A 56,061-nucleotide genomic window follows, 5' to 3' on the forward strand; every position below is an offset into this window, starting at 1 on the left:
GAGCTCACTGACGGGCATCAGTCCGTCCAGCGCCCAGGAACCGTCGGGCAAGTGTGTTGCCCAGGCTTGTGTCTGGCTGTCGGGTTTCAACTCGCCGGTAATCGCTTCCAGCAAATCGTGCGGCGTCAGCAAACCTTGCACCACGCCGTACTCGTCCACCACAAACACCATACGTGCAGACTGGGCGCGGAACTGCTCGATCAGCTCCATGCCACTCAGTGTCTCGGGCACAAAGGCAGCGGGTTCGGCAACCGACTCCACACTGCCCGTGTGCTGCAAGCCCAATTGCAGCAGGCGCGCCACACTGACCAGGCCCACCACCTGGTCCAGTGATTCGCGGCACACCGGGTACCAGGAATGGGTGCCCTTGTTGCCGCCATTGCTGGCCTGCTGCAGGCACTCCGCTACCGTGGCAGACGCCTCCATCCATTCAATGTCGGCGCGCGGCAGCATCATGGATGTCAGTGTGCGGTCGTCCAGGTCAAACACATTGCGCACCATCTGGTGTTCATGCTGCTCGATGATGCCGGCGTCTACACCCTCTTCCAGGCTGGCAGTGATTTCCTCTTCGGTCACCGCACGGTTGTCGGTGGTGTCTATGCGCAAGATTTTCAGCATGCCATGTGTGCACACCGACAGCAGGCGCACAAAGGGCTTGGCACCGGTTGCCACCCAGGTCATGGGCAGTGATACAAAGCGCGCGACGGTCTCGGGGTACAGCTGCCCAATACGCTTGGGCACCAGTTCCCCAAACAGGATGGTGATGAAGGTGATCACCGTCACCACTACCGCGGTGGCCCAGAGGTCTGCGGCACGCTCGGAGATAGGCAATGTGGCGAGTAGCCACTGCGAAAGGCCATTGCTGAATGCGGCCTCACCCACAATACCGTTGAGCATGCCAATGGACGTGATACCCACCTGCACGGACGACAAAAAACTGGGTCGGGTTTGCAGCAGCTCCATGGCGGCCTGTGCGCCTTTGCTGCCCTCTTCCGCCATGGCTTGCAGGCGGATTTTGCGGCTGGCGGTGAGCGCCATCTCGGACATGGCAAACGCACCATTGAGCAGCGTCAGCAGCACGATCAGAATAAATTCCATGAAACCCAAGCGAGAATGAAAACCATGGCACTTTACCTGATTGGCGATGTGCAGGGCTGCGACGCGGCGCTGCAGGATCTGCTGGACACCCTGGATTACTCTCCCAGCCGCGACACTTTGTATGTGTTGGGCGACCTGGTCAACCGCGGGCCGGACTCCGCAGGCGTGTTACGCCGCCTGATGGGCTACAGCAACGCCGCGCAGTGTTTGTTGGGCAACCACGACCTCAACCTGCTGGCCGTGGCACAGGGACTGCGCAAACCACACCGCAAGGACACGCTGGACGCCGTGCTGGGAGCGGAAGACCGCCACGCCATGCTGCACTGGCTGCGCCACCAAAAAATGGCGATGCTGCTGAACCGGGGCGGTGTGCCGCTTCTGATGGTGCACGCCGGTGTGTTACCAACCTGGAGTGCAGACCAGACGATGGCTTTGGCGCACGAAGTGGAAACCGCCTTGCAGGGGGGGCACGCGGCCGAGTTCCTGAAATCCATGTACGGCAATACACCCAGCCAATGGAGCGAATCATTAACCGGCATGGACCGCCTGCGGGTGATCGTCAACGCGCTGACACGCTTGCGGTTTTGTACCGCAGAGGGTGCGATGGAATTTGACAGCAAAGGAAGGTGCAGAGGTGCGCCCCAGGGTTATATGCCCTGGTTCGAGGTACCCAACCGCCAGACGGCGCAGATCAGCGTAGCATTTGGCCACTGGTCCACGCTGGGCTGGCTGGACAGACACGACGTGTTATCGCTGGATACCGGTTGTGTGTGGGGGGGCAGCTTGAGCGCACTTCGCTTCAATCTGCAGGACCAGACGCAGGAGCTGATCCAGGTGCAATGTGCTGTTTCCCAGCACCACGGAGAACATTAACAAACACCTGGCGCAGGTCGCGCCAGGGTCAACACACAATCAGGCGGACTTGAACAGCGCCGCGACTTTGACCTTGGGCTTGATGTTGGCCGAGATGCCACGTGCTTGTGGGCGGGCCGAGGCTTCCCACGAGGGTGCTGCAGCCGCTTCGCCGGGCGCAGATGGTTCATAAGGTTTGTCAAAAAATGGGTCACGTGCGGCCTGGGCCGGACGGCCATAGTCGCTACGCGGTGCACGTGGTGTGCGCGATGCGTAACCGTCATCCCGCGCGGTGCGTTGTTGGCCACGGCCACCGTTGCGGCCGTTATCACCACCGCCACCGTTCTCCCCCTCTTGCGCATACATGCGACGGCCGTCGTTGATACGGCCCTGCTTGCGGATATCGGGTGCGTCTTCGTCGTATTCAACCGCTTCGAGCTCAATCTTGGTCTTGATCAGCTTCTCGATGTCGCCCACCAGGCGCGCATCGTTGTTGCCGCCGACAAAACTCACGGCCAGGCCGGTGGCACCCGCGCGGCCGGTACGGCCAATGCGGTGGATGTAGTCTTCGGCGTTGAACGGGATGTCGAAATTGAACACGCAAGGCACATCCTTGATGTCCAGCCCACGGGCGGCCACATCGGTACACACCAGCAGATCGACTTCACCCTTTTTGAAGGCATCCAGAGCCTTCAGGCGCTCGTCCTGGCTCTTGTCGCCGTGCAGTGCGGTGGTCTTCAGGCCTTCGCGCTCCAGAGAGCGGGCCAAACGGGCACAGCCGAGTTTGCTGTTCACAAACACAAAGGCCTGCTTCATACCTCGGGTCTTCAAGATCTGGTGCAGCGCGTGGCGCTTTTCGTCTTCGGGCACGCTGTAGAAACGCTGCTCCACCGTGGAGGCCGTCGCATTGGGACGCGCCACTTCGATGGTGACCGGGTTTTGCAGGTAACTGCTGGCCAGGCGTTTGATTTCGGGCGAGAACGTGGCAGAGAACAACAGCGTGGTGCGTTGTTTGGGCAGGTAGGACAAGATGCGCTGCAGGTCCGGCAGAAAGCCGATATCCAGCATGCGGTCGGCCTCGTCCAGCACCACGTATTCGACCTGGTTCAGCACCGCGTTTTTGGCCTCGATGTGGTCCAAGAGGCGGCCGGGTGTGGCCACCAAAATTTCAACACCGCGCTTCAATTCCAGGGTCTGTGGCTTCATGTCCATGCCGCCAAACACGACCGCACTGCGCAGGTTGGTGTACTTGGCATAGAGCTTGACCTGTTGCGCCACCTGGTCCGCCAGTTCGCGGGTGGGCAGCAGCACCAGAGCACGCACGGGGTGGCGGGCAGGAGATGTCGAGCTGTTTTCGTGCTTCATCAGGCGATGCAGCAGGGGCAGCGAGAACGCTGCCGTCTTGCCGGTGCCGGTCTGGGCGGCGCCCATGACGTCTTTGCCGGTAATAACCACCGGAATGGCCTGGGCCTGGATGGGGGTCATGGACTCGTAGCCCATTTCGGCCACGGCACGGGCCAGGGGTGCAGCCAGTTGCAACTGGGCGAACGCCATCAGGGGCGTATCGGCGTTCAGTTCGTTCGAAATTTCAGTGGATGCAGGGGTAATCAGTTCAGTATTCAAGTCGGTCACGCATAGCGAAAAGAGGTGCTATCCGTCCGATAGCTGAATGGCGCCCAACGCTGGGAGCACCCCGTATTATCCCCTAGTCTTATAAAACGCGGGTTGAAAACGTGTCGCAGGCCTTCACACTGCCGTTTTTAAGACCATTCGCAAACCAGCGCTGCCGCTGGGCACTGGTGCCATGGGTGAAACTTTCCGGCACCACCGCTCCGCCGCTGCCACGCTGCAGGGCGTCATCCCCGATGCGGGCGGCCGCATTGATGGCCTCCTCCACATCGCCCTGCTCCAGCAGTTGGCGGGCATTGTTGGCGTGGTGGGCCCAAACCCCGGCAAAACAGTCCGCCTGCAGTTCCAGACGCACGCTCAGCGCGTTGTATTCGGCCTGGCTGACCTGGCCCCGCTTTTGCTCCACTTTGTTGCTGATACCCAACAAATTCTGCACGTGGTGACCGACCTCATGGGCAATCACATAGGCCTGGGCAAAGTCCCCGGGCGCGCCCAAACGGGTTTTCAGGGTCTCGTAAAAGCCCAGGTCGATGTAGACCTTTTGGTCCGCCGGGCAATAAAACGGCCCCATCGCGGCCTGTCCCTGGCCACAGGCTGTGGGCGTAGCGCCACGGAACAACACGAGTTTGGGGTCACGGTAGGTGGCACCACCTTTGGTGAAGATGTCCCGCCACACGTCTTCGGTGTCGGCCAGCAGCGTTTTGATGAATTTCTTCTCTGGGTCGTCCGCAGCCGGCCCCTGCGCGGGCGCTTGTTGCACTTGCACTTGGGGTGCACCACCCTCCCCGCCGCCCAGTACGCCCAGGATCGTCAGGGGGTTGATGCCGAATATCCACCCGCCCACCAGCGCAATGACGATGGTGCCGACTCCAATGCCGCGGCCACCCAGCATGCCGCCGCCTCTTCCACCGCCCCCCGCCCTCACCCCGGCGGTCTTCGACATTGTCGGATTCGCGGTTGCCTTCCCATTTCATGCTGGCTCTCCTGGTTTGAAGCGTTGGTCGCTATGGCGGGGGCTCAGCAATAAATGGCTGACGGCCTCTAGGCCTTGGGTAAGGTCACCCCGACCTGGCCCTGGTATTTGCCCCCCCGGTCCTTATAACTGACCTCGCAGACATCGTCCTTGTCGCTTTCGAAGAACAGCACCTGTGCGCAGCCCTCCCCCGCATAAATCTTGGCCGGCAGCGGTGTGGTGTTGGAAAACTCCAGCGTCACATACCCTTCCCACTCGGGCTCAAAGGGCGTCACGTTGACAATGATGCCGCAGCGCGCATAGGTGCTTTTGCCCAGGCAGATGGTCAGCACGTTGCGTGGGATACGAAAGTACTCCATGGTGCGGGCCAGCGCAAAGCTATTGGGCGGGATGATGCAGACGTCGTCGTTGAAGTCGACAAAACTCTTTTCGTCAAAGTTCTTGGGGTCCACCACAGTGCTGTGGATGTTGGTGAACACCTTGAACTCGGGTGCGCAACGGATGTCGTAGCCGTAGCTGCTGGTGCCGTAGCTGATGATTTTTTTACCCTCGGCCTGACGGACCTGGCCCGGCTCAAAAGGCTCAATCATGCCGGTCGTTTCAGCCATGTGGCGAATCCACTTGTCGCTTTTGATGCTCATGGGGCTTCTCTCCTAGTGTGCGGGGGATTGTAAGCAGGGGCGCCTGGGAACTTATTTGTGCGCCGGCTTTGGGTGGGCACCGGCATGGGATGGGCGGCGGCCTCAGAGGCGCTGCGCTTGCCAAGTCGGCCGCCGCCCATCCCATGCCAGTGCCAGATACGCTGCCGGTTCGCCGCCGTTGGTGAAAGTAGCGCCACTGCTCGCCGGTGAGGGGAATGCCGGGGGCTGATGTGGCAAAGCGAAGCGCCTCTGAAGCCCCCGGCATTCCCCTCACCGGCAGGCTCGCAAACCAAGTGTTCGCAAGATGCTACGAAAGGTATAGCTTCTCAACCAATAATGACGGGGGCTATAACCTCAAAGAGCTTGAGACACCACCGTACGTTCGACCAATCGGTCGTCCCCCAGCACAATCATCGAGAACAGCAGTTCATCCAGATTGGCAGCCAGCGCCGTCTTGCGGGCCAACAGCGGTGTGGCCTTGGGGTTCAACACCACAAAATCCGCCTCGCAACCGGGCAGCAGATTGCCAACGACGCCTTCCAGCCCCAAGGCCCGTGCCGCGCCCGCCGTGTGCTGCCACCACAGGTGCTGCGGGTGCAAGGACAGGCCCTGCTTGGTCTGCCCTTCCCTCCCCACGCAATAAGCGCCCAACATCGTGTGAAAAGGACTAAAGGATGTGCCACCGCCCACGTCACTGGCCAGACCGTACTGAAAACCCACCCGGTCCGCACCGGCGTAGTCAAAGAAGCCACTGCCCAGGAACAGATTGCTGGTGGGGCTGATGGCAGCTGCCGTGCCCGTGTCGCGCATCAGCGCCCGGTCAGCGTCATCCAAGTAAATACAGTGGGCGTACACGGCACGCTGGCGCATCAGGCCAAAGTCGTCATACGTGGCCAGGTAGCTGCGGGACTGGGGGAACAGTTCACGCGCCCACGTGATTTCGTCCTTGTTCTCCGCCACGTGCGACTGGATCCACACATCGGGGTACTGCTGGGCCAGATCACCCGCGCCGCGCAACTGCGCTTCGGTACAGGTTGGCGCAAAACGCGGCGTGATGGCGTAGCCCAGGCGGTCCTTGCCGTGCCAGCGCTGGATCAGCGCCTCGGTGTCGCGCAGGCTTTGCTCGGTAGCACCCACCGTGCCCTGCCCCTGGTTCAGAAGCTCTGCAGGCGCGTTGCGGTCCATCAGGCACAGGCCGGTGATGATGCGCATGTGTTGCGCCTGGGCCTCGGTGAACAGCGCGTTGACTGACTCGGTATGCGAAGTGGCAAAGGTCAATGCGGTGGTAACACCGTTGCGCAGCAGTTCCGCTATGAAAAAAGTAGCGGCTTGTGCACTGTATTCGGGGGCTGCAAAGCGTTTTTCTTCAGGGAAGGTGTAGTTCTCCAGCCACGGCAGCAAGCCGTCGGCGGGCGAACCGATCACATTGGTTTGGGGGTAGTGGACGTGCATGTCCACAAACCCGGGGGCAATGATCCGGCCCGGGAAATGCTCGACGGCCACACCGGGGTAGCGGTCCACCACATCCCGGTAGGAGCCAATCGCCTGAACCACCTGGTTGCCCGCAGCATTGGGGCCAACGACCAGCAGTCCGTCTTCTTCAAACAGGGCACGTACGGGGCCCTCGCTGTGCGGGGCAAACCAGAGAAGGGAGGCACGGTAGGCTTTCATGGGGAGTAGCTTAAACCGGGAATACCGTGCAGCGCATATGGCGCATGGCATAAACCCTATCCAAGCGCGCCGGGACGTTACCAATACTTGCAATTCGCCACCATAACCCGCACCCCGGGCGCGCTACAGTCAACGCCACTATGCAAACCAACGCCACACTCAAGCTGCTCTTGGCGGCCTGTGCCCTGCTGGGCGCCAGCGCCCGGGGCGATGACCACTTCCCCACTGCCGGCAACCCGCTGGGCAGTTGTGCGGTACCGGCTGCCGCTGTGGCGGAAGACGTATCCACGCCCACCACCGTCATTGGCAACGGCACACCCGCCAGCTGCACGGGCGCTGCCGTGGTGCAGGGTGTGGCACGCGGTGGCGTGATCACTTTCAACTGCGGGCCAGACCCGGTGACCATCACCCTGGCGCAACCCGCCAAGATCGTCAACAACACCGGTCCCAAGATCGTCATCGACGGCGGTGGCAAGGTAACGCTCAGCGGTGGTGGCAGCTCGCGCATCTTGTACATGAACACCTGTGATGCCGCCCAGGTGTGGACCACCTCACACTGCCAGGACCAGGACCACCCACAACTCACGGTACAGAACCTAACGTTTATCGATGCCAACTCCAGCGGCCTGAGCCCGTATGACGGTGGCGGCGCCATCTGGGCACGTGGTGGCCGACTCAAAGTGGTGAACAGCCGCTTCTTTCGCAACCAATGCGACGCAGCGGGACCCGATGTAGGCGGTGCAGCCATCCGCGCCTTCAGCCAGTCACAGAACCTGCCGGTCTATGTGGTGGGCTCCACGTTTGGCGGGCGCACGGACCTGGGCAATGTCTGCTCCAACGGTGGGGCTTTGAGCAGCATTGGCGTGTCCTATTCAGTGATCAACAGCCGCTTCACACACAACCGCGCCATCGGCGTGGGTGCCAACCCGGCGCGGTCCGGCTCGGCCGGTGGTGGCAGCGGCGGCGCCATCTACAACGATGGCAATACGTTTCAGCTGCAGGTGTGCGGCAGCGATATCAACAACAACACGGCCAAGGAAGGCGGTGGCGCCATCTTCTTCGTCAGCAATGACCGCAGCGGCACCTTGGCCATCACCAGCTCGGTGCTCAGTGCCAACCCCAGTGCAGGGTTCGAGACCACGGGTTTGCCAGGTATCTTTTATCTGGGCAGCGGCAGCGCACAGGTCAGCACATCCACGCTGGACCGTGGCAACACCACCACGTCCGCCAACTGCGTGTTCAACTGGGGCGAACACCACTACGCCAGTCTGCTTTACCCCGGCCCCGCAACCTCGCAAACCAAGGCGCCCTACTACTACCGCCACTACACCGGCACCAATAGTTACGTCGGTATTTCGTCGCAAGACGACCGCCTGCGCTACATGGGCAGCGCCAGCAACCACCAGATGCTGGACCTGGGCAGCATGAGCACCTGGAAGCAGACGGCTGGTTGCCAGTGACGTGCATGTGGTGAAAATTGCTTCGTTATTTTTTTGCAACACCCCAGCGCACGATACGCAGAAAACGCTTGAGTCCATGCGCCAAGCTCTGACAGAATCGCGGCTTCGCTGATTCGAGACCGCTGCGCAACGAATGTCCTTGCGCAGTCAACCCCTTGAAAGGGCCAAACCTATGTTGTTCCTCACCTTTACCTAAAACGCACCTCTGCCGCCCCGGCTGGATGTGTGCGATACCGTCCAGCCAGCGCCCGTGCCGCATCCGCAGCCGCAAGCCCTGGTTACCACAGCCGGGGCTTTTTGCTTTTGGGAGTGTGCTCACATGAGTGCCAAGGTTTTTTCGCGCGACTACGCGCTAGGTAAGGTCAAGAAGCTGCGACGCATGAAGCAGCCCTTGGCCATCAAGGTAACGCTCAACCCGCCCCGCAACCCCGTGGTTTTTGCCATGGCGCACCGCGCAGCGTCGTCTGCCGCGGGCAAACACATTCGCGCCCAAGGCGCAATGCGCCGCGCGGAGAAGGTGAGCCTGCAAAAGCTGGTGCGCCAGTCAGAGCAGTAGAAGGAACAACATAGAAATGAACACGATCATCAACAACGCAATGCATACGCATATCGCCGAACGCAGCGCGCGTTTGGCGGACATCGCCGCCGAGCTCAAGACCGAGCTTTTTGGCATAGACCCCATCATCGACCGCGTCATCGAATCCCTGCGCGCCTGGTACGTGATGCCCGAGCTCATCAAGCGCCCGGTCATCATTTGCCTGTGGGGACTGACCGGCACCGGCAAGACCCAGCTGACGCGCTTGATCGCGCAGAAGCTGAACCTCTACGACCGTTTTGTCGAGGTGCAGATGGACGGCTTCAGCAACAGCACCGGTTACCGGCCCAACACCATATCGGGCATGCTGGCCGAGTCCGGCGTGATCGAAGGTGCGCCGGGCATTCTGGTGCTGGACGAGTTCCAGCGCTACCGCACGCTGGACAAGGACGGCGACGACGTCAAGGTCGAGCGTTACCAGGATGTCTGGACCCTGCTGTCCGACGGCCGCCTGGCGCCGACTTTGTCCTTCATGTCCGACATGGAGTATTCGCTGGGCCGCACACAGTACGACCAGGAGCGCGAAAAAACGGATGACAAGGAGGTCAGCAAGTTCAAACTGCACCTGTCGCCCTACGAAGCGCGTGACCTGAAGCAGGCGCTCAAATTGCAGGAGCCTTTGCTGGACATCATGCGCTGGACCTCCGACGAGATCCAGGCCCGCATGCAGGCTTTTCAGAACTCGCCCGAGGCGTGGGAGACCGACTACAGCAAGCTGCTGATTTTTGTGGCCGGCAACCTGGACGAGATGTACCGCCAGACCGCCGCGCGCGTGGAAGACTGCGACACCGATGCCGATATCTTCCACGCGCTGACGCAAAAGCTGTCGCTGATCGATGTGAAGAAGGCGCTGGGCAAACGCTTCAAACCGGAGCAGATTGCGCGCCTAGGCAACAACCACGTGATCTACCCCAGCTTCAGCCGCGCCACCTACCAGCGGCTGATTGCCAACATGTGCGAAGGGTATGTGCGCGACCTGGAGGAATCCTCGCAACTGCGCTTCAAGATCGACCCGGCGCTGCAGGACGAGATCTACGCCAACGCGGTGTTTCCCGCCCAGGGCACACGGCCGCTGTTCTCGTCCATCCATGCCATCGTCAGTGCGCCGCTGGTCAATGCCACGTTGTGGGCAATAGAGAACGGCGCCACTCCGGCAGACGACTTGCGGCTGAGCCTGGGCGCCGACAAGCGCCACCTGCTGGCGCAGTTTGGCTCGCACAGCAAAACCTACCCGGTGAGCTTTGAACTGAACCGCCTGAAGCAGCGTGCCAACCTCGACTTCCGCGCACTGCTGGCGGTACACGAGGCCGGGCACGGCCTGCTGTACGGCGTGTTGTTTGGCCATGCGCCGCAGGAGATCAAGATCAACGTGGCGTCGTTTGATGGCGGCTACAACAGTTACACCAGCCTGCGCTCGGAATCACGGCGCAACCTGCTGGATGCCATCTGTGTCAGCCTGGGTGGCCGTGCGGCTGAGGCCATGGTGTTTGGTGACGAGGCTTGCACCACCGGCTCCGAGCAGGACCTGAAGCAGGCCACAGCCGACGCGGCGCAGTTTGTGCGCCACTACGGTTTTGGTGGGCGCCTAAGCCGGACGGATGTGGCCCACGAGAGGGACGAAGACCTCAACACCGACGTCACCCCTACGAACGAGGCCATTGAGGCGCTGCTGCAAACGCAGTACGCGCGGGCGACGCAGCTGTTGCAGGAACATGGCACCGTGTTTTTGCGCATCACGCAGGCCCTGACCGAAGATGGCGAGGTGCCCAAACAGGCACTGGCCCAGTGGCTGGGTTTGTCTGCGGCGGTGGAGCCCAGTGTGTTGGAGCCGTATGCAGAGCATCTGGCGGCATTTGCGCAGCAGCGGGGGGCGTTAGGCCAGGTCGTGCGCAGACCCCATACACAAGCGTACCCCGCAGCACCCATCCCTGAGTTGGCCTTGCACGCCAGCTGTTGATAGTCGCGTTACGAACCAGACTGGACGGCCGCACCCGTCAGCGTCTTCTCACCCAGCACAAACGACGCTTTCTGGATGCGCCCGTTCACCACCTCGTATACACACAACATCTCCAACGTGCCCCGGCCTTCGGGGAAGTTTCGTGTGACCAGCTCCGCATCGGTGACCACATGGCCGACAACGACGCGCGACAACAGCTTGGCGTGTAAATCAGGTTCGGCAAACCGTGCAAGGTAGCGCGCACGCATCTGCGCGTGGCCATGCGCAAGCAATTCGCCATGCAGCGTGAACTGCTGCGCGTCTGGTGCGTAGGTTTGCAGCAACGCGTCTATGTTTTTGGCGTTGTAGGCTTCCAGTTGGGCCTGCACCACGGTCAAGGGACTGAGAAATGTCATAACTGTATCTTCCATTATGTGTGGTTGTTGGACGCCACCCACTCACGCTGCAACAGGCCGTACAACGCGGTGTCGGACACCTCGCCGTCCACAATCCAGCGTTCGCGCAAGAAGCCCTCGCGGGTAAAACCCAGGCGCTCCAAGCTGCGGGCCGAGGCGCTGTTGCGGGGGTCAATATCGGCTTCCACGCGGTTGAGATTCAGCGCGGAGAAACCAAAGTCCAACAGGGCACGTAGGGCCTCGTGCATATAGCCCTGGCCCCAGGCCGATTGCGCCAGTCCATAGCCCAATTCCGCACGGCGGCAGGTGGTGTTGATGTCGAACAGTGTGCAATTGCCAATCATCGCACCGGTGTCGGTCCGCACCAGGCCCAGCCGCAGGTAGTCCCCTGCGACCATGGCCTTCTGGTCACGCGCGACCAGGGCATGGGCCTCGTCCATGCTGGCCCAGGGAGGTGTACTCCAGTAACGCATGACCGCAGGGTCTGAAAAAATGGCAAACAGCGCTGGGGCATCCGCCTCGACCAGCGGGCGCAACAACAGCCGTGCGGTTTGCAGATTCACGTGTTCAAAAGTCGGCATACGAAGCTTTGTGTCAACAGGTGCTAAACGGTGACGGGTTTGCTATAAGCATAAAACACCTCATCCCGCGTCCAGCCCAATGCGGCATACAGCGACTGGGCCGGCAGATTGGTCTTGGCCGTCGTCAGGTCCATGCGGGACTTGCCATTGCGGCGGGCCTGCTCTTCGGCCGCCAGCAACAGCAGGCGTCCGGTTCCAGTCTTGCGGTGTTCGGGCGCCACAAACAGGTCGTACAGGCTGTAGATGGGGGACGCATCCACGGAGCAAAACGTGGGGTACAGCTGGCAGAAGCCGGTCATGGTCTGCTCTGCATCCTCGGCCACCAGGATGACGGACTCGGCATTGTGCAAGCGGCTGGAGATGAACTGCTCGGCCAGCGCCACATTGGGCGCCTGCTCGTAAAACTGGCGGTAGGCGTCGAATAACCTGGCCACCGCGCGGATATCGTGCGGCGCGGTCGTGGCCAATCGGATGGTGATGGCGTGGTGCATGCGGGGGTGGCTTGTCTCTGGTGTGTTTCTCATGGTTTCTCAACAACGGTAATCGGGTGGTCCACGGTACCGGCATACACCACGATGATGTCGGCAGGCACGGTGCCGTCGTTGACGCCGTAATGCACCATGTTGACCGTTTCCACAATCGGATCGCCGGCTTTCAGGTGCAGTACGGCGCCACTGACCGTCTCTATCTTCAACTGGCCCGTCAGCAACACGCCGGCATTGATGACCGGGTGGTGGTGCAGGGGCAGGCGGGCGCCGGGCGCAATACTGATGCGCAGAATGGTGATCTCGGGCTGCGTGGTCGGGTAGGCGGGCAGCAGCTTGCCATCCCAACTGGTCTTGCTTTGCACCAGCTTGGTGGCGACGATGGGCTGCGCCGGCGCTTCTTTCTGCGCGGGTGCCGATGCGCAGCCGAACAACACGGGGAGCAGGAAGACCGGAAGTACAGTCAGGGTGCGCAGGCTAGGGTGTTTCATGGTGTGCACTGGGTTAGGGAATGGTGGGCCGGCATGTTACTGGCGCCGGGGATTGGGCGCAACGGTGCCGCCATAAAACACGTTGAACGGGTGCAACTTGTACTGAACGACCTAGCACCCAGGACCAGGTGACCTGCATCCCGCAGGCGTTTGAGGTTCACGCTGTGCTCACGAAAGTGCAACTGCGCCTGCGCCGGCTTGGACGCATCCCACTTCGGCCCGGTCGTGATCTCCACAGCAAACAGCAAAGGGCCGAGAAGCCCGAAACTCACTCTGAGTTCTGGCCTATGCGCCACAGCACACCCGATGGGTCGGTGAGGCAGAAGTCGCGCATCCGCCAGGGTTGGCGCTCGATACCCGATACCGTCACACCATACTTGGCGACCACGCCGCTGGCGTGGATGCGATTCCACCATGCGTCCACATCCTCGACCAGGATGTGCATCATGAAATTCCTGGCCAGTTCCCCAGCGCAGAAGTCCTGCAGCAGAAAGCTCGCATGGTCCATGTGAAAGTAGGCCACGCCGTCACCTTCCGAGGCCATGGTGAAGCCTATGTCCTGGTAGAACTGCTTGGACAGAGCGAAGTCATTCGACGGCACAAAGGCCTTGATTTCGGTGATGCGAAGTGGGCTCATAATTGCTATGCATTTAATAGCTATACGATTAATATCGACGGGGGCTAGAGGCCGATTTGACTAAAAACCACATTGACTTCACTCCCTGTCGGACACGTGGTTGATTCCGTCCGAGGTCGGGACCTCTCCCAGGTCGAACGGGTTTACGCCTTCCAGGCAGCCCACGTTGTAGGCAAAGACATGGGGGTCTGACCGACGCTGGTGGTGTGTGTAGGTGCCGCAGACCCGGCAAAAATAGTGCTTGGCCGTTCGTGTGTTGAACGTGTAGAGCGTAAGAAACTCCTGGCCCTGCACTACCTTAAGGCCCGCCAAAGGCACCGACGCGCAAATCGCGCCGCGACGGCGGCAGATGGAGCAGTTGCAACGCCTGGGATCTTCTACTCCGTTTGGGAGCTCCAGCTCAAGAATGATGCTTCCGCAATGGCAGGTCGCCCTATGGCGGGATTCGATCTTGGTATTACCGATCTGAAAATAGTTTGGCATGCACTGGTTTTCCCAACGGTCTCACTCAAAGGTCTCAAACACCGCGTCGAGCCGTTGCACATACTGGCTGCGCAGCGACGCGTCGATGAAACTGGCGTCAAAGCTGTTGCGTGCCAGCCGGTAAGCGTGGGCGGATGTCATGCCCAGTGCGGCGAATGTCTGGGTGAAGTTCTCGTTGATGTAGCCACCAAAATAGGCTGGGTCGTCGGAGTTGACGGTGGCCATGATGCCGGCGTCCAGCATGCGCTGCAGGTTGTGCTGCGCCAGGGAGGGGAAGACGCGCAGTTTCAGATTGCTCAAGGGGCACACGGTCAGCGGTATGCAGTCCTTGGCCAGACGTTGTATCAACGCTGCGTCGTGTATGGCCTGCACGCCGTGGTCTATACGCTCCACCTTCAGCACATCCAGCGCACTCCAGATGTAGGCTGGGGGCGCCTCTTCCCCGGCGTGGGCGACCAGGCGAAAGCCCAGCTCGCGGGCCCGGGCATAGACCTTGGCAAACTTCTCGGGCGGGTGGCCTACTTCGCTGGACGCCAGGCCAATACCCACAATCTTGTCGCGCAGCGGCAGCGCCTGCTCCAGGCATTCAAAAGCCTCTTCTTCGCTCAAGTGGCGCAGGAAACACAGGATCAGCGAGGCCGTCATGCCAAACTTGGCCGGCGCATCGGCGCAGGCGCGGTGCAAGCCGTTGATGACGGTGGCGGCATCCAGACCATGGCCGGTGTGGGTCTGGGTGTCGAAGAAGATTTCGGTGTGCAGCACATTGTCGGCCTGCGCCCGTGCCAGGTAGGCGCAGGTCATATCGTAGAAGTCCTGCTCGGTCTTGAGCACCATGGTGCCCTCATGGTAGATGTCCAGAAACTCCTGCAGGTTGTTGAACACATAGGCGTCGCGCAGGGCCTGCTCACTGGGGAAGCGCAGCGCCACGTTGTTGCGCTTGGCCAGGGCGAACATCAGCTCGGGTTCTAACGAGCCTTCGATGTGCATGTGTAGCTCGGCTTTGGGCATGCGGCGCAGCAGCTCGGGCAGGCGCTCTGGGGATACGGGTTTGTGGTTCATGGGGTTCTCCATCTTCTATTTCAGTCTATGGCAGGGGTGGGGTTCAGCGGATCTTGGCAGCTTCCAGCTCCATCTGTGTCACCAACTCCTGCATCTGGTCCACCACGGCCTGCACCGTTTCGCGTTTGGACAAATCCACACCGGCCTTTTGCAATTGCGCCATCGGGTGGTCGTTGCCACCGCTGCCCAGCAGTTCCAGGTAACGTGCGGTAGCGGCCGTTCGGGATGCTGGAGCACCGGTCGTCATGTCCTTGAACAGCTTGGCCGACGATGCAAAGCAGGTCGCGTACTGGTACACGTAATACGGCGAATTGAAGAAGTGCGGGATGCGCGACCAGGTGTACTTGTAGGCATCGTCTATGGTCACCGCATCGCCGTAATAGGTCTTCAGCAGGTCCAGGTAAATGCCGTTGAGCACGGCAGCGGTCACCGGCTTGCCCTGCTCCACCAGCTTGTGGGCCTGCAGTTCAAAATCGGCAAACAGCACCTGGGTGTAGAAGGTACCCACGATAGAGTCCACCGCGTGTTGCAACAGCAGGAAGCGCTCCTTGGGGTCCTTGGTGGTCTCCAGCAACTTGTTCAGCAAAAAGCGCTCATTGGTCGTGGACGCCACCTCGGCCACAAAGATGGTGTAGCTGGACGTGACATAGGGCTGCTTCTCGTACGACAGGATGGTGTGCATGGCATGGCCGCCTTCATGGGCCAACGTGAACAGCGCGTTTTGTGTGTCGTTGTGGTTCAGCAGCATGTAAGGACCCACGCCGTAGACACCCCCCACATAGGCGCCCGAGCGTTTGCCGTCGTTTTCATACACGTCGATCTGTTTGCCCGACAGGAACTTCTTGTACTTGGCCATGTAGTCCGCACCCAGCGGCGCCATGGACTGCAACACCGTCTCCTTGGCGTCGTCATACGGATAAGTGGCCGTAGTCTTGTAGATGGGGATGGAGCCGTCGTACAGGTGGTACTTGTCCAGGCCCAGTAACTTCTTGCGCAACTTGGCATAACGCTGCAGCGGCGCGGTGCCGGCGCGCACAGTGTCCACCAGGGTCTTCACCACGTCCATGGGTACCGCATGGTCGTCCAGCGCGGCCTCCAGCACGGTGGGGAAGTTGCGGGCCTGCGCGGTAAACCAGCCCTTTTGCATGACGCCGTTGTAGATGGCGGCGTAGGTGTTGGACGTGGCGGCGTAGGTGCCCAGGAAGGCATCAAACGCCTTGGCACGGTCGGCCTGTACGTAGTTGGTTTGCAGCACACCCTGGTAGGTGCCGGGCGACAACGTGATCTCCTTGCCATCCGACAGCGTCACTTTGGGGAACTTGATGTCCGAGGTGGACAGCTCCTGGAAGGTGGCCGTTGGCGTCTGGCCAAAACGGGTGGCAAAGGACAACAGCTTCTCGCCCTGTTCGTCCAGCACATGGGCCTGCTGGCGGTAGTTGTCGAGAATCGTGAATTTGTAAGGCGCCAGAGCGGGCGTGTCGCGTATCCACTGCTCCATAGTGGCTTGGGGAATCTTCAGCAGCTCGGGCGTGAACCAGGCCGTGGCCGTGCCGAACTTGGCAAACACCGCCCCCACGCGCTGAAACTTGCCCGCCACTTCCTGGTTGCGCGTCTCCACGTCACGCTGCAACTGCGGGTAGCGGTAGACCTTGTACTGCAGCATGCCAATCTCATCGAAGGCCTGGTAGGTGCTCAGCACCGCAGCCGGGCCATTCTTCAATGTGCCCTTGCGTGCGGCAAAGGCATCCATCTTGGCCTCGATGCTGGTCATGGCAGCGTCCCACTCTGCCCAACTGCCGTAAATGGGAGAAAAGTCCCACTTGTACTGGCCCGATATCTCGGCACGGTTTTGCGTGGCGGGTTTGGGCGCACTGGCCGCCATCGCGCCCACGGCAAACAACAAATGGACGGATGCGGCCACGGTGCCGAGGAGTAGTTTCTTCATGGTGCACAAACCTCTAGAAAGCGGAACAAAAAAGGGCCGCTCGTAAGCGGCCCGGATCACAGTTGTACTGTTTACTTGCTGCCGGGGATCTTACCTTCCACGCCCTTGACGTAGAAGCCCAGTCCGCTCAGGAATTTGTCATCGGCCACCGTGTCTTTGGCGATCTGTTCCTTGCCGGTGTTGTCGATGATGGGGCCCTTCCAGATCGCGAAGGTTCCGTCTGCCAGACCCTTCTTCACTTCCTCGACCTTGGCCTTGGTTTCCGCAGGCACGTCTTCGGCAATCGACACGATGTCAATCGCGCCCTCTTTCACACCCCACCAGGCCGATGTACCGCCGGTCCACTTGCCTTCCAGCGCTTCGCGGGTGGACTTGATGTAGTACGGACCCCAGTTGATAACGGCGGACGCCAGGTGGGCCTTGGGACCGTAGGCGGTCATGTCGGAATCCCAGCCGAAGGCGCGCTTGCCCTTGTCTTGTGCCGTCTTCAGCACGGCGGGGGAGTCGGTGTTCTGGAACAGAACGTCCGCACCACCGTTGATCAGGCTGGTGGCGGCTTCGGTTTCCTTGGGTGGGTTGAACCACTCGTTAACCCACACCACCTTGGTCTTGATCTTGGGGTTGCTGCTTTGTGCGCCCAATGTGAATGCATTGATGTTGCGAACGACTTCGGGGATTGGGATGGATGCCACCACACCCAGTGTGTTGGACTTGGTCATCTTGCCGGCAATGATGCCTGCCATGTACGCGCCTTCGTAGGTGCGGCTGTCGTAAGTGCGCATGTTCTCGGCGGTCTTGTAACCGGTGGCATGTTCAAACTTCACGTCCTTGAACTCGGGCGCAACCTTGAGCATGGGTTCCATGTAGCCAAAGGTTGTGCCAAACACCAGCTTGTTGCCACTGCTGGCCATTTCGCGGATGACACGTTCGGCGTCTGCAGACTCGGGCACGTTTTCCACGATGGAGGTGACCACCTTGTCGCCGAATTCTTTTTCCACGGCCTTCTTGCCGTTATCGTGTGCAAAGGTCCAGCCACCATCACCCACCGGGCCCACGTAGGCGAAGGCAATCTTCAGCGGCTCAGGCTTGGGTGCGGGTGCCGATGCCACAGGTGCTGGCGCAGGGGTGGCGGCCACGGGTTCCTCTTTCTTGCCACAGCCAACCAGTGCAGCACTTGCCACGGCCGTCATGGCCGCGATTCTCAGTAAGGCGCGTTTTTGCAGATCTGTCATGTCAGTACTTTCTATAAAAAACTTGGGTTGCGGAACAATAAGTGGGAGAACGTCAGGAAACTAGGAGCCAGGGTAAAACGGTTTACCAATGGCAGCAGGCATGTTAATGCGAATCCAGCGCGGGTTGCGCGATATCAGTGCCAAAACCACGATGGTCGCCACATAGGGCAACATGCTCAGGAACTGGCTGGGAATCTCCACCCCCACGCCCTGCAAATGGAACTGCAACATGGTGACGCCCCCAAACAGGTAGGCACCAAGCAACACCCGTGCCGGGCGCCAGGTCGCAAACGTGGTCAGCGCCAGCGCAATCCAGCCCTTGCCCGACACCATGCCCTCCACCCACAGCGGCGTGTAAATGATGGAAATGTAGGCACCGGCCAGACCGCACAGCGCACCACCCACTACCACGGCTGCTAGGCGTATCCAGCGCACGGGGTAACCCAGGGCGTGGGCCGATTCAGGGCTCTCACCCACGCTGCGCAAAATCAGGCCGGCACGCGTGCGGTACAAAAACCAGATCAGTGCAAACGCAAACAGCACGGCCAGGTAGACCAAGGGGTGCTGGCGGAACAAGGCCGGCCCCACCAGCGGGATGTCGGACAGAAAGGGGATAGCAAAGCTGGGCCGCTCGGGCATTTTTTCCTGTACGTACCGGATACCGGCAAAGGCCGAGAAGCCGCCGCCAAACAGGCTCAGCGCCAGCCCGGTGGCGTATTGGTTGGTGTTGAGCCAGATCACCAGCACACCAAAAACGGCAGCCATCAAGGCCCCTGCGCCCATACCGGCAGCAAAACCCATGCTGTCGCTACCAGTGGCCACCACCGTGGCAAAACCGGCTATAGCGGCGCAGAGCATCATGCCCTCTGCGCCCAGGTTAACGATGCCAGCCTTCTCGTTGATCAACAGGCCCAGCGAGGCGATGGCCAGTACGGTGCCCGCGTTCAGCGTGGCGGCGATCAGCAATGCGTAGGATTCCATTATTTTTTCCCCCAGCGCAGCCGGTAGTTCACCAGCGTGTCACAGGCCAGCAGCGAGAACAGCAGCAGGCCCTGGAACACACCCGTCAATGATTTGGGCAGGCCCAGGCGGGACTGCGCCAACTCACCACCGATGTAGAACATGCTCATCAGCAGGGCCGAAAACACCATGCCCACCGGGTGCAGTCGCCCCACAAAGGCCACGATGATGGCGGCAAAACCGTAACCCGCCGGCACATACGGCGTGAGCTGGCCAATGGGCCCCGCCACCTCCAGCCCCCCGGCCAGGCCCGCCATGCCGCCCGAAATCAGCAAAGCTGTCCACAACGCGCGGCGGGACGAGAAACCTGCATAACGCGAGGCCGCAGGTGCCAGCCCCCCCACCTGCTGCGCAAAACCTGCGCGGGTGCGGAACAAAAACACCCACACCCCGGCCACACCCAGCAGCGCCAGGATGACGCCGATGCTGACCCGCGAGCCGTCGAACAGGCGCGGTATACGCGTCACCGCTTCAAAACTCTTGGTCTGTGGAAAGTTGTAACCGTTGGGGTCTTTCCACGGCCCAAACACCAGATAACCCAGCACCTGCACCGCCACATAGACCAGCATCAGACTCACCAGAATTTCGTTGGCGTTGAACTTGTCGCGCAGCAGCGCCGTCAGTCCCGCCCAGGCCATGCCGCCCAGCACACCAGCCAGCAGCAGGACCGGCACGATCCAGCCGCCGGTGGTCTTGTCCGCCATCAGCGCCACACCACCGGCGGTGATGGCGCCCAGGATGTATTGCCCCTCGGCACCAATGTTCCACACATTGGAGCGGAAACACACGGCCAGACCCAGCGCAATCAGCAACAGCGGGGTGGCCTTGACCACCAGCTCACCCACCGCATAGCCGCTTTTTATAGGGTCCCAAAAAAACACCTGCAGTCCGCGCACCGGGTCTTTGCCCAGCAGCACAAAGAGGATGACGCCGATGACGACGGTGCACAACAGGGCCAGCAATGGGGAAGCATAGGTCCAAACTTGCGAAGGCTGAGGCCTTGCTTCTAACTTAAGCATGGGCCACATCCTTCTCCCACAAGCCACTCATCCATTCGCCAATTTTCTCCACCGTTGCCTCCGCAATGGGTACCGAGGGTGACAACCTGCCACGTGCAATCACATGCAGGCGGTCGCAGACCTCAAACAATTCATCCAGTTCTTCGCTGACCACCAGCACGGCGCAACCGGCGTCGCGCAGCGCCAGAATCTCGCCGCGTATCTGCGCCGCTGCGCCCACGTCCACCCCCCAGGTGGGTTGCGACACGATCAGCAGCTTGGGGTTGGCATCGATCTCGCGCCCCACAATAAACTTCTGCAAATTGCCACCCGAGAGCGAACGCGCCGCAGCCGTAGGCCCATTGGCCTTGACCTTGAACTGCGCAATGAGGCGCGCGGCATGGGCTTCCAGCTGGCGCACGCGAATCCAGCCACCGGCAAAACGCGGCATGGAGATGGATTCGGTGCGGGTCAGCAACAGGTTGTGCGCCAGGCTGAGCGTGGGCACGGCGCCACGGCCCAGGCGCTCCTCAGGAACGAAATGCAGACCCAGCGCACGGCGCTTGCCCGCGTGCAGGTGCGACACATCGGCCTCACCCATATGGATACTGCCGCGCGGTGCCCGGCAGTCTTCACCAGACAAGGCGTAGAGCAACTCCTTCTGGCCGTTGCCCGACACACCGGCAATGCCCACCACTTCACCGGCACGCACGTGCAGGTGGATGCCATCCAGGTCCACGCCAAACTGGTCTTCACGCTCCAGACTCAGGCCCTTGACGTGCATCACCGCCGCACCCGCCGTGCGGGCCGCACGCTCCAGGAGTGGGGGCTCGGCACCAATCATCAGGCGTGACAGGGATGCATTGGATTCTTCCTGCGGGTTGCACACACCGGTGACCTTGCCGCCGCGCAATACGGTACAGGCGGTGCACAACTCGCGAATCTCGTGCAGCTTGTGGCTGATGTAGAGGATGCTGCAGCCCTCGCTGGAGAGCTTTTTGAGCACCACAAACAGCTTCTCCACCGCCTGCGGCGTCAGCACCGAGGTGGGCTCGTCTAGTATCAGCAGCTCGGGGCGGGTCAGCAGTGCGCGGATGATTTCCACCCGCTGCATCTCGCCCACACTCAGCGTGTGGACCGGGCGCTGGGGGTCAATATCCAGCCCATATTCGGTGGCCTTGGCGACGATGCTGGCGGTCACGTCCTGCAGCGAACTGCGGGTCAGGCCCAGCCATACGTTTTCGGCCACCGTCATGGTGTCGAACAGGTTGAAATGCTGGAACACCATGCTGATGCCGTTGGCCCGCGCCTCTTTGGGGTTGCGGATGTGCATCTCCTGGCCGTTGAGCCGCACCTGCCCTGCATCGGGTTTGACCGAGCCGTAGATGATCTTCATCAGTGTGGACTTGCCGGCACCGTTTTCACCCAGCACGGCGTGGATCTCGCCGGGCATCACCGTCAGGGAAACATCGCTATTGGCAATGACGCCGGGGTAGGCCTTGGTGATGCCGCTGAGCTGAAGTCGAGGCTGGAGTCGGGGTTGGCTGGTCATAGGCTTGGGATGGGGCTCACTCTTTTTTCAACGCTGCGGCCACCGACTTTACACATTCACGCAGCCAGCGGCTGGATGCCGAGGTGTGGGTGCGTGCATGCCAGAGCTGGTAATACATCAATCGGGGAAACTCCACCGGGCACGGCAATATAGTGACCGGCAGGCTGCCGGTGAAACGTTCGCAGTACTGACGCCCGGTGGTCATGACCAGCAAGGTTGATGCCACCATGGCCGGTATCTGGCCAAAGTAGGGGCAGCGCGCCGCTATGTGGCGGCGCAGGCCCAGGCTGGTCAAGTGGTCGTCAATGACACCCTTGGCACCCGGGTGGGTGGCGCCGGGCGCAATATGGTCTGCCGCCAGCCACGAGGCTTCGTCCCAACCCCGGCGCACGGCGGGGTGCTTTTTGGATACCAGGCACACCACGTCGTCACCAAACAGCCGACCCAGGTGCAACTCGTCCGGCGGCTCAGACCAATTGCCTATGACCACATCCACCTCACCCTGGGCCAGCTGGGCACGGTAATCGGCACTGCCGGACAGCGACAGGATTTCGATCTCCACCAGCGGTGCCTGCGCTTTGATCTGCGCCACCAGCTGGGGCAGAAAAAACGGGTCTAAATAATCACTGGCGGCCACGCGGAAGGTGGTGCGTGCGGTGGCGGGCTCGAAGCCTTTGGCGTCCGAAAACAGCATCTCAGCGGCACGCAAAATGCTGGCACTTGGCTCCAGCATGCGCAGCGCCACATCGGTGGGCACCATGCCGGAGCCCGAGCGCACCAACAGCGGGTCCCCGGCGAAATCACGCAGCCGTTTGAGTGCACTGCTCACCGCTGGCTGGTGCATGCCCAGGCGGATGGCGGCTTTGGAAACGCTGCGTTCAGTCAACACGGTATGGAGGACCCTGATCAAATGAAGGTCTATCTTGTCAAACAGGGAATGGTTTCTCATACGGTGTTATCTATTTGTGTCATATCCTAAGGAATATGGTCTAGCGCTGCTACCCGATTTACCCTCAAGGACCGAGAACCCCGCCCATGAAGCCCATGCCCACCCAGCCCCTGCGATTTGTCCGACGCGGCGAAATCGTCACCCTGCCCGCCGTAGAACCCAGCCGCACCCTGCTCGATGTATTGCGTGAAGACTTGCACAACTGCGGCACCAAAGAAGGCTGCGGCGAAGGCGACTGTGGCGCTTGCACCGTTGTGATTGCCGAGCCCGATGCAAAGGGTGATGGTAAGGGACTGAAATACAGCGCCATCAACAGCTGCATCCGCCTGGCCCATTCGATAAATGGCATGGCGCTGTGGACCATAGAGGACTTGAAGGCCGCCGACGGCAGCCTGCACCCCGCCCAACAGGCCATGGTGGACTGCCACGGCTCGCAGTGTGGCTTTTGCACACCCGGTTTTGTGATGAGCCTGTTTGGCCAGTACCAGAGCAAAACCTGCAAGGGCCAGGCCATTAGCCGTGCCGACGCGCAGGCCGCACTGTCCGGCAACCTGTGCCGCTGTACCGGCTACCGCCCCATCCTGGACGCGGCTGAGGCCATGCAGGCGTTGCCGCTGCAGCGAGTGAACGAAGCCGAAGTGCTATCGAATATAGAGCGTATCAGCAAGCAGGGACGGGGGCTAGAGGCCAATTTTTCATATATGCCCCCCCAGAACCTGCCCCAACTCCTGACCGACCGGGCACGCCACCCGGACGCCCAGCTCGTGGCCGGCTGCACCGACGTGGGCCTGTGGGTGACCAAGATGCACATGCAGTTTGCCAAGGTGCTGGACGTGACCCAGGTGGCCGAGTTGCGCCGCGTGGAGCAGTACCCGCACCACATCGCCATTGGCGCCGCCGTGTCGCTGACCGACGCCTTTGCAGCCCTGGTGGCAGACCGTCCGCAACTGGCCGAATTTGCCCACCGCTTTGCCGGCCTGCCGGTACGCAACAGCGGCACGCTGGGTGGTAACGTGGCCAATGGCTCACCCATCGGCGACTCCATGCCGCTGCTGATTGCGCTGGGCGCCCATGTGGTGCTGATGCGCCAGAGTGGCAAGAAACAGGCCCACCGCTCGCTGCCGCTGGAAGACCTGTACACCGGCTACCGCAAAAACGTGATGGCACCGGATGAGGTGCTGGCGTGGATCAAGGTGCCAAAGACAACTGAAGGTGAATTCAGCCGCGTCTACAAGATTTCGAAACGCTTTGAAGACGATATCTCTGCCGTCTGCCTGGCCATCAACCTGCACATTTCCGACGGCGTGGTGCGCAGCGCATCCATAGGCGCTGGCGGTGTGGCCGCCACCCCGGTGCGCGCCCGCAAGACAGAGGCCGCGCTGGTCGGCCAGCCCTGGACTGAGGCCACCATCCAGCAGGCGATGCAGACCTTGCGCGACGAGTTCAGCCCCATCTCCGACATGCGCGCTACAGCCGGCTACCGCAGCACGGTGCTGGGCAACCTGCTGCAGCGCTTCTGGCTGGAGAGCCAGGGCTGTGTGCAGACCGATCTGCGCAGTCTGGAGGTGGCGGCATGAACACCCTGAACACATCGGTCAAGCCCGAACATCTGCGGGGCTTGCCAGCAGTGGCCCCATCCCAGGCCGCCGGCGTCAGCCGCCCGCACGAAAGTGCGGTGGCCCAGGTGGCCGGTGGCGCCACCTACATCGACGACATCCCCGAGGTGCGCGGCACGCTGTTTGCCGCGCCCATACTCTCCACCGTGGCACACGGCCGTCTGTTGGGTGTGGATGCCACGGCAGCACTGGCCATGCCCGGCGTGCGCGATGTAGTGCTGGCGCGCGACATCCCCGGCGACCCCATGCTGGCCGCTTTTGCCGGTGATGAGCCGGTGTTTGCGATGGATACTGTGCAACACATCGGCCAGGTGATGGGCCTGGTGGTGGCCGACACGGTGATGCAGGCACGCCGTGCCGCACGCAAGGTCAAGCTCAATATCGAAGCCCTGCCCGCCGTCCTGACGATCCAGGACGCGCTGGCCGCGCAAAGTTTTGTGCTGCCACCGGTGTTTGTGAAAAGGGGTGACGCGGCAGCAGCCATGGCCCGCGCACAACACACACTGACGGGTACGCTGGAAGTGGGCGGCCAGGAACACTTTTACCTGGAGGGTCAGGTGGCCTACGTGCTGCCGCTGGAGCAAAACCAGTGGTGGGTCTACTCCAGCACCCAGCACCCGGGCGAGGTGCAACACTGGGTGTCGCACGCGCTGGGCATAGACAACCACGCGGTCACGGTGGAGTGCCGGCGCATGGGTGGCGGTTTTGGCGGAAAGGAGACCCAGGCCGGGCATCTGGCCGTGTGGGCTGCCATTGCCGCACACAAGATACAACGCCCCATCAAGCTGCGCCTGGACCGCGACGACGACTTCATGGTCACCGGCAAACGCCACCCCTTTGCCTACGAATACAGCGCCGGCTTTGACGACACCGGCCGCCTGACCGCGCTCAAACTCATGATGGCCGTGAACTGCGGTTTCAGCGCCGACCTGTCCGGCCCGGTGGCCGACCGCGCCATCTTCCACACGGACAACGCCTACTACCTGCAGGATGTGGACATTGCGTCCTACCGCTGCAAGCTCAACACCCAAAGCCACACCGCGTTTCGTGGCTTTGGCGGGCCACAGGGCGTGATCCTGATCGAGACCGTCATGGGCGACATCGCCCGCCACCTCGGCATGGACCCGCTGGACGTGCGCATGCGCAACCTGTACAGCGACGAGGCTGTTCCCCACACGAACCAGAAGCGCGACACCACGCACTACGGCATGCAGGTGGAAGACAACATCCTGGCCCCTCTACTATCAAAACTAGAGCAGACTGCGCAGTACCGACGGGGGCGGGAGGCCACTTTGGCTTGGAACGCTGCCAACCCCATCATCAAGAAGGGCCTGGCCATCACCCCGGTTAAGTTCGGCATCAGCTTCACAGCCACGCTGTTCAACCAGGCCGGGGCGCTGGTCCATGTCTACACCGACGGCAGCGTGCAGGTCAACCACGGCGGGGCCGAGATGGGCCAGGGCCTGAACACCAAGGTGGCGCAGATCGTGGCCGATGAACTGGGTGTTCCCTACCACCGCATTTTGTGCACGGCCAGCGACACCAGCAAAATACCCAATGCCTCAGCCACGGCCGCTTCCGCCGGCACCGACCTGAATGGCCGTGCCGCCCAGTTTGCCGCCCGCCATGTGCGCGACAACCTGGCCGCCTTTGTCAGCGGGCTGGATGCCTGCGGCGCCGGTGCGGTGCGTTTTGAGCATGGCCAGGTTATCTCCCCCACCACCACCCGCAGTTTTGACGACGTGGTGAAGATGGCCTATGCCAACCGCATCCAGCTGTGGAGCGACGGCTTCTACCGCACACCCAAGATCCACTATGACAAGGCTACGCTGAGCGGACGGCCGTTCTACTACTTTGCCTACGGCGCAGCCTGCACCGAGGTTGCCATCGACACCCTGACCGGCGAGAGCCGCGTGCTGAAGGTAGACATCCTGCACGACGTGGGCCGCAGCATCAACCCGGCCATCGACATCGGTCAGATCGAGGGCGGTTTTGTGCAAGGCATGGGCTGGCTGACCACCGAGCAACTGGTGTGGAACGACAAGGGTCTGCTGACCACCCACGCCCCCAGCACCTACAAGATCCCCACTGCGGGGGATGTGCCCAGCCACTTCAAGGTAGACCTGTGGCCCGAGCCCAACCGCGAGGACAACGTCTTTGGCAGCAAGGCCGTGGGTGAGCCGCCGTTCATGCTGGCCATCAGTGTGTACGAGGCGCTGCGCGATGCGATTGCGTCGGTGACAGGGACAGACAAAACGGTGCGGTTGACGGCACCGGCTACCGCGGAGAATGTGTTGAGGGCATTGGCGGCGTGACAGCCATTGGCTAGTCTAGGCTCACGCCACAATGGCTTCGAGACCTTTTTTATCAATCAATTGAAGCAGCTTGGCTGCGGCGCCACTGGGATGTTTTCCAGAGCTGGGGGACTCCCACTTCTGCACCGCCGATACGCTGACATTTAATATCGATGCCAACACCGCTTGGCTCACCTTGGCTTTTCCCACGCGAATGGCAGTCACACGCTCCGGCGTGTATTCCGGAGGCGCCTCGCAAATCAGCTGCATCTTGGCCATGTCTTGCTTGGAGATAAGACCGTGTGGCGCAAGCGCTTGGGCCATCTCCATCATTTCTGCAAGAACACGGCTCTTGGCATGGCGGCTATCACGTGACATTGCAAATCTCCTTCAAAACATCTGCGGCGACCAGTTCATCCAGTTTTGTGGCGTCGGCCGCCTGGAGGCCCGCACCAATGATCTTGGCGGCATCCACTTCCTGATCTGAGAAATCGGATCCCGGTTTGCTTTTCTCTCGACCCACCAAAAAGAAGATCGCGTCCTTGTGCTTCTTCGCGACCAATGTGCGCAACGATCCGCTCTTGCCTCGACCAGGCAAGGCGACACGCTTTTTGCACAAACCACCGCCCAAGTCTGCCTCAAACAAGCCCTGCTCAATTTCACGCGCCGCCTGGCACAACGTGGAATCACACAGCACTTTGTTGGCCCAGCGGCTGAAGGTCTTGGTCTTGAAGACCCTTTTCTTGATTGACATTCTATCCAGCTATAGCACTAGGTGCAATACGACGTGACTTACAGGCGCTGCAAACCGGTAAACCCCTTACTCAGGCAAATGGCACACCGCTTCAATGTTGTTGCCTTCCGGATCAATGACAAAGGCGCCGTAGTAGTGGGCGTGGTAATCCGGGCGCAGGCCTGGGGCGCCATTGTCTTTGCCGCCAGCAGCGATGGCCGCGCGGTAAAAGGCATCCACCTGCGCACGGTTCTCGGCGCGCCACGCCAGATGGCAACCCGTGGTCGCAGGTGGCCCGCCGTAGGGCGAAGGCCCGTCCAGGAACCACACGTCGGCCTTTTTGCCATCCGGCTCACGAGGGTCTGGGTAGGCAAACCCCAGTATGTTCATACCGAAATTGCCTTCGAAGGACAGGCTGTAGCCCAATGGCGCAAGGGCCGCGGTGTAAAACGCTTTGGCGCGACCGATATCGGTCACGCGGAAAGTCATGTGGTCAAGCATGGTGAATCGCTCCTGGTGTGAATGGGGTAGGGTGTGCGTGCTGCACACGAATACTGTATATAACTTCAGTGTTTGTGACAAGCGTTTTAGCGCCATCCGAGGGTCGCCACCTGTGTCGGTGTGTAACCGGCAGTAATACACTGCGGGTTTCGTTTTCTGCTGTGAGCCCCCCATGCCCCAGTCCCACCCGATGAAGCGCCGCACCACATTACTGGGCGCCGCCGCTGCCCTAGGCTCCTTGGCGTTGCCCGCAGTCGCCCAGACCAAGACCGTGCTGCGCATCTCCACCCCCGCCGTACCCGATGCGTGGCACGCCAAGATGTGGACCGTGTTCAAGGACGCGCTGGACAAAGCCGCTCCGGGCGAGTTTGATGTGCAGATCAACCTGAATGCATCCCTGTTCAAACAAGGCGCGGAGCCCGCCGCCATGGCGCGGGGCAACCTGGAGCTGACCTCCATGTCACCAGCCGACATTGCCAAGCTGGTGCCAGAGTTCTCGGTCTTCACCGCCGGCTACATGCTGCGCGACCCGGCGCACCAGCAGAAGGTCTTTACCGGCCCCATAGGTGCCGAGCTGTTCAAACGGGTGTCCGAAAAAATGGACATCACTGTGTTGTCCACCTGCTACCTGGGCACACGCCAGGTCAACCTGCGCGAGGCCCGTGCCGTCAAGACCCCGGCCGATCTGAAGGGCATCAAGCTGCGCATGCCCGGCTCCAAGGACTGGCTGTTTCTGGGCAATGCCCTGGGTGCCACGGCAACACCGTTGGCCTTTGGCGAGGTGTACCTGGGCCTGAAGACCGGCACCATCGATGGCCAGGACAACCCGCTGCCCAGCGTGCGCGCAGCCAAGTTCTACGAGGTGACCAAACAGATTGTTCTGACCAGCCATTTGGTGGACAGCCTGTTCATCGCCATCTCCAACAAAAGCTTCAACGCGCTGAATGCGGCCCAAAAGCAGAAGGTCACCGCCGCAGCACAAGCCGCTGCGGTTTACAACAACGACAACACCGTACAGGAAGAAGCCCAACTGGTCGACTTCTTCAAGAAAGAAGTCCTGCAGGTCAGCACACCCGATGTGGCGGCCTTCCGCAAGTCCGTACAGGCTGTCTACCAAAGCTCTGACTACGCCAAGGTGTGGCCCGCGGGCTTGGTGGACCGCATCAACGCCACACACTGATCCAGGTATCCATGGCACGCTGGCTGCAAGGCTTCGCCAACGCGATCGGTGGCGGGCTTTTTCTGACGCTGTTCATCGTTTTTATCGTCCAGATCACGGCCCGCTTCGGCTTCAAGCTGCCGTTGCCGTGGACCGATGAACTGGCCGTCATCTTGTACATCTGGGTCATCCTGTGGGCGGCAGCTTTTGTGGTGCCAACACGCGAACACGTGGTGTTTGACCTGGTGTGGAACAGCGTGGGCCGCCGCGCACGGCAGGCCATGCAAATCGCCGGCAACCTGATGATCGGCGGCCTGGCGCTGGTGGGCCTGCCCGCCAGTTGGGACTATGTGCACTTCATGGCGCGCGAGGGCACGCCCGTGCTGGAGGTGCCGCTGATGTGGGTGTATTTACCCTTTGTGCTGCTGATGGTGGCGCTGGTGCTGCGCAGCGCCTGGGCCATCTGGAATGCGGTACGCGGCATAGGTTTGGACGCGACCGAATTGGGAACCCCATGAATTTGGCCTTGTCTGCTTTGGTTGGTGTACTGGTGACCGGCATGCTGCTACGCATGCCCATAGGCTTCTCCATGCTGGTCTCCGGCTTTGCCTACCTGCTGGTCAAGGGGCAAGACCTGGGCCTGGTTGCCGAGCAAGTCGGCAATGGCCTGTACAACAGTTATGTGCTGCTGGCGGTGCCGCTGTTTGTGTTTGCGGCCAACATCATGAATGCCGGCACGGTCAGCGAACGCATTTTTGACTTCTGCCGCATCCTGGTGGGGCGCATGCGCGGTGGTCTGGCCCAGGTGGACATTCTGGTCAGTGTCATCTTCTCGGGTATGAGTGGCAGCGCCATTGCCGATGCGGCCGGCCCGGGCCTGGTCACCATCAAACAGATGCTCAAAAAGCCGGAGTATTCACGCGGCTTTGCCGGTGCAGTGGTGGTGGCCAGTGCCACGCTGGGGCCCATCATCCCACCCAGTATTCCGATGGTGATTTATGCGCTGGTGTCGGGCGCATCGGTGGGGGCGCTGTTCCTGGGTGGCGTTGTGCCTGGGTTCTGCATGGCGGTGCTGATGATGGTGGTGGTGCACTTCATTGCCGTTAAACGCAACATGCCACGCGAAGACCCGGTGCCGCTGCGCGACTGGCCGGCCATTTTGTTCCGCGGCGCTCTGCCCTTGTCCATGCCCATCGTGCTGCTGGGCGGTATCTACTCCGGCGCCTTCACGCCCACCGAAGCGGCAGCCGTTGCAGCCTTGCATGCGTTGATCTTGGCCGGTGTGGTCTACCGGGCGCTGACCTGGCGCAGCTTCTGGGGTGTGGTCATGGAGTCCACCCGCGGCAGCGCCGTCATCACACTGATACTGGCCGGCTCCTTCATGCTGAACTACGCCTTCACCGCCGAGGGTGTGCCCCAGGCCATGGCGCAGTGGGTGGACAGCATGCAGCTGTCGCAAATCAAGTTTCTGCTGCTGGTGAATGTGATGTTTCTGGTGCTGGGTTGTTTTTTGGATGTGTCGGTGCTGCTGCTGGTGTTTGTGCCCATGCTGTTGCCCGCGGCCAAGCTGCTGGGCGTGGACCTGGTGCACTTTGGTGTGCTGGTGGTGTTGAACATGATGATTGGCCTGATACACCCGCCCTTTGGCATGCTGCTGTTTGTGACCAAGGCGCTGACCGGCATTCCCATTGGCGAGATGATGAAAGAGGGCTGGCCCTTCCTGGTCATGCTGCTGGCGCTGCTGCTGGCCATCACCTGCTTCCCCCAGATCGTGCTGTGGTTGCCACAGACCATGGGCTATGTCACCCGCTGACGGCAGAGGCCAGAACTGGGTTCTCTTCTATAAAATCTGCACGGATATGAACACCCCAGACCCCACAGACGCCGAGCCACAACCTGCAGCCACGCCAGCCATGCGAACCCGGCCGCTGGTCGAGTCTCCTGCGTTAGCGGCCAAGGCCGTTCAGTTTCTCAGTGAAGGCCCGTCCGGATTCCGAATGAGCCAGGACGAAGCGCAACGTGTGGTTGCCTACATGCGCTGGGTCAGTTATGCACCCCAATCCTTTCTCTACCGCGAAGGTGACAGCACACGCACCAGTTATATGCTGATGGTGCTGGAAGGCGATGTGTCGGTGGACACGGCCGCGTCCGGTCGCGCCGACCGGGTCGCTATTTCTGTGTTGGGGCCTGGGGCCTTGATCGGTGAGATGGCACTGCTGGACGGCGCCCCCCGTTCGACCAGTTGCACGGCTATCACACCGGTGCAGGCGGCCGGCATGTCGCAAGGTGGTTTGGCGGCACTGGCCGACGAGCACCCCGCCGTGGCGTTCAAGCTGATGACCTTCATGGCACGCAGCACCGCCAACCGCCTGCGCGCACTGGGCGAACAGTTGCATATGTACGACCAGGTGATTGCAGACCTGCACCAAGAAATAGACCAATTGCGCGCCGCCAAAGAAGGCCGCTACTGATATGCCACTGGACGCCATCCGGCACGGTGCACACTGAGCACCGGCAAACCATGCCCACCCTGCTGATCAAAAATGCCCGCTGTGTGGCAACGTTTGACCACCATGATCCCCAGCAGGCGCGGGAACTGGTCAACGCCTCCATCTTCATACAGGGCAACCGCATCGCCTTTGTAGGCCCGACCGCAGGCTTGCCCCCCGAAGCGCTGGCCGCTGATGAAGTCATCGACGCCCGCCAACACTTGGTCACGCCAGGCCTGGTCAACACGCACCACCACATGTACCAGAGCCTTACCAAGGCGATACCGTCTACGCAAAACGCGGAGCTGTTTGGCTGGCTCCAAGGGTTGTATCCGATCTGGGCGGGACTGACGCCCGAGATGGTTCGGGTCAGCACCCAGGTGGCCATGGCCGAGCTGATGCTCAGCGGCTGCACCACCAGCAGCGACCACCTTTACATCTACCCCAATGGTGTGCGGCTGGACGACAGCATTGAAGCCGCACAGCAGATCGGCATGCGTTTTGTGGCCAGCCGCGGCAGCATGAGTGTGGGCCAAAGTCAGGGTGGCCTGCCACCCGACAGTGTGGTGGAGCGCGAAGACTTCATCCTCAAAGACACACAGCGCCTGATCGAGCAGTACCACGATGCCAGCCATGGCGCCATGCTCAACATCGCCGCGGCCCCCTGCTCACCGTTCAGCGTCAGCCGCGAACTGATGCGTGAATCGGCCCTTCTGGCCCGCAGTTTCAAGGGACAAGGCGTGCGCCTGCACACCCACCTGGCCGAGAACGACCACGACATCGCCTACTCCCGCGAAAAGTTCAACTGCACCCCCGCCGAATACGCACAAGACCTGGGCTGGCTGGGCGCTGATGTATGGCATGCCCATTGTGTAAAGCTGGACGATGCCGGCATCAGCCTGTTCGCCGCCAGCCGAACCGGCGTGGCCCACTGCCCCTGCAGCAATATGCGCCTGGCCAGCGGCATTGCACCGATACGCCGCATGCTGAACGTGGGTGTACCGGTGGGCCTGGGTGTGGATGGCTGCGCCAGCAACGACGCGGCCCACATGGTGAACGAGGCGCGCCAGGCCCTGCTGCTGGCCCGCGTGGGCCGTGCCATGCAGCCGCCCGAGGTGCGCACCCTGCCCAATGGTGATCGCCGCACATTTTTTGGCTGCGACCTGGGCCCGACCGAGATGACCGCGCGTGATGTGCTGGGCATGGCCACCCGTGGCGGCGCACAGGTGCTGGGCCGCGACCACGACATTGGCCATATCGCCGTGGGCATGTGTGCCGACCTGGCGCTGTTTGACCTGGGCACGCTGGGCTTTGCAGGTGGCGCGGTGCACGACCCGGTAGGCGCCCTACTGCTGTGCGCCAGCCCGCAGGCCGATTACACCGTCATCGATGGCCGCGTCGTGGTGCGCAAGGGCCAGCTCACCACGCTGGATCTGGGGCCGGTGGTGGAGCGGCACAACGCCTTGGCCATCCAATTGGCAATGGGTGTATAACCAACACCCTCTTTAAGACAACCGACAAACACCAATCAAGGAAGAACCGACATGGGCGCGCAGTGGAAAGCAAAAGGTAAGGAACTGGCAGCCAATGCCAAGGGCAAGTTGTTTGGCCGCCTGGCCAAGGACATCATGATCGCGGCCCGCGCCGGTGCCGACCCGGCCGGCAACTCGCGCCTGCGCCTGGTGCTGGAACAGGCCCGCAAGGTGTCCATGCCCAAGGAAACGCTGGAGCGCGCCATCAAGAAGGGCGCAGGCCTGACCGGTGAATCCGTGCACTTCGACCATGTGATGTACGAAGGCTACGCACCGCACCAGGTGCCGGTGATGGTGGAATGCCTGACCGACAACGTAAAGCGCACCGCGCCCGAAATGCGTGTGCTGTTTCGCAAGGGCCAGTTGGGCACCTCGGGCTCGGTGGCCTGGGAGTTTGACCATCTGGGCATGATTGAAGCAGAAGCGACCACGCCAGGTGCTGATCCGGATGGCGCGGCCATCGAGGCCGGCGCGCAAGACCTGGAGCCCGGCGAAGAAGCGGGTACAACCTTGTTCTATACCGACCCGGCCGAGTTGGACCTGGTCAGCCGCGCCCTGCCCGCCCACGGTTTTACAGTGTTGTCCGCCAAGCTGGGCTACAAGCCCAAAAACCCGAAAGACCCCGCCAGCCTGAGCGCGGCCGATCTGGAAGAAGTGGAAGCCTTTCTGGCCGCCATCGACGGCAATGACGACGTGCAAAACGTCTATGTCGGCTTGGCGGGCTAACCCGTAACGGCCAGCGCCACCGCGGCTTCGTCCACACGGGCCACTCCGGTGCTGCCCACCTTGAACACGATGCCGGGCTGGGTAAAACCCACCAGGTGCAGGCCTGACGCAAGCACCAACGCCACCTCGCCACCTGTTCTGGCGCGTGACGCCCGGCGCACGCTGCCGGGTAGCAGATTGATGCCCGCCGCTGGCTCAAATGCCGTGCCCATGGTCACCGCCGTGGCCTTGCACAAGGCCAGTACGGCCACACCGGGTTTCAGGTTCAGCAGTTGCGCACTCTCACGCGTGATGCGCGACCACAGCGGCGTCTGGTCTGCTAGGCGCAACCCCACCCGGATGGCACCGGCATGCGGTTTTAACGCCTGCACCGTGCACGGCAGCTGGTTGCGCATACTGGTGCGCAGTGCCAGCGCAGACAGGTTGGTCAAACCGGCATCACCACTGCGTGCCTCCGATGCAATTTGCTGCAGCACATCCAAACGCGCCGCGTGGATGCGGTCGGCCGCCTGCAACACGCGGAGCCCTGCAGGCGTGAGCCGCGCACCACCGCCACCAGCGCCGCCCACCGCGCGCTCCAGCAGCGCCACACCGGCCAGGTTGCTCAACGTGTCGATGGCCTGCCACGCCGCCTTGTAGCTGACACCGGCATGGCGTGCCGCCTCGGATATCGACCCCACCTGGCCTATGCGCCGCAGGATGTCGATGCGCTTGTCGGCGGACTGTTGACCCAGGGCCTCGGCCAGTTGCAGTTGTGCTTTCTTCATGGCGGGATTGTCTTCCGAAATACGCCCCATCTGTATACTTCGCTATCCCTTTTTGGAATAGCGAAAGAGAACATGCACAACGTCATCAAAAGTATTGGCCTCGCCATCGGAATAGTGCTCCTGGGTTCAACGTCATTCGCAGCCGAAGTCAGCGTGGCAGTTGCCGCCAACTTCACTGCGCCCATGCAAAAAATTGCGCAGACTTTTGAGCAGGACACGGGCCACAAGGCGGTGCTGGCCTTTGGCTCTACCGGCAATTTCTACGCACAGATCAAGAACGGAGCACCCTTCCAGATCCTGCTGGCGGCGGATGACGAAACGCCTGCCCGTATCGAAAAAGAAGGCCTGGGCGTGACCAACTCCCGCTTCACCTATGCCACAGGAAAATTGGTGTTGTGGAGCAAGAAAACCGGCCTGGTCGATGACAAGGGGGATATTTTGCGCGGTGGCACCTTTGAACGCCTGGCCATCGCCAACCCCAAGCTGGCACCCTACGGCGCCGCAGCTATGGAGACCATGAGCAAGCTGGGTGTGCTGCAAAGCCTGCAACCTAAATTTGTGCAGGGTGAGAACATTTCGCAGACCTACCAGTTCATCGCCACTGAAAACGCCCAACTGGGGTTTGTGGCCCTGTCACAGGTGTTTGCCGATGGCCGCCTGAAAGAAGGTTCGGCCTGGATCGTGCCCGCCAACCTGCACCAAGCGATCCAGCAAGATGCCGTATTGCTGAACAACGGCAAAGACAACCCTGCCGCTGCTGCCCTGCTCACCTACCTGCGCACCGATAAGGTCAAGGCCCTCATACGGTCCTTTGGCTACGATCTATGAACCCTCTGCTGGATGTCGATGCCCTCAGCGCCATCCGGCTGACCCTGGAACTGGCCAGCCTGACCACCGTACTGCTGCTGCTGGTGGCAACGCCTCTGGCATGGTGGCTGGCGCGCACGACATCCTGGTGGCGCGGGCCTGTGGGGGCCATCGTCGCCCTGCCCCTGGTCTTGCCACCCACCGTGCTTGGTTTTTACATGCTGATTGCCTTGGGGCCGCAGGGACCTATGGGCCAGATCACGCAGGCGTTGGGCTGGGGCACTTTGTCGTTCACGTTTTATGGTTTGTTGATCGGTTCGATCATCTATTCGCTGCCCTTTGCCGTGCAGCCCATCCAACATGCGTTTGAAGCCATGGGTGAGCGCCCCATGGAAGTGGCGGCCACGCTGCGCGCCACGCCGCTAGACGCCTTTTTCAGTGTCGCCCTGCCGCTGGCCCGGCCCGGCTTTATCACCGCCGCCATTCTGAGCTTTGCCCATACCGTGGGTGAGTTTGGTGTGGTGCTGATGATTGGCGGCAACATTCCCGGCAAAACCCGTGTGGTCTCCACCCAAATCTACGGCCATGTGGAGGCCATGGAATACACGCAGGCCCACTGGCTGGCGGGTGGCATGCTGGTGTTTTCGTTTGTGGTGCTGCTGGGCCTGAACCTGCTCAACCGCAAGACCACACGGGTCATGCCATGAGCAACAACACCCTTGCTGCCAAACGCAGCCACATTCGGCTGCAGCTGGTGCGCCCAGCCTTTGCGCTGGATGTGGAACTGGACCTGCCGGGTGATGGCATCACCGTGTTATTCGGCACATCGGGCTCCGGCAAGACCAGCCTACTGCGCTGTGTGGCGGGCCTGGAGCACACACCCGGCGCGCGGGTCAACATTGCCGGGGAAATCTGGCAAGACGACGAGGCTGGCATCTACCTGTCCACCTGGCAACGTCCACTGGGTTATGTCTTCCAGGAGGCCAGCCTGTTTGCCCACCTGAACGTGCGCAAGAATTTGCAGTTTGGCCTGAAGCGCTCGCACGCCCCCACCAATGCCACCGCGCTAGATGCGGCCATCAACCTGCTGGGCATTAGTGGCTTGCTGGACCGCGCCACGGGCCAACTGTCGGGTGGCGAGCGCCAGCGTGTGGCCATTGCCCGCGCACTGGCCACACAGCCGCGCATGCTGTTGCTGGACGAGCCTTTGGCCTCGCTGGACCAAGCCCGCCGCCAGGACATCCTGCCCTGGCTGGAGCGCCTGCGCGACGAACTCAAAATCCCCATGCTGTACGTCACCCACTCTTCGGACGAGGTGGCCCGCCTGGCCGACACGCTGGTGGTGCTGGATGCCGGCAAGGCCAAGGCCTGCGGCCCGGTAGCGGAGGTGCTGGCCGCAACCGACGCAACATCTGTTCTGGGCGATGACACAGGCGCCTTGCTGGATGCCACGGTGGCCGAGCGTGACGCGCAATGGCACATGGCGCGGCTGGCATTTACCGGAGGCAGCCTGTGGCTGCGCGACTCTGGCCTGGCCTTGGGGCGCAAGGTCCGCGTGCGTGTGCTGGCACGCGATGTCAGTATCGCCACACAAGAGCCGCAGTTGACCAGCATCCAGAACCTGCTGCCCTGCGTGGTGCAGTCCATCGTGGCCGATACCCATCCGTCGCAGGCGCTGGTGCGTATGGCCTGTGGAGACAGTGTGGTGTTGGCGCGCATTGCGGCCCGGGCGGTGGATGCGCTGCAACTGAAAACCGGCATGGCGGTGTGGGCACAAGTCAAGTCCGCTGCTTTGGTGGAATAGAGGCTGAAGCAGGAATCCGTACTACGATTGCTATGTACTTTGTAGCACTTAAGTTATATGGCACGGGGGCTACAGCCACGATTTCCATAAACAATCCCACCAGATTGGGACTTTTGCGACTACGAAAACCCACTACACTCAACGCAAAGCAGGCACACAGCCTGCCGGGAGCCCCATATGGACAAAACAGTTCGCGGCATGTATTGCTTGCGCTGCAGCAGCAAGCAGGTGGTGCGTGGATCGCTCGGTGAGTCAGCGCGTTTCTACCCCTTGCGGGGATTTTTCAAGGCAATTCTTGGCAAACCGGTCTTCATCAACGACCAGTATTCGCATGCCTGCCTCGACTGCGGCTTGGTCTGGAACGAATTGGAGACCGGCGCCCTCAAGAAGAACATTCGCAGCTTCGGCCTTGCGCCGCACAGCACCGGAGTCATGCGTGTTGTGCGAGACGACGGGAGCCATTGAGCAAACGTCCGCACAGGGCGACCGCCATGTCTGGCACGGCACCACAAACAACTGGAAAAATCGCCACCAACTGCTACGATTTAGAAGGTCCCCGCAGTTTTAATCACTCGCACACAGGAGCGTCAAATGCACCACCTACGATTGCCCATTGCGTCACTCTTGCTCGCTGTAGCATGTGCAACCAGCGCGATTGCCCAAGACGGCCCCGTTTCCGGGAAAGAGATTCAAGAAACATGGGTGGGCAAAGAGCTATTGGGCACAACAGCCAGTGGCGCAAAAGTCAGCATGAAGATCGACGCCAATGGCAAAGCTGCGTTAAGTGCGGGCAACACCAGTGACACAGGAACTTGGCGCCTGACCGAGCAGGGCTACTGCACCACCTGGTCCACCATCCGTGCGGGGCAGGAAAGGTGCTTCACCGTCACACGGTCAGGCAGTGTATTCAAAGTTTTGAATCCAGACGGCTCGCTCAGCGGCAGCTTTCACAGCATCAAGTAAGCGCAAACGCAGCGCAGCTGCCCCAAGGTGATGGATATCACCACACCTTGCAAGGCTTGGCCGACACCATAGCCGCCCCTGGCTTGCAGGCAAACGCCTTCCCAAACTCCGGCATATTGACCACCACCCCATTCACCCGGTACTTGCCGGGTGAATGGGGGTCTGTAGCAGCCTGCACACGCAGCGCCTCGGGCCGGTTGTTTTCACACGCCCATTGCGCAAACCCGATGAAGAAGCGCTGCTCGGGGGTGAAGCCGTCGCGGCTTTCGGGTTTGACCAAGGTGGTCTGCACCTTCCAGGCGGTCCAGGCCAGCACCAGGCCGCCCAGGTCGGCCATGTCTTCGCCCAGCGTGAGTTTGCTGTTGATCTTGATGTTGTCCACCACCGTGTATTGGGCGTACTGGTTGACGATGCACTGGGCACGTTCCTGGAACTTGGCGTTGTCCTGCGGCGCCCACCAGTTCTTCAAGTTGCCCTGGGCGTCAAACTTGCGGCCTTCGTCATCAAAGCCGTGGATCAGCTCGTGGCCAATGGTGCCGCCGGTGTTGCCGTAGCCGGGCGCGTCGTCCATCTTGGGGTCGAACAGCGGCGGCTGCAACACACCAGCAGGGAAGTTGATGTCGTTCATTTGCGCGTTGTAATACGCGTTCACCGTGGGTGGTGTCATGCCCCACTCGCCACGGTCCAGCGGTTTGCCGATCTTGTCCAGCTGGCGGCGCACTTCAAACTGCATGGCGCGGGTGACATTGCCATAGAAGTCGTCACGCGCAATGGCCACGCTGCTGTAGTCGCGCCATTGGTCGGGGTAACCAATCTTGTTGACGATGGTTTTCAACTTTTCGGTGGCCTTGAGTTTGGTGGCAGGGCTCATCCAGTCCAGGTGCTGCAGTTCCATCAGCATGGCCTGCTCGATCTGCTCGGTCATCACCAACGTGCGCTGCTTCAACTCAGGGCCAAAGGCGCGGTCCACAAACTCCTGGCCCAGGGCCTCGCCCAGTTGCGCATCTACCAGGGCCACACACCGTTTCCAGCGCGGCTGTTGCAGCGGTGTGCCGTGCAGGGTCTTGCTGAAAAAATTGAAGTTCTCGGTGACAAAGGCACTGGACAAAGCGGTGGCCTGTGCATGGGCCACGTGCCAGCGCAGGTAGGTCTTGATGTCGTCCAGGCTGCTGGTCTTCCAGTGCTGGGCCAGGGCTTTGTAGAACCTGGGCTCGGTCACGTTCAGCGTGCGCACGTCCGCCAGGCCTGCGGTTTGCAAATACTGGCCCCAGTCAAAGCCGGGGGTCAGGGCCTGCAGCTGGGCCACGTCCATCTTGTGAAACAGCTTGTAGGGGTCGCGCCGGTCCAGCACAGACAAGGTGGCACGGGCCAGTGTGGTCTCAGTGCGCAGCACGGTCGGAGCGTGTTTCTGGGCCAGTGCCGGTGCATCGCCCATCAGTACAAACATGCGGGCTATGTGGGCCAGGTACTTGGCGCGTATGTCCTTGGACTTGGCATCCGCCTGGGTGTAGTAATCGCGGTCCGGTAGGCTCAGGCCACCGCCGGTGGCGAAGGCAATCACGTTGGACGAGTTGGAGAAATCCTGCTCCGAGCCAAAACCAAAATACAGGCCGCTGCTGGCGATGGACAGGTGCAGCGTGGCCAGCACGGTGGGCAGGTCGGCCTTGCTCTGCATGGCGTTGATGCGGTCCAGCACAGGCTGCATGGGTGTGGCGCCGCGCTGTTCTACCGCCGCTTCGTTCATGCAGGCGGCATAGTAGTCGCCAATCTTTTGCTGGTTGGCGGTGTTGCCCGTTGTCTTTTGCGACAACGTTTCCAGAATGCCCCACAGGAAACGCTGGTTGTCCTGGTACAGCTTGCCGTAGACACTCCAGCGCGATTGGTCTGCCGGGATAGGGTTGTTTTGTATCCAGCCGCCACAGCTGTACTGGTAGAAGTCTTCACAGGGGTTGGCCGTCTTGTCCATGGCTGACACGTCCAGCCCCGGTGTGTAGGGGAATTCGGTCAGGGGTTTGTCTTGCGCCGCGCTGGGGGTGCAGACCCACAGGGATTGGGACATCAACAGGGCAAGCAGGGTGCGGCGCATAACAAGTGACCCAAAGGGCCGGATAACAAAACAGCAGGTGATTATGCGGCGGCCAGATTGGCCAGCAGGCCTTGCAGCATGCTGCCGCGCCGCAAGGTGGCACGGGTGCGCAGCTTGCGCTCCAGTACGGCGTTGGAAAACTTGGATTGGCTTTGCAGCGACTGGCAGATCCAGTACAGCTCCTGGCCATCACACACAAAGTCGTCCTGCGTATTGCGCAGCGGTGCGATGGCGGCTTCATCATCCGCCGTCAGCTCCCGCTGCAAAAAGGCGACGTTGATGTCGCCCTCGGGCCCTATGCGGCTGCGCAGCGCCAGGGCTTGGGCCGCAACGGCTTGTAGCTCTGGCACAGCGCGCACAAACGCCTCGGCGCGAAAACCCAAGAGCGGCTCCAGGCCGTCTTCCAGGGCCGTGGCCAGGCGTGAGGTGGACAGCTGGCGCGACTGGAACAACACGTTGCCGCTGTTGATATAGGTTTTGACGTTGGTATGGCCCAGCGTGCGCACATGTTCTGCCAAGTCCACCATCTTGATGAAGCGGCCGGTGACGTTGATAGCCCGCAGAAAGGCGACGTACTGTGGCAAAAAAAATCTCTAGGCTTTGGCGACAGGCTTGGCAGCGCCCGATGGTTTGGCAGCGCGCACATAGTAGTTGTCAAACTCACCCTGCCCCAGCAGCTCAAAACCGTGGCGCAGGTAGAAGCGGTTGGAGTCGCTGTCCTTCAACGAACGCAGGTGCACGGATTTGCGCTCGGCATCGGCCCGGGCACAGACATGCGCCAGCACCGCTGCACCGATGCCCTGCCCTTGCTGCTCTGGCTGGATGTAAAGGTGGTCCAGCACCAGCCGTGCGGCTTGCGGCTTGACCACCAAGACGCCCACGCGTGCACCGTTCCACTCGACATGTTGTGTGAACTGGGGCTCGAAACCGTCCAGGAAACGGTCCCGCGCCCGGGCAAGGTCAAAGCGCCCTATGCGCTCCAGGCTCTCGCGCATGGCGGCTATGCGCAGGGCCACCAGGGCCTCGGCGTCCTTCGCAACGGCAGCCACTAAAGCCAAGTTGGGGTTTGTGTTGGTGTCCATGCGCGCTCCTACCAGGTCTTGGCCGCAGCCACCAGGGTGACCGCTGCCACCTCGCCATTGGCACGGCGCAACTTCAGTTGCAATGGCTGGCCAATCTCTTTTTCAACCTGTGCCTTCAGGTCGTTGCCCTTGGCGCCAGGCACCGGCTTGCCAGCCACTTCCAGGATTTCATCACCGGTCACCACACCTGCTTCGGCCGCGGGCGACTTGGGTGCCACGCTGGCAATCTTGACGGAGCGCAGGGTCGGGTTCCAGAACATCCCGTTCCCGTCGATGGTGAGCGCAAAACCAAAATAACCCTTTTCACCCGCCCATACGGCAGATGTCAGGGAAAAAAGCAGCGCGAATATTGCCGCAGAAAGTCTGGTTTGCATGCTGAAAGTGCTCAGTAAAAAAGTGGCGCTACTGTACCAGCGCAGCGCCGCTTTCAAACCATTGTTTGATCAAATTGCGCTCGGCATCGGTGATACCGGTCGCGTTGTTCATGGGCATGGCCTTGGTAATGACCACCTGTTGGTAGATAGCCTGCGCATTGCGCTGAATGTGCTCCAGGGAATCCAGCCGCACATTCTTCATCTGCGCCTGCTCACCATGGCACAGGGTGCAGCGCTGGTCCATCACCGCCTGCAGGGTCTTGTAGCCAATTTGGCCTGTAGCCCCCGTAGATACTGGTGGTGTAGCTACAGAATGTGTAGCAACCGCGGCTACCGGCGCGGGCCTGAGCCACACCACCAGAACCACCAGGGCCAACACACCCACCAGCGCGTAGGGCCAGGGGTGGCTGTTGCGCCCCAGTTTGAAGCCATGGCGCAGCACAAAAAACTGGCGGATGGCGGCGCCGGCAAACATCATGGCCACCAACACCAGCCAGTTCTGCGGGTGGGTGTAGGTAAAGCTGTAGTGGCCGCTGAGCATGGCAAACAGCACCGGCAGCGTGAAGTAGGTGTTGTGCACGCTGCGTTGTTTGCCGCGTTTGCCGTGGATAGGGTCCACCGGCTCACCGGCCTTGATGCTGGCGACCATCTTGCGTTGGCCGGGGATGATCCAGTGCGCCACGTTGGCACTCATGGCCGTGGCCATCATGGCCCCCACCAGCAAAAAGGCCGCACGCCCGGCAAACCAGTGGCAGGCCAGCCAGGCGGCAATCACCACCAGCACACCCACCAGCGCGCCAACGATGGCATCCCCATGTTTGCGCTGGGCAAAAATGCGGCAAATGCCGTCATACGCCAGCCAGAACACCACCAGAAAGCCCAGTGCCACGGCAATGGCCGCGCCGCTCGACCAGTCCATCACCGATTTGTCGATCAGGTAAGTGCCCGCACTCCACAGGTAAGACACCGTGAACAGCGCAAAACCGCTGAGCCAGGTGCTATAGCTCTCCCAGTAAAACCAGTGCAGATGTTTGGGCAGTTGAGGCGGTGCCCCGGCAAACTTGACCGGGTGGTAGAAACCACCACCGTGCACGGCCCACAACTCGCCGCTGACGCCCTGGCGCTTGAGGTCTTCGTCTTCGGGCGGCGTGAGGCTGCTGTCCAGAAACACAAAATAGAACGAGGAGCCGATCCAGGCAATGGCGGTGATGACGTGGACCCAGCGCAGCAGCAGGTTGGCCCAATCGAGCAGGTAACTTTCCATGCGGTGTGTGTTCTCAGTGGAGTGTTTGCAAAGTGTATACAGTTTTACTGTGCTTTGGTGGCACCGCTAATGGCCGTGAGTTGGCGAATCAGTTCATAAGCCGTTTCTTGCACCGCTTGGCGTGCGGCGTTGGTTCCAGAGTTGGTCATCACTGCCACCGATACACCTAAATCTGGGGCGATGACCAGGAAACTGGCCCCGCCCTCTTGTTGGCCACCGTGGTGAATGACGGCCGTGGGCTTGTCTTTGCCGAACATCCTGGTAGATGTGTCGATCCTCCACCCCAGCGCATAGTTTTGTTCATTGGCTTGGCCATCTGCCAACTTGACCGGCGTCCACATGGACTTGCGCGCAGCCTGTGACAAAAAGCTGTCTTTCTCAGCACACATGGCCAGTCGCACAAGATCTGAAGGTGTTGATACGAGACCTCCTCCGGCAATGCGATTGCTGGTGTCCATGGGGGCTGCCAAACTGTAGCTTCCGCTCTCCGCCTGGTAGAAGCTCGCACGCGCCTTCATGGGGGCAATTCCGTCGACCGCCGTGTCTTGCATGGCACAGGGTTCAAAAACAAAGGTCTGCAATAGCTGCGGGAACGAAGAACCGGCGGCCAATTCCAGCTTGCGTGACAACAGCGAGTAGCCCCAAGTCGAATAGAGGAATTTGGTACCCGGTGCAAACCGCAATCTGTCGCCTATAAAACTCTCCAAACCTTCGGAGACACTTGCATAGTGCTTGGGGCCACTGAAACCTATTGAGCTGGACAATATCTCTGATAACGCGTAGTGGCGTATGCCCGATACATGGGCCGCCAGTTGCCGCGGGGTAATTTGGCGGTACTCCTCCGAGAGCCCGGCGATGCCCGTACCCAAGGGTGTATCCAGTTCCAGCAGTCCACGGTCTACTAAGCGCATCATGGCCACGCCTGTGATCGGCTTTGCCACACTGCCCGTGCGGTAACGCGTGGAGGGCGATGCAAGCGCACGGCTTTCAATGTCGGCCCATCCATAGGATCCGGCCCATCTGAGCTCACCCTGGGTAGCGATGGCGGCCGACATGGACACCACACCAGCCTGTAGCACCGCGGTGCGCAGTGCTGCGTCCAGGACGGCCGCATGGGATGCGGAGAAGCCGGTGGATGACATGCTGGTGCTTGCCGTCGCTGCAGGCACAGCAGGAATGGGTTTTTCTGAAAACGCGTGTGTGGAGTAACTGAATACGACCGTTGGCGCGATGGCGAACAATAGCTGCGCGAACTTACGAAGTTTTTCCATAAGAAGTCCAAAAGTTGCGTGATGAAGAAATGGTATCCCTGGGGCGCTAGGGTTTGTTCTGGCTAGCCACGCAGCTGCAGAATCTGTGCCGCAACAGCCACCGCAATCACTTCCGGCTCTTTGCCCGTGATGCCAGCCACGCCAATCGGGCAGGTGATGTGGGCCAGCTCGGCCTCGGTAAAGCCACGCGCTTGCAGCCGCTGGCGGAAGGACGCCCATTTGGTCTTGCTGCCGATCAGGCCCACATAGGGCAGATCAACCCGCGCACGCTGGCGGGCCAGGCAGGCAGCCACCACATCCAGGTCTTCGGCGTGGCTGAAGCTCATGATCAGCACATGGGAGCCCGCTTGCAGGTCCGCCACCGCGGCGTGCACCGGGTCGGAATGCTCACACTGCACAGCGGGCGGCAGGTCGGCGGGGAATATCTCGTCGCGGCTGTCCACCCAGGTCAGCTGCATGGGCAAACGGGCCAGCACCTGCACCACGGCGCGCCCCACATGGCCACCGCCGAACAATGCCACGGGAACAAGCGCGCGGGTCAGCCGCTGGAGCAGCGCCGGTACATCGGCCGCACCAATCCTTTCAAAATGTAAAACCATCTCACCGCCGCAACACTGGCCCAGGCTGGGGCCCAGCGCATAACGCACCACGGTCTCTGCGCTGCCGTGCGCCAGCAACAGGTGGGCATGGGCCATGGCGTCAAACTCCAGGCGGCCGCCGCCCACCGTCGCCACGGTGGTGGTGGCAAACACGGCCATCCAGGTGCCCACCTCCCGCGGGGTAGAGCCGCGGGTGGACTGCACGGTGACCAGCACTCCAGGCTCATCACGCTGCAGCTGGTCCAACAAGGCGGTTTGCAAACTCACATTCAGATACCTTTTCAACGGATTACGTGCTGTTGCAAAATGGACAATCGGAAACCAAGTATGCATCGACCCTCTGGCCCACCCCACCTGAAAACCGTAAACATGCTATTGCAAAAGTTGTATCGCGCCAGCCTGTGGACCGGCATTGTGAGCCTGGTCGTTGCCTGCACCAACCCGCCACCGGTGCTGCCACCGCAGCCCGCGCCTGCACCGCCGGTAGCCGCCCCCCCTGTATCGGCCGATAGCCCGGCCACCACCGGCATATCCACCCGCACGTCGTACGCCGCCACACCCCGCGACTACCGCCGCGACGGTGCGGCCCACCTCTACGCCCGTAACACCCAACGCATCTTCAGCGGCAAGATGCCACCCCTGCTGTACGCCATTGGCGTGATCCAGGTGGACATCAATGCCAGCGGCGCGGTGACCGCCATCCGCTGGATGCGCGCCCCCCGCCATGCACCCGAGGTGGTGGCCGAGATTGAACGTTCGGTACGTGCAGCAGCGCCCTTCCCCGCCCCCATCAAGATGGGCAAGGTCACCTACACCGACACCTGGCTGTGGCACAAAAGTGGCCAGTTTCAGCTGGATACGCTGACCGAAGGCCAGCTCTAGACTCACTGGCCGATTCCCACGACAAATCCGCGCAGGGCCGCCCCAAGCGGATTTAGCCCCCTCGGGGGGCAGCGACCCGCAAAGCGGCGGAGCGTGGGGGCACAATTTCACGCCAACCGGCGGCATTTCGCGCCGCGGTTCGCCATTTCGTCTCAAAGCAGCTGCGTGAAAGGCGCGGCGTTCAGACACTGCAGTCCTCATTCACTTTTACGAGGACGCAGCCATGAACCACCGCACCACTTTTTCCCGCCGTATTCGCCACATCGCGCTGGCAGCCAGCCTGGTCTGCCTGAGCGCTACCACCATGGCTGCGCCCGAGGCGCAGTTCCAAACCGCCTTCAAACATTTCATCCAGGCCAGCCAGGGTGACAGCGCAGCCATCGAGCAGGCCGCAGACGCATTTGCCGGACTGCTGCTGAGCGACCCCACCAACCCCGTGCTGATGGCCTATGCGGGTTCGGCCACCTCCATGAAGGCCAGCACCACCATGCTGCCCTGGAAGAAGATGGCCTATGCCGAGGACGGCCTGGCCAAACTGGACAAGGCCCTGGCCCTGCTCGGCCCCGCCCACGACGCACCGGTGCAACACGGCACACCCGGCGTGCTGGAAGTGAAGTTCGTCGCCTCCAACACCTTTTTGGCGGTGCCCGGTTTCATGAACCGCGGCGAGCGCGGTGCCAAGCTGCTGGGTGAAGTCGTGCAACACCCCCTGCTGGCCACAGCCCCGCTGCCGTTCCGGGGTTCGGTCTGGTTGAGCGCCGCCAAAGAGGCCAGCAAAGCCAAGAACACAGCCGAAGCCAAGCGTTACCTGGACCTGATCGTGCAACAACAGGCACCCCAGGCCGCACAAGCCCAGGCCCTGCTGAAGACCCTGTCCGCGTCATGAACACCGCTGCACATTCTGACCATCACGCGGTGGTGTCCCTGCACGGCGTGTTCAAAACCTACCGCCTGGGCCAGCACACCATCCCCGCGCTGCAAGGTGTGGACCTGACCGTGCAGCGCGGCGAACTGCTGGCGCTGACCGGCCCCTCTGGTAGTGGCAAAAGCACCATCCTGAACTTGTGCGGACTCATCGACACACCGGACTCGGGTGATATCGCGCTGGGCGGCCAAAACATCAGCGGCCTGAACGAGGACCAGCGCACACTCATGCGCCGCGACGCACTGGGTTTTGTGTTCCAGAGCTTCAACCTGGTACCGGTGATGACGGTGGCCGAGAACGTGGACTACCCGCTGTTCCTGGCCGGTGTGCCTGCGCCTGAGCGGCGCGAACGGGTGGCGGCCCAGTTAAAGGCCGTGGGCCTGCAAGACCACGCCCACCACCGGCCCGATGCGCTGTCTGGCGGACAGCGCCAGCGTGTGGCGATTGCCCGTGCACTGATCAAACGCCCGCGCCTGGTGATTGCCGACGAACCCACGGCCAGCCTGGACTCCCACACTGCCGACCAGGTACTGGACCTGATGCGCGAACGCGGCCACGCCGAAGGTGCGGCTTTTGTCATCGCCACCCACGACAGCCGCCTGACGCGCCGCTGCGACCGTGTGGTGGCCCTACTCGATGGAAAGATTGAAGGAGCAGCAACATGAACATGTGGCTCAAATTCGCCATACAAAACACGCTGCGCAACCGCCGCCGCTCCCTGGTCACGGTGTCGATTGCCGCACTGGGAACGGCCGCCATTTTGTTGGCCGGTGGTTTTGCGCTGTTCACCTACCAGGCGCTGGCCCAGGCTGCGGCCCGCACCACCGGCCACCTGATCCTGGGCAAGTCCGACCACTTTGCCAAAGACGAAGACGTGCCACTGCAGCACGGTATGGACGACGTGGCCGCGCTGCGCACCGCCCTGCTGGCCGACCCTGCCGTGCGCCAAGTGCTGCCCAAGGTGGAGTTCAGTGGCCTGATCAGCAACGGTGACAAATCCACGGTGATGATGGCCGCCGGTGTGGACCCGGATAACGAGTTCGCGGTCAAAGGCCCCTTTCTGACGATGACCGAGGGCAAGGTGCTGGTATCCGGCAGCGCCGATGCCGAGGTCATGCTAGGCGCCGGCCTGGCCCGCAGCCTCAAGGCCACACCGGGCAGCAGCCTGACCCTGCTGGCCAGCACGACGGATGGCGCCATGAACGCGATGGACGTGCGGGTCAAAGGTATCTTCACCACCGGTGTGCCGGACGTAGACAAGCGCCTGGTCTACACCGACATCGTGACCGCGCAGAAGCTGCTGGTGACACAACGTGTGTCGACCTTGGGCATCTTCCTGGACCGCATGGAGTCCACCGAGCCCGTGCAGCAGCGCCTGGCCGCCCAGCACCCGCAGTTGACGGTGCAGACCTGGATGGACCAGGCCTTCTTCTACCGGTCGGTACGTGATCTGTACAACCGCATCTTTGGTGCACTGGGGCTGATCATTGGTGTGATCGTGGTGTTTGTGGTGACCAACGCCATGGCCATGGCCATCATCGAACGCACCCGTGAGATCGGCACGCTGCGCGCCATGGGCACACTGCCCGGCCAGCTGCTGCGTACTCTGGCGTTGGAAGGCATGGTGCTGGGCGGTGTGGGTGCCATCACCGGCGCAGCCCTGTCGCTCGGCATCTCGCTAATGCTCTACGTGGTGCCCGTGCACATGCCACCACCACCCGGCCGCTCGGTGGGGTATCCGCTGAACATCGCCATCGATCCGCTGATGTACATCGCCACGCTGGCCGCCATGGTGCTCTTGACCATGCTGGCATCCAGCTGGGTGGCACGTAAGACCGTGCACATGCCGGTGGTGGATGCGCTGGCCCATACCTGAGACCTTGCGGGACAGACCGTAGCAAAGCGCAGCTCTGTCCTCAACTGATCCTAAATACTCCTGAATTCATAGCGATAGAAGTAATGAATTCGGGGGCTAGAGGCAAATTTCTCACAAACACTCTCTGCAGAACGACCATGAACCATTTTTACAAAACCCTGGCCGCCCTGGCGGTAGCCGCAGCCACGGCAACCCCCGCCCTGGCGCAAGACATCAACACCCTGCTCAAGACCGCCGACCGCTACCGCATGAGCGCCGAGAACCTGCAGGTGGACACCCAGGTCACCGTGCTCAACACCGATGGCAGCACCGACAAAGAGCGCCGTTACACCGTGTTTGCCCAGTCCGACCGCAAGTCCCTGGTGCTGATGCAAAGCCCGGTCGAGAAAGGCCAGAAGGTGCTGATGCTGGCCGACGACTTCTGGCTGCTGATGCCCAACACCCAGCGCCCCATGCGCATCACGCCCATGCAGAAGTTGTTGGGTGATGCGTCCACCGGCGACATTGCCACCATGAACTGGGCTGGCGACTACACCGGCACCGTGGTCGGTGAAGAACCCTGCACACCCGACAACAGCAAGGCCACCTGCCTGCACCTGAGCCTGCAGGCCAGCCGCAAGGGTGTGACCTACCAGCGCATCGAGTTGTGGATCGGCAAGACCCGCCACGAGCCGGTGCGTGCCGATCTGTTTGTGCAGTCCGACAAGCTGGCCAAACAGGCCCGGTTTGTGATGGACAAACCCACCAACCCGACAACCGTGTCCGAGATGGTGCTGGTGGACCAGTTGAGCAACAAGAAGGAAACGCGCATCAAGTACCTGGCCCGCAAGGACCGCACGGTGCCGGCGGAGTGGCTCAATCCGATGTTCCTGGCCCGCAATCCTTCACTGGAATAGAGAGCATGTCTACATTTTTAATGCGCCGCTCTGTGCTTGCTGCGTTGGGAGCCTGCGCGCTGGTCGGCATGGCCCACGGTGCCGAGGTGTCAGGCCAGGTGCGCGCCGCCTGGGTGGACCGCCAGGTGGCGGATGCCGGGCCGCTGGCACAGGCCAACCAGATACAGCCGGGCTCAGCCAGCAGCGAGCCTTCTGCTGGCACCGCGCAGGCCGAGCTGCGTGCATCCGCCAAGGCGGGCCCACTCACACTCCACGCGGTTGCAACGGCGCAGGCCCGCAGTCCGCAGGGTGGCACCACCACCAGTGATGGTTGGATCAACGAAGCCTATGCATCCGGCCAGGCGCTGGGCTGGCAGTGGAGCGCGGGTAAGAAGGTGGTGTCCTGGGACGTGGGTTACGGCTTTAGGCCCAACGACATGGTGCAGCAGGAGGTGCGGCGCACGCTGGCGTCTGAGGCGCTGACCGGCAAACCCCTGCTGATGGCCGAACACTTTGACGCCGACACGGCTTGGTCGCTGGTGTGGGTCAACCCGCTGGAGGCGCAATCCAACACCGGCGCCAAAGAGGCGGCGCTTGCAGCACGCGTCTACCGGCGTGCCGGCGCGGTGGACTGGCATGGGTTTGCCCGCCACGGCGAACACACGGGCGCAAGCCTGGGCGTGGCTGCATCCTGGGTGGCGACGGACGCGCTGGAGCTGCATGCATCCCTGCGCAGCTACCAGCATGCCAACAGCCTGGCCAGCAGCAACACCGGAACCAGCCTGTCGCCCACCAACCCCTGGCAGGCCACCCGCACCGGCGCCGGTCAGCAATGGCTGGTGGGCGGCACCTGGACCCACGAGAGCCAGATCGGCGTGATGGTGGAAGCCTGGCACGATGACACGGCATTGAGCGACGCACAGTGGAACGACTGGGCTGCACGCAACCAGGCCCTGCCGCTGTGGCTGACCCGGCGCGTACCGGCCTCCGCCGTGGCGGGCAACCTGGCCTGGCAGGGACACGCCTTTGGCGCGTCCACCAACCTGCGCCAGGACAATGTGTTTGTGCGCCTGAGCTGGCAGCATGAGCGCTGGCAACCCGCGCTGGATGTGCTGTACCACCCGGCCGACCAGGGTTGTGTCACCACCGCATCGCTGCTGTGGTCTGGCGACCATGTGAAGCTGGAAGCGGGGCTGCGCACCCATGGCGGGCCGGACAGCGCCATCGTGCGCCAAGTGCCGGTGCAGCGCCAGGGATATGTGGTGGCGACCTGGGCGTTTTGAGCCAGTAAACCTAGACCACGGTGACGCGTTTACTCATGTCCTGCATGCGGGTGGCCAGGATGGTGCCCAGGGCCATGCTCACCGCCAATGCCACCGTGGGATTGGCGTGGGACAGGCGGTCAAACTCCTCGGGCGGCAGTATCCAGATCTTGCAGTCGCTGTAGGCCGACACGGCGGCAATCCGCGGCAGGTGGGAGAAAAAGCTGGCCTCGCCCACCACGCTGCCGGGGCCCACGATGGCCAGGTGCACGATGCCCTTGTCGGTGTGCATGTCCACCTTCAGATCGCCCGACTCCACAAAATACACTTTGCGGTCCAGTTGGCCCTGGCCAATGACCAGCTCACCGCGCACATGTTTGGCCGGGCGGATGTAGTCCGCCAGCACCTTCCAGCGGTACAGCTCCAGAAATTTGCGCAGGCCACCGGCCTCGGTGTTGCGCGCCACCGCGGCAATCAGCGCGGTGACATCGTGGGCAGGGTGTTGTGGGCTGGGTGCGGCAGGGCTTGTCATGGCAGTCTCCCCGGGTGGCGTGGATGCGTAAGCACTGCCATCTTGCCCCTGATGGCGGCAAATTGCAACACGCCGTGGCCTTGCCCGCGGCGGCAGCGCGCCTAAGCCGCCTCGGCCTGTTCCGCGCGGGCCAGTTGGGCGTCCTGCAGGGCCAGATTGGCCAGGGTAACGGCGGCCTGTGCGGCCAACGCCTCCACCAGCGGCTCCAATTCTGGCGGGAATGGGACCACGGCGCCCGTATCGGCATCCAGTTTGTTAATGAACTGCAAAACACCCACCACCTGCCCGCCCCGCGGGATCAGCGGCACCGTGAGTGTGGACACGGTTTTGAAGCCCGTGGCCTCGTCAAAACTGCGGGTGCCGGTGAGGTCGAACCGGTCCTCGGCATACACGTTGTCGATGCGCAGCGTCTGCTTGTGGTTGGCACACCAGGTTGCGGCATACCGGCCATTGGGCAGTCCAGTGGCGTCGTCCAACAGCGGGAGCTCCTTGTCGGCAAGCTGGTCCCCCCGGGTGCGCATGCTGAAGCGCAGCGTCTGGCGGTCGGTGCGCAGGTACAGCGTGGCCGCATCGCAGTGCAGCAGGCGCCGTCCCTCAAACAGCGTGTGGCGGATGAGTGCGGTGCGGTCCCGCGTCATGGACATCAGCAGGCCGTTTTCGATCAGCATATTGAGCTTGGCCGTGCGGGCCTGCACCTCGCGCTCCAGGTTGTTTTTGATGTCCTGGCTGGTTTTGTAAATGTCGTGGATGGTCAGCAGATTGCGCACCCGCAGTGCTACATCGATGGGGTCTATGGGGCGCACCACATGGTCGTTGGCACCGGCCAGCAGGCCGGCGTTGCACAGTTCGGCCAGGCCATCGTCGCTGATCGCCAGAATGGGCAGCTCGGCGGCGGAGAAAGTTTCGCGTATCAGGTAGATGGCCTTCAGGCCGTCCAAGTGCGGCATGCGCAGATCCACCAACAGGGCGTCAAAGGGGCTGGCACTGAGTGTGGACAGCAGGTGGCGCGGGTCGGTGATGGGGGTGACGGACCGGTAACCCATGCCCTCCAGCAGGTTGACCACACTGGTCACATCCACCGCGGAGTCGTTGAAGACCAGAATGCGGCTGTGGGCGTGTTCGGGTGCGGCGGTGTATTTCTTTTTGGTGATCACGGTCAGGTTTCGATAGGGAAAAGCGAATGACCGTATTTTCAGGCCGGTGGGCGGAGCCACCCTGCGCACTATTTCACGGAAGTCCCGATTGGTTGCGTGCGGACATACTCAAGACCCGCGGTAAGTGGAATAACTCCAGGGGCTGACCAAAAGCGGAACGTGGTAATGCTGGTCTGCATGGGCCACACCAAAGTCCAGGCTGACAAGGTTCAGGAAATTGGGCTCCGGCAGGCTCACGCCGCAGCCCCTGAAATACCCCGCCACGTCGAACACCAAGCGGTAGGTGCCCACCTTCAGGTCGGCATGTTCGTACAACAGGCCGTCGGGGTTGCGGCCATCCGCATTCAACACAAAAGACTTGACCAGCGTAGCCTGCTCACCCTGCGTGGTGTACAGCGCCACCTGCATGCCGGCGGCCGGTGTGCCATGCATGGTGTCCAGTACGTGTGTGCTCAAGCCCATGGCGGCATCCTTTCAGTGGGTATTCCGGTCGCAACCGACAAAGTGTATACACTTTTTACCATTGTCGCTATGATGGCCGCATGGACTCCACCACCACTGGCTTCATTGTCGAAACGCTGACCCGCTCCATCGTCGAGCACCGCCTGCAACCCGGCGCCAAGCTGGTTGAGCAGACCTTGGCCGACCAGTTTGGCGTGTCGCGCACGCTGATACGCCAGGCCCTGTTCAAGCTGTCGCAGAACCGGCTGATCCACATGGAGCCCGCACGCGGAGCATTTGTGGCGGCCCCTTCGATAACCGAGGCAAAACAGGTGTTTGCCGTGCGCCGCATGCTGGAGGCGGGTATGACCCAGGCCTTTATCCGCACCGCCACGCAGGAACACATAGACGCGCTCAAAGACCACATCACCGAGGAAGAAGCCGCCGTGATGCGGGGCGACGTGCCGGGCCGCACCACCCTATTGGGCGACTTCCATGTGCGCATGGCCCAACTGATGGGCAACGAGGTGCTGGCGCATCTGCTGATGGATTTGTTGTCGCGCTGCGCGCTGATCACATTGATGTACCAATCGGCCGGCGCCGCCGAACACTCACACGAAGAGCACCGCAGCATAGTGGAAGCGCTGGAAGCGCGTGATGAGGCACGGGCCTTGCGTCTGATGGACGAACACCTGCTGCACGTGGAAGCGTCGCTGATGCTGGCGCCCACAACAGCCCACGCCACACCATGAAAAATTACGACTCCACACAAGCCTATCCGCGCGACCTGGTCGGTTATGGCAAAGACGTACCCCACGCGCAGTGGCCGGGCGGCGCCCGCATCGCGGTGCAGTTTGTTCTGAACTACGAAGAGGGTGGTGAGAACAGCGTGTTACATGGCGACGCGGGTTCGGAGCAATTTTTGTCCGAGATGTTCAACCCGGCCAGTTACCCCGAGCGCCACATCAGCATGGAGGGCATCTACGAATACGGCTCGCGTGCCGGTGTGTGGCGCATCCTGCGCGAATTCGAGCAACGTGGCCTGCCGCTGACCGTGTTTGGCGTGGGCATGGCACTGCAGCGCCACCCGGAGCTGACCGCCGCCTTTGTGGAGCTGGGCCACGAGATCGCCTGCCACGGCTGGCGCTGGATCCACTACCAAAATGTGGACGAGGCCACTGAGCGCGAACACATGCAGCTGGGCATGGCCGCGATTGAACAACTCACCGGCCACAGGGCGCTGGGCTGGTACACCGGCCGCGACAGCCCGCGCACCCGCCGCCTGGTGGCCGACTACGGCGGTTTTGAATACGACAGCGACTACTACGGTGATGACCTACCCTTCTGGATGCAGGTGCAGAAGAGTGACGGCACGGTGGTGCCCCAGCTGATCGTGCCCTACACGCTGGACTGCAACGACATGCGTTTTGCACTGCCCCAGGGTTATTCCCACGCCGACCCGTTCTTCCAGTATTTGAAGGACACGTTTGATGTGTTGTATGCCGAGGGCAACCCTGCCGGGCACAATCGCCCGTCCATGATGAGTATTGGCATGCACTGCCGCTTGTTGGGCCGCCCCGGCCGCATCACCGCGCTGCAGCGTTTTCTGGACCACATAGCCCAGCACTCCCACGTGTGGGTGGCGCGCAGAGTGGACATTGCACGGCACTGGAAAGCCACCCACCCGTTCCAGGCCTAACACCCCCCATTCCTCCTACCGAACACCACCCATGGCGATCACCCTGTCCCAACTCAACCAGGCCACGCTGGCAGATGCCACCCACCTGCTGGCCGGCCTGTACGAACATTCGCCGTGGATTCCCGAAGTGGCATTGCAGCAGCGCCCTTTTACCAGCCTGGCCCAACTGAAGCACGCGATGGTCGGCGTGCTGAACGCTGCCGGTGTCGAGCCCCAGTTAGCGCTGATACGCGCCCACCCCGAATTAGCCGGCAAGGCCATGGTGGACAAGAGCCTGACGGCAGAGTCCAGCAACGAACAGAGCAAGGCGGGCCTCACGCACTGCACGCCGCAAGAGTTTGAAACCATCCAGCAGCTCAACCGCGACTACAACGCGCGTTTTGGCTTCCCCTTCATCCTGGCAGTGCGCGGGCCGCGCGGCACGGGCCTGTCCAAGGCCGAGATCATCGCCACCTTTGAGCGCCGCCTGCACGGCCACCCGGACTTTGAACGCCAGGAGTGTGTGCGCAACATCCACCGCATCGCCGAAATCCGACTGAACGACCTGTTTGGCTACACGCCGGAGTTGGGCAATACGGTATGGGACTGGCAAGAGACCCTGGCACAACACACCGACCCCAGTTATGCCGAACTGGGCCAACTCACCGTCACCTACCTGACCGACGCCCACCGCGCCTGCGCACAGCGCATTAGCATGGACATGCGCCACGCGGGCTGCGATACGGTACACATCGACGCCGTGGGCAATGTGGTGGGTTGTTATAAAAACGATAGCGCATCAAGTCCATCCGACGGGGGCTACAGGCCAGTTTCTCATAAGACATTGCTCACCGGAAGCCATTACGACACGGTGCGCAACGGCGGCAAGTACGACGGTCGCCTGGGCATCTACGTGCCGCTGGCCTGCGTGCAGCAACTGGCTGCTGCCGGCAAACGCCTGCCATTTGATATCGAGATCGTCGCCTTTGCCGAAGAAGAAGGTCAGCGCTACAAGGCCACCTTTTTGGGTTCCGGCGCGTTGACCGGGCATTTCAACCCGGCCTGGTTGGACCAGGTGGATGCGGACGGCATCAGCATGCGCGCCGCCATGCAACACGCAGGCCTGTGTGTCGACGACATCCCCAGCATAAAACGCAATGCCGACGACTACCAGGGTTTTGTGGAAGTCCACATCGAACAAGGCCCGGTGTTGAACGAACTCGACATTCCGCTGGGCATCGTCACCTCCATCAACGCCGGTGTGCGTTACCAGTGTGAAGTGGTCGGCATGGCCAGCCACGCCGGCACCACACCCATGGACCGCAGGCGTGATGCGGCAGCGGCCGTGGCCGAGCTGATGCTGTTTGTAGAGCGCCGCGCCGCGGCCGACGGCGATTCGGTCGGTACCGTCGGCATGCTGCAGGTACCCAATGGTTCCATCAACGTGGTGCCGGGGCGCTGCCTGTTTTCGCTGGACCTGCGCGCGCCCAACAATGCGCAGCGCGACAAGCTGGCAGACGACGTTCTGACCGAACTGGCCGCCATCTGCACCCGCCGCGGTGTGCACCACAGCGTCACTGAAAACATGCGCGCCAGCGCTGCACCGAGCGCCCCCGAATGGCAGGCCCGTTGGGAAAAGGCGGTGGCAGCCCTTGGCGTTCCCTTG

57 protein-coding genes and 1 pseudogene (2 of these 58 only partly in view) are annotated in these 56,061 nt (G+C 61.7%); 26 read left to right on the forward strand and 32 right to left on the reverse strand.

Going from position 1 to position 56,061, the window contains the following annotated elements:
* A protein-coding gene (locus HZ993_RS08535) for a hemolysin family protein (RefSeq protein ID WP_209397063.1) crosses the window boundary here: on the reverse strand, positions 1–1,098 show its 5' portion. It extends 192 nt beyond the left edge of the window; only the first 1,098 of its 1,290 coding nucleotides appear in the window; the start codon lies at positions 1,096–1,098; its stop codon lies beyond the left edge, outside the window.
* Between the two features lie 24 nt (positions 1,099–1,122).
* On the opposite strand from HZ993_RS08535, the gene HZ993_RS08540 reads away from it, so the two are divergent.
* Positions 1,123–1,971 (forward strand): symmetrical bis(5'-nucleosyl)-tetraphosphatase, encoded by an 849-nt coding sequence (locus HZ993_RS08540; RefSeq protein ID WP_209397065.1) that lies wholly within the window; start codon positions 1,123–1,125, stop codon positions 1,969–1,971.
* 39 nt (positions 1,972–2,010) lie between these two features.
* Here the strand turns inward: HZ993_RS08540 and HZ993_RS08545 are convergent, their stop codons facing one another.
* From HZ993_RS08545 to guaD, 4 genes and pseudogenes are all read right to left on the reverse strand, one after another.
* Positions 2,011–3,504, reverse strand: a complete 1,494-nt coding sequence (locus HZ993_RS08545) for a DEAD/DEAH box helicase (protein ID WP_209398354.1) — start codon at positions 3,502–3,504, stop codon at positions 2,011–2,013.
* Between the two features lie 157 nt (positions 3,505–3,661).
* Positions 3,662–4,553 (reverse strand): annotated as a pseudogene (locus HZ993_RS08550) (neutral zinc metallopeptidase).
* Positions 4,554–4,620: 67 nt separating this feature from the next.
* Entirely contained in the window at positions 4,621–5,193 is a 573-nt protein-coding gene (gene dcd, locus HZ993_RS08555; protein ID WP_209397067.1) for a dCTP deaminase, read from the reverse strand.
* A 354-nt stretch (positions 5,194–5,547) separates the two neighbouring features.
* Entirely contained in the window at positions 5,548–6,864 is a 1,317-nt protein-coding gene (gene guaD, locus HZ993_RS08560; RefSeq protein ID WP_209397069.1) for a guanine deaminase, read from the reverse strand.
* Positions 6,865–7,004: 140 nt separating this feature from the next.
* Between guaD and HZ993_RS08565 the strand changes: the two genes are divergently transcribed.
* The 3 genes from HZ993_RS08565 (at position 7,005) to HZ993_RS08575 (ending at position 10,876) form a co-directional block, all read left to right on the forward strand.
* Positions 7,005–8,324: a hypothetical protein gene (locus HZ993_RS08565; protein WP_209397072.1), complete on the forward strand. Its 1,320-nt coding sequence runs from the start codon at positions 7,005–7,007 to the stop codon at positions 8,322–8,324.
* Positions 8,325–8,643: 319 nt separating this feature from the next.
* Positions 8,644–8,880, forward strand: coding sequence for a hypothetical protein (locus HZ993_RS08570; protein WP_209397074.1), 237 nt, complete (start codon positions 8,644–8,646; stop codon positions 8,878–8,880).
* Positions 8,881–8,896: 16 nt separating this feature from the next.
* The gene (locus tag HZ993_RS08575) at positions 8,897–10,876 is read left to right on the forward strand and encodes an AAA family ATPase (protein WP_209397076.1); all 1,980 of its coding nucleotides are present in this window, start codon (positions 8,897–8,899) and stop codon (positions 10,874–10,876) included.
* An 8-nt stretch (positions 10,877–10,884) separates the two neighbouring features.
* On the opposite strand, the gene HZ993_RS08580 is transcribed toward HZ993_RS08575, so the two are convergent.
* The 13 genes from HZ993_RS08580 to HZ993_RS08640 form a co-directional block, all read right to left on the reverse strand.
* Positions 10,885–11,271, reverse strand: a complete 387-nt coding sequence (locus HZ993_RS08580; RefSeq protein WP_209397078.1) for a nuclear transport factor 2 family protein — start codon at positions 11,269–11,271, stop codon at positions 10,885–10,887.
* A gap of 14 nt (positions 11,272–11,285) precedes the next feature.
* Positions 11,286–11,852 carry a GNAT family N-acetyltransferase gene (locus HZ993_RS08585; protein WP_209397080.1) on the reverse strand — a complete coding sequence of 189 codons (567 nt, stop codon included), beginning with the start codon at positions 11,850–11,852 and terminating at the stop codon, positions 11,286–11,288.
* A gap of 23 nt (positions 11,853–11,875) precedes the next feature.
* Positions 11,876–12,343 carry a GNAT family N-acetyltransferase gene (locus tag HZ993_RS08590; protein ID WP_209398356.1) on the reverse strand — a complete coding sequence of 156 codons (468 nt, stop codon included), beginning with the start codon at positions 12,341–12,343 and terminating at the stop codon, positions 11,876–11,878.
* 29 nt (positions 12,344–12,372) lie between these two features.
* Positions 12,373–12,828: a cupin domain-containing protein gene (locus HZ993_RS08595; RefSeq protein ID WP_209397082.1), complete on the reverse strand. Its 456-nt coding sequence runs from the start codon at positions 12,826–12,828 to the stop codon at positions 12,373–12,375.
* Between the two features lie 268 nt (positions 12,829–13,096).
* On the reverse strand, positions 13,097–13,465 hold the full coding sequence (locus tag HZ993_RS08600) for a VOC family protein (RefSeq protein WP_209397084.1): 369 nt from the start codon (positions 13,463–13,465) through the stop codon (positions 13,097–13,099).
* Positions 13,466–13,543: 78 nt separating this feature from the next.
* A complete protein-coding gene (locus HZ993_RS08605) occupies positions 13,544–13,948 on the reverse strand; it encodes a GFA family protein (protein WP_209397086.1) in 405 nt (134 codons plus the stop codon).
* Positions 13,949–13,969: 21 nt separating this feature from the next.
* On the reverse strand, positions 13,970–15,007 hold the full coding sequence (locus HZ993_RS08610; protein WP_209397088.1) for an adenosine deaminase: 1,038 nt from the start codon (positions 15,005–15,007) through the stop codon (positions 13,970–13,972).
* Positions 15,008–15,050: 43 nt separating this feature from the next.
* Complete coding sequence (gene pepF, locus HZ993_RS08615; protein WP_209397091.1) at positions 15,051–16,952, reverse strand: oligoendopeptidase F; 1,902 nt, start codon at positions 16,950–16,952, stop codon at positions 15,051–15,053.
* Between the two features lie 71 nt (positions 16,953–17,023).
* Positions 17,024–18,184 carry a BMP family ABC transporter substrate-binding protein gene (locus tag HZ993_RS08620; RefSeq protein WP_209397093.1) on the reverse strand — a complete coding sequence of 387 codons (1,161 nt, stop codon included), beginning with the start codon at positions 18,182–18,184 and terminating at the stop codon, positions 17,024–17,026.
* A gap of 60 nt (positions 18,185–18,244) precedes the next feature.
* Positions 18,245–19,165: an ABC transporter permease gene (locus HZ993_RS08625; protein ID WP_209397095.1), complete on the reverse strand. Its 921-nt coding sequence runs from the start codon at positions 19,163–19,165 to the stop codon at positions 18,245–18,247.
* On the reverse strand, positions 19,165–20,223 hold the full coding sequence (locus HZ993_RS08630) for an ABC transporter permease (protein WP_209397097.1): 1,059 nt from the start codon (positions 20,221–20,223) through the stop codon (positions 19,165–19,167). Before HZ993_RS08630 ends, HZ993_RS08625 begins: the two co-directional genes overlap by 1 nt.
* On the reverse strand, positions 20,216–21,754 hold the full coding sequence (locus tag HZ993_RS08635) for an ABC transporter ATP-binding protein (protein WP_209397099.1): 1,539 nt from the start codon (positions 21,752–21,754) through the stop codon (positions 20,216–20,218). The genes HZ993_RS08630 and HZ993_RS08635 overlap by 8 nt, the downstream gene beginning before the upstream one ends.
* A gap of 16 nt (positions 21,755–21,770) precedes the next feature.
* Positions 21,771–22,703 (reverse strand): LysR family transcriptional regulator, encoded by a 933-nt coding sequence (locus tag HZ993_RS08640; protein ID WP_209397101.1) that lies wholly within the window; start codon positions 22,701–22,703, stop codon positions 21,771–21,773.
* 95 nt (positions 22,704–22,798) lie between these two features.
* Between HZ993_RS08640 and xdhA the strand changes: the two genes are divergently transcribed.
* Entirely contained in the window at positions 22,799–24,280 is a 1,482-nt protein-coding gene (xdhA, locus tag HZ993_RS08645; protein WP_209398358.1) for a xanthine dehydrogenase small subunit, read from the forward strand.
* Positions 24,277–26,634: a xanthine dehydrogenase molybdopterin binding subunit gene (gene xdhB / locus HZ993_RS08650; RefSeq protein ID WP_209397103.1), complete on the forward strand. Its 2,358-nt coding sequence runs from the start codon at positions 24,277–24,279 to the stop codon at positions 26,632–26,634. Before xdhA ends, xdhB begins: the two co-directional genes overlap by 4 nt.
* A 21-nt stretch (positions 26,635–26,655) precedes the next feature.
* Here the strand turns inward: xdhB and HZ993_RS08655 are convergent, their stop codons facing one another.
* The 3 genes from HZ993_RS08655 to HZ993_RS08665 all read right to left on the reverse strand — a co-directional run bounded on the left by HZ993_RS08655 (position 26,656) and on the right by HZ993_RS08665 (position 27,847).
* Positions 26,656–26,991: a DNA-binding transcriptional regulator gene (locus HZ993_RS08655; RefSeq protein ID WP_245213880.1), complete on the reverse strand. Its 336-nt coding sequence runs from the start codon at positions 26,989–26,991 to the stop codon at positions 26,656–26,658.
* Positions 26,981–27,367, reverse strand: a complete 387-nt coding sequence (locus tag HZ993_RS08660; RefSeq protein ID WP_209397105.1) for a type II toxin-antitoxin system RelE/ParE family toxin — start codon at positions 27,365–27,367, stop codon at positions 26,981–26,983. Before HZ993_RS08660 ends, HZ993_RS08655 begins: the two co-directional genes overlap by 11 nt.
* A 66-nt stretch (positions 27,368–27,433) precedes the next feature.
* Positions 27,434–27,847 carry a VOC family protein gene (locus tag HZ993_RS08665; protein WP_209397107.1) on the reverse strand — a complete coding sequence of 138 codons (414 nt, stop codon included), beginning with the start codon at positions 27,845–27,847 and terminating at the stop codon, positions 27,434–27,436.
* A 172-nt stretch (positions 27,848–28,019) separates the two neighbouring features.
* On the opposite strand from HZ993_RS08665, the gene HZ993_RS08670 reads away from it, so the two are divergent.
* From HZ993_RS08670 to HZ993_RS08695, 6 genes are read left to right on the forward strand one after another with little or no spacing between them, the layout of a single operon-like run.
* Positions 28,020–29,027: a sialic acid TRAP transporter substrate-binding protein SiaP gene (locus HZ993_RS08670; protein ID WP_245213881.1), complete on the forward strand. Its 1,008-nt coding sequence runs from the start codon at positions 28,020–28,022 to the stop codon at positions 29,025–29,027.
* 11 nt (positions 29,028–29,038) lie between these two features.
* Positions 29,039–29,524, forward strand: coding sequence for a TRAP transporter small permease (locus HZ993_RS08675; protein WP_209397109.1), 486 nt, complete (start codon positions 29,039–29,041; stop codon positions 29,522–29,524).
* Complete coding sequence (locus HZ993_RS08680) at positions 29,521–30,819, forward strand: TRAP transporter large permease (protein ID WP_209397111.1); 1,299 nt, start codon at positions 29,521–29,523, stop codon at positions 30,817–30,819. The genes HZ993_RS08675 and HZ993_RS08680 overlap by 4 nt, the downstream gene beginning before the upstream one ends.
* Before the next feature lie 46 nt (positions 30,820–30,865).
* Positions 30,866–31,477, forward strand: a complete 612-nt coding sequence (locus HZ993_RS08685) for a Crp/Fnr family transcriptional regulator (RefSeq protein ID WP_209397113.1) — start codon at positions 30,866–30,868, stop codon at positions 31,475–31,477.
* Positions 31,478–31,527: 50 nt separating this feature from the next.
* A complete protein-coding gene (locus tag HZ993_RS08690) occupies positions 31,528–32,988 on the forward strand; it encodes an 8-oxoguanine deaminase (RefSeq protein WP_209397115.1) in 1,461 nt (486 codons plus the stop codon).
* A 51-nt stretch (positions 32,989–33,039) separates the two neighbouring features.
* Positions 33,040–33,753, forward strand: a complete 714-nt coding sequence (locus HZ993_RS08695; protein ID WP_209397117.1) for a YebC/PmpR family DNA-binding transcriptional regulator — start codon at positions 33,040–33,042, stop codon at positions 33,751–33,753.
* Here HZ993_RS08695 and HZ993_RS08700 read toward each other — a convergent pair.
* Positions 33,750–34,520: a TOBE domain-containing protein gene (locus tag HZ993_RS08700; RefSeq protein ID WP_209397119.1), complete on the reverse strand. Its 771-nt coding sequence runs from the start codon at positions 34,518–34,520 to the stop codon at positions 33,750–33,752. The two genes, HZ993_RS08695 and HZ993_RS08700, sit on opposite strands and share 4 nt — an antisense overlap.
* Positions 34,521–34,592: 72 nt before the next feature.
* Here HZ993_RS08700 and modA point away from each other — a divergent pair, with 72 nt between their 5' ends.
* From modA to HZ993_RS08725, 5 genes are all read left to right on the forward strand, one after another.
* Complete coding sequence (gene modA / locus HZ993_RS08705; protein WP_209397121.1) at positions 34,593–35,348, forward strand: molybdate ABC transporter substrate-binding protein; 756 nt, start codon at positions 34,593–34,595, stop codon at positions 35,346–35,348.
* Positions 35,345–36,034, forward strand: coding sequence for a molybdate ABC transporter permease subunit (modB, locus tag HZ993_RS08710; protein ID WP_209397123.1), 690 nt, complete (start codon positions 35,345–35,347; stop codon positions 36,032–36,034). The genes modA and modB overlap by 4 nt, the downstream gene beginning before the upstream one ends.
* Positions 36,031–37,131, forward strand: coding sequence for a molybdenum ABC transporter ATP-binding protein (gene modC / locus HZ993_RS08715; RefSeq protein ID WP_209397125.1), 1,101 nt, complete (start codon positions 36,031–36,033; stop codon positions 37,129–37,131). Before modB ends, modC begins: the two co-directional genes overlap by 4 nt.
* A 177-nt stretch (positions 37,132–37,308) precedes the next feature.
* The gene (locus HZ993_RS08720; protein ID WP_209397127.1) at positions 37,309–37,596 is read left to right on the forward strand and encodes a hypothetical protein; all 288 of its coding nucleotides are present in this window, start codon (positions 37,309–37,311) and stop codon (positions 37,594–37,596) included.
* Positions 37,597–37,722: 126 nt separating this feature from the next.
* Entirely contained in the window at positions 37,723–38,094 is a 372-nt protein-coding gene (locus HZ993_RS08725) for a hypothetical protein (RefSeq protein ID WP_209397129.1), read from the forward strand.
* A 37-nt stretch (positions 38,095–38,131) separates the two neighbouring features.
* Here the strand turns inward: HZ993_RS08725 and HZ993_RS08730 are convergent, their stop codons facing one another.
* From HZ993_RS08730 to xdhC, 7 genes are all read right to left on the reverse strand, one after another.
* On the reverse strand, positions 38,132–40,180 hold the full coding sequence (locus HZ993_RS08730; protein WP_209397131.1) for a M13 family metallopeptidase: 2,049 nt from the start codon (positions 40,178–40,180) through the stop codon (positions 38,132–38,134).
* 41 nt (positions 40,181–40,221) lie between these two features.
* Positions 40,222–40,764 (reverse strand): DUF1697 domain-containing protein, encoded by a 543-nt coding sequence (locus HZ993_RS08735; protein ID WP_209397133.1) that lies wholly within the window; start codon positions 40,762–40,764, stop codon positions 40,222–40,224.
* A gap of 9 nt (positions 40,765–40,773) precedes the next feature.
* Positions 40,774–41,262, reverse strand: coding sequence for a GNAT family N-acetyltransferase (locus HZ993_RS08740; protein WP_209397135.1), 489 nt, complete (start codon positions 41,260–41,262; stop codon positions 40,774–40,776).
* A gap of 8 nt (positions 41,263–41,270) precedes the next feature.
* Positions 41,271–41,636, reverse strand: coding sequence for a PDZ domain-containing protein (locus HZ993_RS08745; protein WP_209397137.1), 366 nt, complete (start codon positions 41,634–41,636; stop codon positions 41,271–41,273).
* Between the two features lie 28 nt (positions 41,637–41,664).
* Entirely contained in the window at positions 41,665–42,900 is a 1,236-nt protein-coding gene (locus HZ993_RS08750; RefSeq protein WP_209397138.1) for a urate hydroxylase PuuD, read from the reverse strand.
* Between the two features lie 44 nt (positions 42,901–42,944).
* Positions 42,945–44,171, reverse strand: a complete 1,227-nt coding sequence (locus HZ993_RS08755) for a serine hydrolase (RefSeq protein ID WP_209397139.1) — start codon at positions 44,169–44,171, stop codon at positions 42,945–42,947.
* 62 nt (positions 44,172–44,233) lie between these two features.
* The gene (gene xdhC / locus HZ993_RS08760) at positions 44,234–45,037 is read right to left on the reverse strand and encodes a xanthine dehydrogenase accessory protein XdhC (RefSeq protein ID WP_371816974.1); all 804 of its coding nucleotides are present in this window, start codon (positions 45,035–45,037) and stop codon (positions 44,234–44,236) included.
* A gap of 102 nt (positions 45,038–45,139) precedes the next feature.
* Here xdhC and HZ993_RS08765 point away from each other — a divergent pair, with 102 nt between their 5' ends.
* The 6 genes from HZ993_RS08765 (at position 45,140) to HZ993_RS08790 (ending at position 50,611) form a co-directional block, all read left to right on the forward strand.
* On the forward strand, positions 45,140–45,652 hold the full coding sequence (locus HZ993_RS08765; RefSeq protein ID WP_209397141.1) for an energy transducer TonB: 513 nt from the start codon (positions 45,140–45,142) through the stop codon (positions 45,650–45,652).
* 223 nt (positions 45,653–45,875) lie between these two features.
* On the forward strand, positions 45,876–46,538 hold the full coding sequence (locus HZ993_RS08770) for a hypothetical protein (RefSeq protein WP_209397142.1): 663 nt from the start codon (positions 45,876–45,878) through the stop codon (positions 46,536–46,538).
* The gene (locus HZ993_RS08775) at positions 46,535–47,242 is read left to right on the forward strand and encodes an ABC transporter ATP-binding protein (RefSeq protein WP_209397143.1); all 708 of its coding nucleotides are present in this window, start codon (positions 46,535–46,537) and stop codon (positions 47,240–47,242) included. The genes HZ993_RS08770 and HZ993_RS08775 overlap by 4 nt, the downstream gene beginning before the upstream one ends.
* Entirely contained in the window at positions 47,239–48,453 is a 1,215-nt protein-coding gene (locus tag HZ993_RS08780; RefSeq protein WP_209397144.1) for an FtsX-like permease family protein, read from the forward strand. Before HZ993_RS08775 ends, HZ993_RS08780 begins: the two co-directional genes overlap by 4 nt.
* A gap of 137 nt (positions 48,454–48,590) precedes the next feature.
* Positions 48,591–49,349, forward strand: coding sequence for an outer membrane lipoprotein-sorting protein (locus HZ993_RS08785; protein WP_209397145.1), 759 nt, complete (start codon positions 48,591–48,593; stop codon positions 49,347–49,349).
* A gap of 5 nt (positions 49,350–49,354) precedes the next feature.
* Positions 49,355–50,611: a hypothetical protein gene (locus tag HZ993_RS08790; RefSeq protein WP_209397146.1), complete on the forward strand. Its 1,257-nt coding sequence runs from the start codon at positions 49,355–49,357 to the stop codon at positions 50,609–50,611.
* Positions 50,612–50,621: 10 nt separating this feature from the next.
* Here the strand turns inward: HZ993_RS08790 and HZ993_RS08795 are convergent, their stop codons facing one another.
* From HZ993_RS08795 to uraH, 3 genes are all read right to left on the reverse strand, one after another.
* Positions 50,622–51,122: a Crp/Fnr family transcriptional regulator gene (locus HZ993_RS08795; RefSeq protein ID WP_209397147.1), complete on the reverse strand. Its 501-nt coding sequence runs from the start codon at positions 51,120–51,122 to the stop codon at positions 50,622–50,624.
* A gap of 101 nt (positions 51,123–51,223) precedes the next feature.
* Entirely contained in the window at positions 51,224–52,276 is a 1,053-nt protein-coding gene (locus HZ993_RS08800; protein WP_209397148.1) for a response regulator, read from the reverse strand.
* 108 nt (positions 52,277–52,384) lie between these two features.
* On the reverse strand, positions 52,385–52,738 hold the full coding sequence (gene uraH, locus HZ993_RS08805; RefSeq protein WP_209397153.1) for a hydroxyisourate hydrolase: 354 nt from the start codon (positions 52,736–52,738) through the stop codon (positions 52,385–52,387).
* A gap of 80 nt (positions 52,739–52,818) precedes the next feature.
* Between uraH and HZ993_RS08810 the strand changes: the two genes are divergently transcribed.
* The 3 genes in view from HZ993_RS08810 to uraD are tightly spaced (at most 31 nt apart) and all read left to right on the forward strand, a layout consistent with a single transcriptional unit that may run on beyond the window.
* On the forward strand, positions 52,819–53,469 hold the full coding sequence (locus HZ993_RS08810; RefSeq protein ID WP_209397155.1) for a GntR family transcriptional regulator: 651 nt from the start codon (positions 52,819–52,821) through the stop codon (positions 53,467–53,469).
* The gene (gene puuE, locus HZ993_RS08815) at positions 53,466–54,416 is read left to right on the forward strand and encodes an allantoinase PuuE (protein WP_209397157.1); all 951 of its coding nucleotides are present in this window, start codon (positions 53,466–53,468) and stop codon (positions 54,414–54,416) included. The genes HZ993_RS08810 and puuE overlap by 4 nt, the downstream gene beginning before the upstream one ends.
* 31 nt (positions 54,417–54,447) lie before the next feature.
* Positions 54,448–56,061 carry the 5' portion of a 2-oxo-4-hydroxy-4-carboxy-5-ureidoimidazoline decarboxylase gene (gene uraD, locus HZ993_RS08820; protein WP_209397159.1) on the forward strand. Its footprint extends 198 nt past the window's final position, so the window shows 1,614 of its 1,812 coding nt (coding positions 1–1,614); the start codon lies at positions 54,448–54,450; its stop codon lies off the right edge, out of view.

It is taken from the genome of Rhodoferax sp. AJA081-3 (assembly GCF_017798165.1).
In the GTDB taxonomy this organism is placed as follows: domain Bacteria; phylum Pseudomonadota; class Gammaproteobacteria; order Burkholderiales; family Burkholderiaceae_C; genus Allorhodoferax.

Bases quoted from the DNA above. Each gene is read 5' to 3' on its own strand.
- HZ993_RS08755 (WP_209397139.1), bottom strand. From the start codon at position 44,171: ATGGAAAAACTTCGTAAGTTCGCGCAGCTATTGTTCGCCATCGCGCCA.
- HZ993_RS08670 (WP_245213881.1), top strand. From the start codon at position 28,020: ATGCCCCAGTCCCACCCGATGAAGCGCCGCACCACATTACTGGGCGCC.
- HZ993_RS08725 (WP_209397129.1), top strand. From the start codon at position 37,723: ATGCACCACCTACGATTGCCCATTGCGTCACTCTTGCTCGCTGTAGCA.
- HZ993_RS08570 (WP_209397074.1), top strand. From the start codon at position 8,644: ATGAGTGCCAAGGTTTTTTCGCGCGACTACGCGCTAGGTAAGGTCAAG.
- HZ993_RS08585 (WP_209397080.1), bottom strand. From the start codon at position 11,852: ATGCCGACTTTTGAACACGTGAATCTGCAAACCGCACGGCTGTTGTTG.
- puuE (WP_209397157.1), top strand. From the start codon at position 53,466: ATGAAAAATTACGACTCCACACAAGCCTATCCGCGCGACCTGGTCGGT.
- HZ993_RS08720 (WP_209397127.1), top strand. From the start codon at position 37,309: ATGGACAAAACAGTTCGCGGCATGTATTGCTTGCGCTGCAGCAGCAAG.
- modB (WP_209397123.1), top strand. From the start codon at position 35,345: ATGAACCCTCTGCTGGATGTCGATGCCCTCAGCGCCATCCGGCTGACC.
- uraH (WP_209397153.1), bottom strand. From the start codon at position 52,738: ATGGGCTTGAGCACACACGTACTGGACACCATGCATGGCACACCGGCC.
- HZ993_RS08625 (WP_209397095.1), bottom strand. From the start codon at position 19,165: ATGGAATCCTACGCATTGCTGATCGCCGCCACGCTGAACGCGGGCACC.
- HZ993_RS08610 (WP_209397088.1), bottom strand. From the start codon at position 15,007: ATGAACCACAAACCCGTATCCCCAGAGCGCCTGCCCGAGCTGCTGCGC.
- guaD (WP_209397069.1), bottom strand. From the start codon at position 6,864: ATGAAAGCCTACCGTGCCTCCCTTCTCTGGTTTGCCCCGCACAGCGAG.
- HZ993_RS08730 (WP_209397131.1), bottom strand. From the start codon at position 40,180: ATGCGCCGCACCCTGCTTGCCCTGTTGATGTCCCAATCCCTGTGGGTC.
- HZ993_RS08750 (WP_209397138.1), bottom strand. From the start codon at position 42,900: ATGGAAAGTTACCTGCTCGATTGGGCCAACCTGCTGCTGCGCTGGGTC.
- HZ993_RS08780 (WP_209397144.1), top strand. From the start codon at position 47,239: ATGAACATGTGGCTCAAATTCGCCATACAAAACACGCTGCGCAACCGC.
- HZ993_RS08775 (WP_209397143.1), top strand. From the start codon at position 46,535: ATGAACACCGCTGCACATTCTGACCATCACGCGGTGGTGTCCCTGCAC.
- modA (WP_209397121.1), top strand. From the start codon at position 34,593: ATGCACAACGTCATCAAAAGTATTGGCCTCGCCATCGGAATAGTGCTC.
- HZ993_RS08765 (WP_209397141.1), top strand. From the start codon at position 45,140: ATGCTATTGCAAAAGTTGTATCGCGCCAGCCTGTGGACCGGCATTGTG.
- xdhA (WP_209398358.1), top strand. From the start codon at position 22,799: ATGCCCACCCAGCCCCTGCGATTTGTCCGACGCGGCGAAATCGTCACC.
- HZ993_RS08690 (WP_209397115.1), top strand. From the start codon at position 31,528: ATGCCCACCCTGCTGATCAAAAATGCCCGCTGTGTGGCAACGTTTGAC.
- HZ993_RS08575 (WP_209397076.1), top strand. From the start codon at position 8,897: ATGAACACGATCATCAACAACGCAATGCATACGCATATCGCCGAACGC.
- HZ993_RS08700 (WP_209397119.1), bottom strand. From the start codon at position 34,520: ATGAAGAAAGCACAACTGCAACTGGCCGAGGCCCTGGGTCAACAGTCC.
- HZ993_RS08580 (WP_209397078.1), bottom strand. From the start codon at position 11,271: ATGACATTTCTCAGTCCCTTGACCGTGGTGCAGGCCCAACTGGAAGCC.
- pepF (WP_209397091.1), bottom strand. From the start codon at position 16,952: ATGAAGAAACTACTCCTCGGCACCGTGGCCGCATCCGTCCATTTGTTG.
- HZ993_RS08600 (WP_209397084.1), bottom strand. From the start codon at position 13,465: ATGAGCCCACTTCGCATCACCGAAATCAAGGCCTTTGTGCCGTCGAAT.
- HZ993_RS08590 (WP_209398356.1), bottom strand. From the start codon at position 12,343: ATGCACCACGCCATCACCATCCGATTGGCCACGACCGCGCCGCACGAT.
- HZ993_RS08685 (WP_209397113.1), top strand. From the start codon at position 30,866: ATGAACACCCCAGACCCCACAGACGCCGAGCCACAACCTGCAGCCACG.
- HZ993_RS08790 (WP_209397146.1), top strand. From the start codon at position 49,355: ATGTCTACATTTTTAATGCGCCGCTCTGTGCTTGCTGCGTTGGGAGCC.
- HZ993_RS08795 (WP_209397147.1), bottom strand. From the start codon at position 51,122: ATGACAAGCCCTGCCGCACCCAGCCCACAACACCCTGCCCACGATGTC.
- HZ993_RS08675 (WP_209397109.1), top strand. From the start codon at position 29,039: ATGGCACGCTGGCTGCAAGGCTTCGCCAACGCGATCGGTGGCGGGCTT.
- HZ993_RS08630 (WP_209397097.1), bottom strand. From the start codon at position 20,223: ATGCTTAAGTTAGAAGCAAGGCCTCAGCCTTCGCAAGTTTGGACCTAT.
- HZ993_RS08680 (WP_209397111.1), top strand. From the start codon at position 29,521: ATGAATTTGGCCTTGTCTGCTTTGGTTGGTGTACTGGTGACCGGCATG.
- HZ993_RS08565 (WP_209397072.1), top strand. From the start codon at position 7,005: ATGCAAACCAACGCCACACTCAAGCTGCTCTTGGCGGCCTGTGCCCTG.
- xdhB (WP_209397103.1), top strand. From the start codon at position 24,277: ATGAACACCCTGAACACATCGGTCAAGCCCGAACATCTGCGGGGCTTG.
- HZ993_RS08595 (WP_209397082.1), bottom strand. From the start codon at position 12,828: ATGAAACACCCTAGCCTGCGCACCCTGACTGTACTTCCGGTCTTCCTG.
- HZ993_RS08605 (WP_209397086.1), bottom strand. From the start codon at position 13,948: ATGCCAAACTATTTTCAGATCGGTAATACCAAGATCGAATCCCGCCAT.
- HZ993_RS08540 (WP_209397065.1), top strand. From the start codon at position 1,123: ATGGCACTTTACCTGATTGGCGATGTGCAGGGCTGCGACGCGGCGCTG.
- dcd (WP_209397067.1), bottom strand. From the start codon at position 5,193: ATGAGCATCAAAAGCGACAAGTGGATTCGCCACATGGCTGAAACGACC.
- HZ993_RS08620 (WP_209397093.1), bottom strand. From the start codon at position 18,184: ATGACAGATCTGCAAAAACGCGCCTTACTGAGAATCGCGGCCATGACG.
- HZ993_RS08810 (WP_209397155.1), top strand. From the start codon at position 52,819: ATGGACTCCACCACCACTGGCTTCATTGTCGAAACGCTGACCCGCTCC.
- HZ993_RS08640 (WP_209397101.1), bottom strand. From the start codon at position 22,703: ATGAGAAACCATTCCCTGTTTGACAAGATAGACCTTCATTTGATCAGG.
- HZ993_RS08740 (WP_209397135.1), bottom strand. From the start codon at position 41,262: ATGGACACCAACACAAACCCCAACTTGGCTTTAGTGGCTGCCGTTGCG.
- HZ993_RS08545 (WP_209398354.1), bottom strand. From the start codon at position 3,504: ATGGCGTTCGCCCAGTTGCAACTGGCTGCACCCCTGGCCCGTGCCGTG.
- HZ993_RS08635 (WP_209397099.1), bottom strand. From the start codon at position 21,754: ATGACCAGCCAACCCCGACTCCAGCCTCGACTTCAGCTCAGCGGCATC.
- HZ993_RS08655 (WP_245213880.1), bottom strand. From the start codon at position 26,991: ATGTCACGTGATAGCCGCCATGCCAAGAGCCGTGTTCTTGCAGAAATG.
- HZ993_RS08695 (WP_209397117.1), top strand. From the start codon at position 33,040: ATGGGCGCGCAGTGGAAAGCAAAAGGTAAGGAACTGGCAGCCAATGCC.
- HZ993_RS08770 (WP_209397142.1), top strand. From the start codon at position 45,876: ATGAACCACCGCACCACTTTTTCCCGCCGTATTCGCCACATCGCGCTG.
- HZ993_RS08665 (WP_209397107.1), bottom strand. From the start codon at position 27,847: ATGCTTGACCACATGACTTTCCGCGTGACCGATATCGGTCGCGCCAAA.
- HZ993_RS08660 (WP_209397105.1), bottom strand. From the start codon at position 27,367: ATGTCAATCAAGAAAAGGGTCTTCAAGACCAAGACCTTCAGCCGCTGG.
- HZ993_RS08785 (WP_209397145.1), top strand. From the start codon at position 48,591: ATGAACCATTTTTACAAAACCCTGGCCGCCCTGGCGGTAGCCGCAGCC.
- modC (WP_209397125.1), top strand. From the start codon at position 36,031: ATGAGCAACAACACCCTTGCTGCCAAACGCAGCCACATTCGGCTGCAG.
- HZ993_RS08745 (WP_209397137.1), bottom strand. From the start codon at position 41,636: ATGCAAACCAGACTTTCTGCGGCAATATTCGCGCTGCTTTTTTCCCTG.